The following is a 55654-nucleotide window of genomic DNA, read 5'->3' on the forward strand; positions in this document are numbered from 1 at the left end:
GGCCGAGACCTGGGTGAGTATGTCGATGCAGTAGACGTCCTCGTCGACCATCCGCTGCAGGCCCCGGATCCGCCGCCGCACCCACGGCCCGGTACCCGGCGCGACCCGCCGGGTGCCGGGCCGCACGCTCGTCACCCACAGGGAGTCAGACATGCCCAACTCCGCGCCGCACCGGGACATACCCGCAGGCGACGACAACGAAGGGACGCCCGGGGCCGAGGACTCCGGCGTCCTCCGGCAGACCGACCTCCGCCCCTTCATGGCCGCTTTCCCCTCCGGGGTCTCGGTGGTCACCACCCTCGACGCCGACGACCGGCCCCGCGGCCTGACATGCAGTTCGCTGGCGAGCGTCGCGCTCGCCCCGCCCACCCTGGTGGTCTGCATCCGGACCGCGAGCCCCACGCTCCAAGCACTCGTCGAGCAGGGCCAGTTCGCGCTCAACCTGCTGCACGAACGGGCCCGCGTGACCTCGGACCTGTTCGCCTCCGGGGCGCCCGACCGCTTCGAGCGCACGGAGTGGCGGCTGCCGCTGGGCGCGAGCGGTCCGCACCTGATCGCGGCCGCCCACGCCATCGCCGACTGCACGGTCGTGAAGACGGTCGCGTTCGGCGACCACACGGCCGTCTTCGCGGAGGCGAGCCGGGTGACGGTCCGCCCCGCCGCGCAGCCGCTGCTGTACGGCCTGCGCCGCTACGCGGGATGGTCCGACGCCGTCTCGGTGCCGCAGCCGGCGGCGATCACGCCCGCTCCGCCCGCACCTCCCGTGCTGCCGCCCGAAGGAGCCGCCGGTGTCCGCCGCTGACCCGCTTCCCGCACTGCTGGTCGCCGTGCCGGTGGTGATACTCGCCTGCCAGACGGGCGCGGTCCTCCTCAGACGCCTCGGCCAGCCACCCGTGATAGGCGAGATCGCGATGGGCATCCTCCTCGGCCCGTCGCTGGTCGGCTGGCTTTGGCCCGAGGCGCATCACTGGCTGTTCCCGGAGTCGGTGCTGCCGTACACCTCGGTCCTGGGACAGCTCGGCCTGCTGGCCTTCATGTTCCTCGTCGGCCTCGAACTGGACCTCGGCGCGCTGCGCGGCCACTCCCGGATCGCGGTGGCCGTCAGCAGCGCGGGCATGCTGCTGCCGCTGGGGCTCGGCGCGCTGCTTGCCGTCGGCATGTACGGTCAACTCGCCCCCGAAGGGGTCGGTTTGACGCCCTTCACGCTGTTCGTGGCGGTCGCCATGAGTGTCACGGCCTTCCCGGTGCTGGCCCGGATCCTGGTGGACCGCGGCCTGTACGGGACGCCCCTGGGTGCGCTCGCGATGGCCTGTGCGGCGGCCGACGACGTGGCCGCCTGGTCCCTGCTGGCTCTGGTGGTGGCCCTGGCCTCGGCCGGCTCCCCGCTGGACGCGGTGACGACGGCCGGCCTCGCGGTGGCCTTCGCCGCCGCCATGGTGCTGGTGGTCCGCCCGCTGCTCGCGCGGTGGGCGGCGGCACGGGCGGACCGGACGAACGACGGGGTGCTCCTGGTCCTGTTGTTCAGCGGGCTGTGCCTGTCCGCGCTCGTGACGGACCTGGTCGGGGTGCACACGCTGTTCGGGGCCTTCCTGTTCGGCGTGGTCACTCCGCGCGGGCATCGCCGCATCGAGGCGTCGGCCGCCCGGCTGCGCGCCGTGGCGGTGCCCGTGCTGCTGCCGCTGTTCTTCGTCCACACCGGGCTGCGTACGGAGATCGGGGCCCTGGCCGCCGACCCGGTGCAGTGGCTGTGGGCGGGTGCGGTGCTCGCGGTCGCGGTGCTCGGCAAGTGGGGCGGTGCGGCGGGGGCCGCCCGCGCCTGCGGCCGCTCCTGGCGTGAGGCCCTGTCGGTCGGCGCCCTGATGAACTGCCGGGGCCTGACGGAGCTGGTGGTGCTGAACATCGGCCTGGAACTCGGGGTCATCGGCCCGGAACTGTTCACGATGCTCGTCCTGATGGCGCTGATCACCACGGCGGTCACGTCACCGGCCGTGAGCCGCTTCCAGTCCCGGAAGCCGTCGCTCCCGGCTCCCCCGGCGGCCCCGGCGCCCGCACCGGCGGCCGTGTCCGGCACGTGAGGCAGTCCCGGATCCGCTCTGATCCGCCCGGCCGGCGAGCGCGTGCTCGCCGGCCGGGCGGCGCCTCTCACGACGGCCGCCCCCGTCATGGCGTCCTGGCGCGTCGCCTCACGGGACGGCCGTGGGGTCGGGCTCGGGTCCGGTGCCCGGTGCGCTGAGCGCGTCGAGCCGGCGACGGCGGGCCAGCCACAGCACGACCGCCGCGTAGAGGACGAGCATCACCACGTCCACGGCGAAACCCAACGGCTCCATGTCGGCGGCCGTCTCGTCGGACGCGAGCGCCCCGGCGATCGCCGCCGCGATGCCCATGGCGAGCAGGTTGTTGAGAACGTGCAGCGCGATCGCGGCCTCGAGTCCCCCCGTACGTACGGTCAGCACTCCCGTGACCAGCCCGAAGACGACCAGGTCGGCGAAGCCCCAGGGAGTCCCCCAGCCATGGGCCGCGGCGAAGAGCACCGACTGCGGCACGACCGCGATCCAGGGTGAGCGGCACCAGGCGCCGACCGCCTGCACCAGCCAGCCCCGGCACACGTACTCCTCGGCCGCGGCCTGGAACGGCACCAGCGCGCACACCATCGCGAGGCCGAGGAGGAAGGACGACAGCCCCGCCCACACCACGTCCTCACTGTCGCCTGTGGGACCGGGCAGCAGCACGGAGATCCCCAACGCCGCGGCGACCAGCGGAAGTCCGGCCACGAGGCACGTCCCCAGCCAGCGCCACCGCAGATGACCGGCGACGGACGACACGGTCCCGGCCGGCCTTCGCTGTGTCCAGCGCGCGGCCAGCAGCACGGGAGGAATCGCGACGGCGATGCTCAGCAGGAGAATCGCCGCGTCGCCGATGTCACCCCAGGAACGCCAGCCCTCCGCGTCGGCGGGGCGGTCCGTCGCCATCCCCGCGAGCTCGACGAGGACAAGCAGCACCAGCATCGAGAGCATGGTGCCGCCGACCACCACGAGCGTCCCGAGCAACGGCCGCCACCAGCGGTGCCGATGGGTCACCCGGGCGAGCCGGTGGTACGGCAGCGGCACGGCGGGCGGGTGGCCGGGGGGCGGCGGGCCGACGACGTACGTCGTCCTGTCGGTCGTCATGGGCATCAGCATTCCGGTGGTCGACGGCCGCAGCGTCGGCCATGAGCACGACCATCGTCTCCGACCCAGGTCTGACGGTCCGAGCCGGGGGGGCGCACAGGCGTCAACAGGCCCGTAGGCTCCGGCACATGAAGCGGAGGGGGAATCGGCGGTCAGGGGCCGCCGGCCGTGACGCGGAGCAGCGGTTTGCGGAGCGTCTGGCAGCTGCGTGGTCCTGGGGCCCCGATCCCGTCAAGACGCTCCTGTTCGTGCTGTTGGCACCGGCGCTCCTGCTCGCGGGAACGCTGGGAGGCATGGACTGGACGTGGTGGCAGCGGCTGCTCGCGGGCGTGGGCGGGCTGGTGCTGACCACGTACGTCCTGCTCGTTCTCCTCGGTCTGCGCCGGATCCGGCGCAACCGGAAGGCGCAGGCCCGCAGGGCGCCCTGAGGCCGGCGTCCCGGCGAGGGCCGCGTACGGCAGGGGCCGGGGGTGGGGCCGCGGGCGAAACATGCCCACCGGCCCCACCGGCGTCGGGAGACGGCCGGCCGGCACCGCGGGGTCAGGGCGCGGTGTCGAGGTCCACGTCGAGGTCCTCGGTCTCCGTCCAGAAGCCGTCGTCCGCTTCCTGGAGCCGGGAGGCGGCGTGCTTCATGTGGCGCCGCGCGGCGGCGCGCGCCGCCGCGCCGTCGCCGGCCTCGATGGCGGCCAGGATGGCGTGGTGCTCCTGCCGGACCGCTTCGATGAAATCGCGGTGCCGCGCCTCGTTCGCGCGCGTGACGCGGATACCGCTGCGCAGCACCTCGCCGAGGTACCGCACGGTCGAGACCATCACCGCGTTGCCGGTCGACTCCGCGATCGACCGGTGGAAGGCGAGGTCCTCGTCCACGCCGTCGCCCCCGGACGCGACCGCGGCGTCGATCGCGTCCAGGGCCTGACGCATCCGGGCCAGGTCGCCCGGCGTGGCCCGGGCGGCCGCGAGGTGGGCGGCCTCGCCCTCCATGGCGCGGCGTACCTCCACGATCTGCAGCACCTTGGACTTGGTGTCGGCGGACTCGGCCTCCAGGTCGAGCGGCCGGGTGCGGCGGGGCATGACGAAGACGCCGAGCCCCTGCCGCGGTTCGACCAGCCCCGCGTTGCGGAGCCTCGACACGGCCTCGCGCACCACCGTGCGGCTGACACCCAGTTGCTTGACCAGCTCGACCTCGGTCGGCAGTTTGTCGCCTTCCGCCAGTCGCCCGGACTCGATCTCCTCCGAGAGCATCGCGGCGACCTGATCCGCGAGCCGGACAGGACCGCTCACCTTCGGAAACATGGACGTCAGTCTATCGGCGGGTCCCGATCGCCCGGGCTTGGAGGAGTCCGCCGGCCACCGCGTCCGCGTGGTCGTCGATGTAGTCCCGCACGACCGACGAGAAGCTCGGGTCGGGCTCCAGCCCGAGGGAGGCCGCGCGCGCGTTGTCGAAGACGGCGGGCCACGAGCCGACGATCGCCTCGACCCGGGGATCGGGTGCGATCGTCACCAGGTCCGCGACGGCGTCGCCGGCCACCTCCCGCAGCGTGGTCAGCATCTCGGCGACCGTGACGGTCAGTGCCGGGAGGTTGACCGGCACCCCGCCGGCGAGCCGGCCCGGCCCTCCCCCTGAGCCTTCGGCCAGGGGGTACCCCCCTCTCGCTTCGCTCGCGCGCTCGGCCTCGGCGACTCGGAGGATGCCCTCGACCGTACGGCGCGGGGAGGCCAGGGCGACCCGCAGGTCGGGACGCACCGGGCAGGTCGCGGGGAGGCCCGCGAGGGGTTCGCGGATGATGCCGGACAGGAAGCCCGAGGCGGCCGCGTTCGGCTTGCCCGGCCGCACCGACACGGTCATCAGGCGGGCGACGCGTCCGTCGACGAAGCCGCGGCGGGTGTACTCCGCGACCAGTTGCTCGCAGACGAGCTTCTGGGTGCCGTAGCTCGACCGCGGCGTGGGCAGGGTCGACTCGCTGACCACCGGCGGCAGGGGCAGCGCCGGGTCGGAGCCGTAGACCGCGACACTGCTGGAGAACACCACCAGCGGCGTCGGCCCGCCGGCGGCCGACTGGGCCCGGGCGGCTTCGAGCAGCGCCCGGGTCGTGTCCACGTTGGCGCTCATGCCGAGGTCGAAGTCGGCCTCGCACTCGGCCGAGACCGCGGAGGCGAGGTGGATCAGCACGTCCACGGGCTCCGCGAACACCGCGTCGAGCCGGTCGGCGAGGTCGCCCTCCACGACGTCCACCAGCGGGTCGGCCGCCTCCGGCGACTCGGGCAGGACGAACCGGTCGGCGAGCACCAGCCGGCCGATCGGCGCGCCGCGGAACGTGCGCGTCCTGAGCAGGGCGCCGGTGACCTGCCGTCCGAGGAAGCCGAAGCCACCCGTGATGACGATCCTCATGCGCTGTCTCCTCGGTAGTTCTTCAGCCAGCCGAGACCTTCGCTCGTGCCGGCGCGGGGGCGGTACTCGCAGCCGATCCATCCGTCGAAGCCCAGGTCGTCGACGACATCGAACAGGTGGCCGTGGTCGACCTCGCCCCGGTCGGGCTCGTGACGGTCGGGGACGCCGGCGATCTGCAGATGGCCGACCCGGCCGGTCGGCAGGTCGCGGCGCAGGGTGGTGGTGAGGTCGCCCTCGACGATCTGGCAGTGGTAGAGGTCGAGCTGCACCTTCAGATTCGGCGCGCCCACCTCCCGCACCACGGCGTGGGCCTCGGCCTGGGTGGTCAGGAAGTAGCCCGGCATGTCGCGGCGGTTGATCGGCTCGACCAGGATGTCGACGCCCGCCGCGGCGGCCTGCTCGGCGGCCCGGGCGAGGTTGGCCGTGTAGGTGGCGCGGCACTCGACCTGCTGCTCCGGCGTCGCGCCGGGCGGTACCAGCCCGGCCATGACGTGCACGCGGGGGCAGTCCAGCGCGGCGGCGTACTCCAGGGCGCGGCCGATGCCGGAGAGGACCTCCGCCTCGCGGCCGGGCAGCGCCGCGATGCCGCGCTCTCCGGACTGCCACGCGCCGGGAGGCGCGTTGAAGAGCACCTGCTGCAGGCCGTGGTCGTCGAGCCTGCGGCGCAGTTCTTCGGCGTCGTGCTCGTAGGGGAAGAGGTACTCGACGGCCTGAAAGCCGTCCTCGGCCGCGGCGGCGAAGCGGTCGAGGAAGTCGTGTTCGGTGTACATCATGGACAGGTTCGCGGCGAACCTCGGCATGCTTGCTCCTGTGTTCGAACCGGTGCCGGGCCCGGTCGACGGGCCCGGCACCGGGACCGGGGTCAGCGGTTGACGACCTGCTTCTTGGTGGTGAGCACCGCGCCGGCGCCGATCACGAGGCTGAGCGCCAGGATGTACATCGGGAGCGACGTCGAGCCGGTGGCGTCCTTGACGGCGCCGATCATGTAAGGGCTGACGAAGCCGGCGAGGTTGCCCACCGAGTTGATCGCGGCGAGGCCGGCCGCGGCGGCGGTGCCGCCGAGGAACGCGGTGGGGAGCGACCAGAACAGGGGCGCGCAGGTCAGCACGCCGGCCGCGGCGAAGGACAGGGCGATCAGGGACAGCACGGTCGATCCGGACCAGGAAGCGGCCAGCGAGAAGCCGACGGCGCCCATGAGGGACGGGACGACCAGGTGCCAGCGGCGCTCGCGGCGCTTGTCCGCCGAGCGGCCGACGAGGTTCATCGCGACGAGTGCGGCCAGGAACGGCACGGCGCTGAGCACCCCGATCGTCAGGTTGCTCTTGATGCCGGTGGACTGGACGAACGTGGGCATCCAGAACGTCAGCGCGTACTGGCCCATCACGAAGCAGAAGTAGATGAGGCACATCAGCCACACCTTGGGCTCGCGGAAGGCGTCCAGGACCCGGCCGTGCACGGTCTGGTGCGCGGTGTCCTCGGCGATCGCCCGCTCGACGATGTCCTTCTCCTCATCGGTGAGCCACTTCGCGCTGCGCACGCCGTTGTCGAGGTAGAACAGCGTGACCACACCGATGACGACCGCGGGGATCGCCTCGAGCAGGAACATCCACTGCCAGCCGTTCCAGCCGTTCGCGCCGTCGAACCGGTCCATGATCCAGCCGGAGAGCGGGTTGCCGAAGATACCGGCCACGGGGATGGCCGACATGAACATCGCGATCACCCGGGCACGGCGGTGGGAGGGGAACCAGTAGGTGCAGTAGAGGATCACGCCGGGGTAGAACCCCGCCTCCGCGGCGCCGAGGAGGAACCTCAGCACGTAGAACATCGCCTCATCGGTGACGAACATGAACGACGCCGAGACCAGGCCCCAGGTGATCATGATGCGGGCGATCCAGGTGCGGGCACCGACGCGCTGCAGCACCAGGTTCGAGGGGACCTCGAAGAGGAAGTAGCCGATGAAGAACAGGCCGGCGCCGAGGCCGTATGCCGCCTCGCTGAATCCGAGGTCGGCGGACATCTGCAGCTTCGCGAAGCCGACGTTGACCCGGTCCAGGTAGGAGAAGACGTAGCAGAGGACGAGGAAGGGGACGATGCGCAGTACGACCTTGCGGAAGACGGCGTTCTCACGGGCGAGGTCGGGGGCCTCGGCCGCCGTCATGGGGAGGGACATGGCGAATCCTTCTTGCGGCTCAGGGGATTCTCTGACAAGGGAGGGTTTGATCACCACGCGGCGTCGAACACAGTCCTCAGCTCGTCGAGTGCGTGGGCGGGGAGCGGCTCGGGACGGGGGTCGGTCATGAGCCAGAGACGTGCCGTCTCCTCGAGTTCTTCGAGGACGGCGAGAGCGGTGGCCGCGTCGGGGCCCCAGACCACGGGGCCCAGCCGGTCGAGCAGGACGGCCCTGATCGGTGTGCCGCTCGCAGCGCGGTCGGCGATGCGGGCGGTCACCAGGTCGGCCACGCGCGGGTCGCCGGGCCGGTGGTACGGGATGAGCGGGACGTGGCCGACCTTCATCACGTAGTACGGGGTGATGGGCGGCAGCACGTCGTCCCGGTTCCACACGCCGGCCAGGGTGAGCGCGACCAGGTGCGTGGAGTGGGTGTGGACGACGAACCGGGCCGTGGGGTCGGCCTCGTAGATGCGCCGGTGGAGCGCCAGGGTCTTGCTGGCGCGGTCGCCCGCGATCTGTTCGCCCCGGGCGTCGACCAGCGCGAGGCGCTGCGGTTCGAGGAAGCCGAGGGCGGCGTCGGTGGGCGTGATCAGATGACCGTCACCGGCCCTGGCGCTGATGTTGCCGGCGCTGGCGTGGACGTAGCCCCTGGCGAACAGGCTCGTTCCGATCCGTACGATCTCGGCGCGCGCCTCCTCGACGGCGGCGTTCACGGGCTCGGTCACGACGCCTCCCGGTCCAGCAGGTCGAAGGCGTCGGTGAAGAAGCCGGGACCGCCGAAGTTTCCGGACTTGAGCGTGAGGTGAAGCGTGTCGCCGCCGGGAAGCTCGGCCGCGCACCACGGCACACCGGGGTCGATCTGCGGTCCGATCCTCAGCCCGGTGAGGCCGAGCGCCTGGACGACGGCTCCCGAGGTCTCGCCGCCCGCGACGACGAGCCGGCGGACCCCGCGCTCCACGAGCCCCTGCGCGACGCCGGCCAGGGTGCGCTCGACGAGCTCACCGGCCTCGGCGGTGCCCAGGCGGCCCTGCACGCTGCGGACCGCGTCCGGTGTCTCGGTGGAGTACACCAGCACCGGCCCGTCGGCCAGGTGCGCGTCGGCGAAGGCGAGGGCCTGGCCGACCACGTCCTCGCCGGCCGCGATGCGCAGCGGGTCCACGCTGAACGCCGGCCGGCCGGAGCGCAGGAACTCCAGGACCTGGCCGTTCGTGGCGACCGAGACCGAACCGGAGACGACGGCCGCGTGCCCGCCGGCCGGCGGCAGCTGAGCGGCGGCGGCTGACGGCTCGAAGCCCCAGTTCGCGGGCAGGCCGATCGCCAGGCCCGAACCGGCGGTCACCAGGGGCAGCCCGGAGGCCGCCGCGCCCAGGCGCAGGAGGTCGTCGTTGGAGACGGCGTCGGCGACGGCGATGCCGAAGCCCTCCTTGCGCAGTTCCTCGACGCGGTCCCGGATCGCCTCGGTGCCCCGGGCGACGACCGTGTGGTCGATGAGACCGACCCTGCGCGTGGTCTGCGCGCCGAGGACGGAGACCAGGTTGGAGTCGGTCATCGGTGTGAGCGGGTGGTGGCGCATGCCGCTCTCGCTCAGCAGGACGTCGCCGACGAAGAGATGCCCCTTGAAGACGGTGCGGCCGTTGTCGGGGAACGCCGGCGTCGCGATCGAGAAGTCGGTGCCCAGCGCGTCCATCAGCGCCTCGGTGACCGGTCCGATGTTTCCGGCGGGCGTCGAGTCGAAGGTGGAGCAGTACTTGAAGTAGATCTGCTCGGCGCCCGCGGACCGCAGCCAGGCGAGGGCCAGCAGCGATGCCTCGACGGCCTCGCCCGCCGGGACCGTCCGCGACTTGAGGGCCACGACCACGGCGTCCGCGTCCACGGCCGGGACGGCGCCGGGCGGCGGCACGTCGATCAGCTGGACCACGCGCATGCCCGCGCGCACCAGGTTGTTGGCCAGATCAGTGGCGCCGGTGAAGTCGTCGGCGACGCATCCGAGTCGGAGGGCCATGTCAGATCTCCTCCGTTCCCGGCAGGTCGATTGCCGGGAAGATCTTGATCACCGCGCTGTCGTCCTCGGCCCCCAGGCCGCAGGCCGACGCCTGGAGGAACATCTGGTGGGCCGTGGAGGCGAGGGGGAGCGGGAACCTCTCGGGCCGCGCCGAGTCGAGCACGAGCCCCAGGTCCTTGACGAAGATGTCGACCGCGGAGAGGGGCGTGTAGTCGCCGGCGAGCACATGGGCCATGCGGTTCTCGAACATCCACGAGTTGCCGGCGCTGTGCGTGATGACCTCGTACAGCGCCTCGGCCGGAACACCGGCCTTGATGCCGAGGGCCATCGCCTCGGCCGCCGCGGCGATGTGCACGCCCGCGAGCAGCTGGTTCACGATCTTGACCTTCGAACCGAGTCCGGCAGTGTCTCCCAGGCGGTAGACCGTGCTGCTCATGGCGTCGAGCACCGGGTCCGCGACCGCGTAGGCGGCGGCGGAGCCCGACGTCATCATCGTGAGTTCGCCGGCCGCGGCACGCGCGGCGCCGCCGGAGATGGGAGCGTCCAGGTAGAGCACGTCCTTCTCGGCCAGGCGCTTCTCGAGCTCGGCGGACCAGCCGGGGTCGACGGTGGAGCACATGACGAAGACGGCACCCGGGCGGAGCCGGCCGGCCGCCCCCTCGGCGCCGAACAGCGCCGACTCGACCTGGGCGGCGTTGACCACCACGCCGACGAGAACGTCCACCTCGGCCGCCAGCTCGCCGGGCGAGGCGTACGCCGTCCCGCCGTCGCGGGCGAAGGCCGCGGCCACCTCCGGACGCAGATCGTGGACGCCGACGTCGTAACCCGCGTCGCGCAGGCTGCGGGCCATGCCGAGACCCATGGCCCCGAGTCCCACCACACCCACGCTCGGCCCCGCCGGCCTCTCCTGCTCGTTCATGCCCATCCTCGTCTCGCTGTGCTGTCCGGGACGTCGCCCGGCACTGATCCATGCGGCGATCAGGTCATATGATGACCTGAGGAGCTGATGACGGCTACTGTGATGCGCGTCACATTCAGCGGTGGCCGTAGCGGCGAAAAGCGGGCCGAGCCGGACGGGCGGCGCCCGGCCTTTGTCGCGGCCTCTGCGGCCCCGACTCCGACCACTTGGCCCACGGCCCCCGTCCCAGGGCACTGGGAAGTCGAACCGGCGGCGCCGCATGCGCAGGTGATCCGTCGCCAGGTGGAGCGGATGCTGTTCAGCTTCTACGCACCCACGGCACTGCCGCGGCTCGCCTCGGACACCGGACGGGGGTGAGGGTGAGCAATCCGCGGCTGCGTCGCGAGCCTCGGCGGCGTGCGCCTTGAGGCAACCCAGCGCATGCGCTGCACCCGGCCGATGATGAGTCATGGCCGCGGCCCGAGACGTTGGGGGACAGAACTGCGCCGGTTCGCGATGGTGGAGAGTCCGGTCACAGGCCGGGCCCGGCCGCGATGGCCGGGCCCGGTCGGCGAGGTGCCCCCAGCGGAACGGGGGTTACTTCGCGAGGAAGGCGAGGAGCGCGGTGTTGACCTCCTCCGCGTGGGTCCACAACAGGCCGTGCGGGGCACCCTCGACCTCCACGTAGTCCGCGGAGGGGAGCGCCCGGTGGAACGGCCGCCCGGTCCCCTCGACGGGCAGGATCCGGTCGGCCGTACCGTGCAGGATCAGGGCCGGCACGTCGATGGCCGGGATGTCGGCCCGGAAGTCGGTGTACCAGGTCGACGGGGCGGCCGCGGCAGCGAAGAAGCCGCCTCCTGCAGCGACGTTCCAGCTGTTGCGGACGGCCTCCTCGCTGATCCTGGTGCCCAGGTTCTCGTCGAGGTTGTAGAAGTCCTTGTAGAAGGCCGTGTAGTACGCGTAGCGGTCCTCCTTGACGGCCGCGACCACGCCGTCGAAGAACTCCTTCGGTGCGACGCCGTCCGGGTTGTCGTCGGTCTTGAGCAGGCAGGGCTCCAGCGAGGCCAGGAAGGCGACTTTGGAGACCCGGGCGGAGCCGTGGGCGGACACGTAACGGGCGACCTCACCGGTGCCCATCGAGAACCCGACCAGTACCGCGTCCCGCAGGTCGAGGGTCTCCATCACGGTGTTCAGATCGGCGGCGAAGGTGTCGTAGTCGTAGCCGGTCGTCGGCTGGCTCGACTGCCCGAAGCCCCGGCGGTCGTAGGTGATCACGCGGTAGCCCGCTTCGAGGAGCGCGGCGCTCTGCCGCTCCCAGGAGTGGCCGTCGAGCGGGAAGCCGTGGATGAGGACGACCGGCTGCCCGGTTCCGTGGTCCTCGTAGTAGAGGTCGATGGTGGTGGAGTTCTCCTGGCCCACAGTGATGTACGGCACGTTCTCGTTCCTTCGTCCGGATGGCTGGCGCGAACGCAGGGCCGCGCTCCCCCGTGGAGGAGGGCGCGGCATACGGGCCGCACGGCCCGTTTCGGTCGCCGCGGAGGATTCGCGGCATGCGCGCGCGGGTCTCACCACGCCAGGGCGAACGTCCCTGCGCCTATTGCACCCGAGCGCACCGCTCCTGGCCCGCAAGCGCAGGGACGTGTCCCGGATCCCGGCCTGATCGCGCGTGGCCGTCGGGCCGCAGCGGGGTCCTCGTACCCCTTCAGTGCCGCGGCGGGTTCCTGCGCGGTGCGATGGGGGTGCGGGGAAGGGCGGGGGCGGGCGACCGGTGCGCCTTCGGATCCCCCTGGCGGCGACCCGAAGGCGCCGGGCGTCGCCGACTGCGGCCACCGCGACCAGGACCGCCGGCAGGGCGCCGGTGGCGAGTGCGGCACCGGCGGCGGTGGACCGCACCGGCATGATGGCCGGGGCGTGTCCACTATGGTCGGGCCACCGAACAGGCACCGTTCGGTATACTGAACGCGGGAGGGAAAGTGCCGTGAGCGAGCAGACCGGATCGATCCAGGGCATGCTGGCCGCCAATCTCAAGCAGGCCAGGTCCCTTCACGGCCTGTCCATCTCCGAACTCTCCAGGCGCTCCGGGATCGGCAAGGCGACGTTGTCCCAACTGGAGTCCGGCAACGGCAACCCGACGATCGAAACCGTCTTCAGTCTGTCGCGCGCCCTGCAGATGCCGGTGTCCGACCTCCTCGACACCCGTCCGCCCGGCGGCGTGACGGTGGTGCGCTCCGAGGACGTCGAACCGCTCAGCGGCGAAGGCGTCGACCTGCGCGCGCTGCGCCACATCCGCAGCGACAACACCACGTTCGAGGTCTACGACCAGCAGTTCCGCGCCGGCCACCGGCAGCGCTCGCACGGTCACGCCGGCACCGAGCACACGGTCGTCCAGTCGGGGCGGCTGGAGGTCACCGTGGACGGCTACGAGGTCGCGCTGGGCCCGGGCGACTACGTGGGCTTCGACGCGGCGCTCCCCCACTCCTACCTGGCGACCGACGGACCGGTGCGTTCCGTGCTGCTGCTCCAGTACCGGGCCGGGCAGCCGACCGGGGGCGGCACCCCGCATTCGGCGCCCTGACCGGCGGCCCGGCAGCCCGCCGCGACCGCACCATTGACACCTTCCGTTCGGCACCCATAGCCTCAAGTCGTTCGTTAAAGCGAACGGAGGGGGACGATGAACGGAACGCACGTGGTCGTGCTCGGCGCGGGAATCGTCGGTGCCGCGTGCGCCCGTGAACTGGCCCGCTGCGGATTCCACGTCACGGTCGTCGACCGCGGCGCCCCCGCCGGTGCGACCACCTCGCACGGCGAGGGGAACATCCTGGTCTCCGACAAGGGACCCGGTGCGGAACTCCGACTCGCCCAACTGTCCCGCAGGCTCTGGCCGGAGACCCTGGCCTCGGTGGCCGAACGCTCCGACCGCGGCGCCCGAGCGGCTGCCGCGGTCGAGTGGGAGCCCAAGGGCGGCATCGTGGTGGCCACCACCGACGCGGGGGCCGCCGCACTGGCCGAGTTCGCCGCCGCCCAGCGCGCGGCCGGGGTGCGGGCCGAGTCCCTGGACGCCGCGGCGCTCGCCGAGGCCGAGCCCCGCGTCACACGTGACCACACGGCGGCGCTGCACTACCCCGAGGACGCCCAGGTACAGCCCGCCGGCGCGGCCGTCGCCCTGCTCACGGACGCGCTCGCGGCAGGCGCGTCCCTGAGGAGCGGCTGCGAGGTGCTCTCCGCCGTCACCCGCGGCTCCCGGATCACCGCGGTGCACACGACCGGAGGACTCGTCGAGGCGGACGTCTTCGTCAACGCCGCCGGCCCCTGGTCCGGTGGACTCGCCGCCCGGCTCGGCGCCCCGATCGCCGTCCGGCCCCGCCGCGGCGACATCCTCGTCACCACCCCGTTGCCCCCGACCGTGTTCCACAAGGTGTACGACGCCGACTACGTCGGCGCGGTGGGCAGCAGCGCGGAGGACCTCCAGACCTCGGCGGTCGTCGAGTCGACGCGCGCCGGGAGCGTGCTGCTCGGCTCCTCGCGCCGCCGGGCCGGCTTCGACGACCGGATGCGGCCGCATGTGCTGGCGGGGATCGCCGCCAAGGCGCTGCGTCTGTTCCCCTGCCTCGCCGATGTCGCCGTCATGCGGTCCTACGGCGGCTTCCGCCCGTACGTGGACGACCACATGCCCGTGATCGGCCCGGACCCGCGGCTGGACGGCCTGTGGCACGCCACCGGACACGAGGGCGCGGGCATCGGGCTCTGTCTCGGCACGGCGCTGCTCGTACGCAACCTCCTGCTCGGCGAGCCTCCGGCGGTCGAGGCGAGTCCGTTCAGGGTGGACCGCCCGGCCGTCATCGGTGAAGCCGGCCGGACCGAGGCAGCCGAACCGGCCGGGAAGGGCCGGGCCGGCGACAGGAAGAACGCGGAGGAGGAGGCAGCATGAGCCCCCGACGAGTGCCCGCCGGTTCCGACCCGGCCGGGCGGCGTGACCGCCCGCTGCGGATCACGGTGGACGGTGAACCGCTGGAGGGCGCCCACGGCCAGACCGTCGCGGGTGTGCTGCTCGCGTCCGGGCGGCAGTCCTGGCGCCGGGGGCCCTCCGGTGCGCCGCGCGGTGTGTTCTGCGGGATCGGCGTCTGCTTCGACTGTCTGATCACCGTGAACGCCGTGCGCGATGTCCGCGCCTGCCGTCGCCGGGTTCGCGACGGAGACGTGGTGACCACCCAGACCCGGGAGCCCAACGAACCCCGCCTGTCCGTCACTTCACCCACGGAGGAGAGGTGACACGCCGTCAGGTGACGGTAGTCGGCGCCGGACCGGCGGGCCTCGCCGCGGCACATACGGCTCTGAGCGCGGGCGCCGATGTGACACTCATCGACGCCGAGGAGCAGCCCGGCGGCCAGTACCACCGCACACTCCCCGACGCCTGCGAGGCCTCCCGCCCCGAGACGTCGCGGCCCGACCGGCCGGCGTTCGAACGACGGCGTCGACAGGTACTCGACCACCCGCGCTGCACCTGGTGGCCGCAGACCGTGGTGTGGGCGCTGGAACGCCCGGCCGCGGGTGAACCGGGGGCACCGCGTGTGCACGTGCTGCGCGGGCCTGCCGACGGCACCGACAGAGAACGACGCGTCCTCGCACCCGACGCCCTGGTCCTCGCCACCGGTGCCCACGACCGGGTACTGCCGTTCCCCGGCTGGGAGTTGCCCGGTGTGTACACCGGCGGCGCCGCCCAGGCCCTGGTGAAGGGCGAACGCATCGTCGTCGGCGAGCGTGTCGTGGTCGCGGGCACCGGTCCGTTCCTGCTCCCCGTGACCGCATCGCTGCTGGAAGCGGGGTCCCGGGTGCTGGAGGTCCTGGAGGCCAACGGCCCGGCCGCCCTGGCGCGCGGCTGGTCACGGCGTCCGTGGCAACTGGCCGGGAAGGCCGGCGAGTTCGCCGCGTACGCCGGTACGCTGGCCCGCCACCGGGTGCCGTACCGCATCGGCCGTGCCGTGATCGAGGCCCGTGGCGAGGGACGGGTCGAGGAGATCGTCAGCGCCCGGCTGCGCCCTGACTGGTCCGTGGTCCCCGGCAGCCGGCGGACCACACCCGTCGACGCCGTGTGCGTCACGCACGGTTTCAGCCCCCAGCTGGAACTGGCGCTCGCCGCCGGGTGCGCGTTGCGGCAGGTGTACGGGGGTGAGTTCGTCGACGTCGACGACCGTCAGCGCACCAGCCGTCCGGCCGTGTTCGCCGCCGGGGAGATCACCGGTGTCGCCGGTGAGCCCGCCGCGCGCGCCGAGGGCGCGCTCGCCGGTTGGTTCGCGGCGGGCGGCCGCACAGGTACCGCCGCACTCGCCGGCCTGCGCCGGCGGCGGGACCGGGGCCGGGCCTTCGCCGAACGGCTGGCCTCGGCCCACCCCGTCGGCACCGCCTGGCACGGCTGGCTGCGCCCCGAGACGGTGATCTGCCGCTGCGAGGAGACGGACTACGCCTCCCTGTGCCGGTCCGCCGCCGAGGACGCGGGCCACGGGGCGAGAGCGGCCAAGCTGGAGACACGCGCCGGTCTCGGCCCGTGTCAGGGCCGGATCTGCGGCCCGACCGTCGCCGAGCTCACCTCCCGGCTGCGCGGCGCACCGAAAGCAGGCCGCTTCCATGACCTGCCCGGGGAGATCCCCGTCGAGGGGCAGCCGCCCGCGAGTTGCCACCGCAGACCGATCACCCAGCCCGTCCGGCTCGGCGAACTGGCCGCGCCCGCCGAGCCCGACGCCTGAGCCGGGCGCACACCGCTCGTCCCGTACGGCCCCCGCCCTCGTAGCCCCGCTCTCTTCCCGTCCCCTGCCTCCCCCGCCCAGGAGATCGCTTCATGACCGGCACCAGTCCCAGCAACAGTCGCCTCACGGGCGTCGTCGTGGCCACCGCACTGCCGTACTACGAGCACGCCTCCGCACCTGCGGGTCTGGCCGTCGACCTCGACCGCTACGCCGAGCACTGCAAGTGGCTCGTGGACAACGGCTGCCACGGCGTGGGCCCCAACGGATCGCTGGGTGAGTACTCGTCCCTGACCGACGAGGAGCGCCGTACGGTCGCCCGCACCGCGATCGAGGCGGTCGGCGGCGCCGGCACGGTCGTCGTGGGCGTGCACGGGGCCGGGTCGCACCAGGCCAGACACTGGGCAGAGGCGGCGGCCGAGGACGGCGCGGACGGTGTGCTGTGCCTGCCGCCGACCATGTACCGGGCCAACCGCGGCGAGGTCCTCGCCCACTTCGAGGCGGTGGCGTCCGTCGGGCTGCCGGTGATGGTCTACAACAACCCCCTCGACACCAAGGTCGACCTCACCCCGGACCTGCTCGCCGAGGTCGCGCAGATCGACAACGTGGTCGCGGTGAAGGAGTTCTCCGGCGATGTGCGACGGGTGCTGGAGATCAAGGAGCGGGCGCCCGGCCTGGAGGTGATCAGCGGCGCCGACGACGTCGTGCTGGAGAGTCTGCTGATGGGAGCCACGGGCTGGTTCGCCGGATTCCCCAACGTCTTCCCCGCCGAGTCGGCCCTTCTGTTCGAACTGGCCACGACAGGGCGCCTGGAGGAGGCCCGGGCACTGTACGAACCGCTGGTCGCCGCCTTCCGCTGGGACTCGCGGACCGAGTTCGTCCAGGCCATCAAGCTCGGCATGGAGCAGGTCGGCCGGTACGGCGGCCGCTGCCGCCCGCCGCGCGGCCCGCTGACGCCCGCCCAGCGCGAGCAGGTCGCCGCCGACATGGCCCGCGCCGTCTCGTCGCTCGAGAGGCGGTCGGCCTGATGCGGTCGGTCCGTACGATCAGCGCCGTCGACTCCCACACCGAGGGCATGCCCACCCGGGTCGTCACCGGTGGTGTCGGCCCCGTCCCCGGCGACACCATGGCCGAGCGCCGCCGCCACGCGGTCGAACACCTCGACGGACTGCGCCGGTTCCTCGTCGACGAGCCGCGCGGTCACGGGGCGATGAGCGGGGCGATCCTCCAGCCGCCGACCCGGCCGGACGCCGACTGGGGCGTGCTGTACATCGAGGTCAGCGGGTTCCTTCCGATGTGCGGGCACGGGACCATCGGTGTGGCCACGGTCCTGGTGGAGACCGGCATGGTCACGGTCACCGAGCCCGAGACCGTCGTACGCCTCGACACTCCCGCCGGACTCGTCGAGGCCCGCGTCACCGTGAGGGACGGTGCGGCCGAGCGGGTCACCCTGCGCAATGTCGACTCCTACGTCAGCGAGCTGAACGCTGCCGTGGAGGTGCCGGGCCTGGGCGTCGTGCCCTACGACATGGCGTACGGCGGGAACTTCTACGCCATCGTCGAACTGGACCGGATCGGGCTGCCCTTCGACCGGGCACGCAAGGCCGAGATCCTCGCCGCAGGACTGTCGATCATGGCTGCCGTGAACGAGCAGAAGCGGCCCGTCCACCGGGTGGATCCGCTCATCGGCGGCTGCAAGCACGTCCAGTTCCTGGCGCCGGGCTCGGACGCCCGGCACTCGCGCAACGCCATGGCCGTCCACCCCGGCTGGTTCGACCGTTCGCCGTGCGGCACGGGCACGTCGGCGCGCATGGCCCAGCTGCACGCCCGCGGCGAACTGCCGCTGGGCGCCGAGTTCGTCAACGAGTCGTTCATCGGCACCCGGTTCACCGGGCGGCTCGTCGCCGCGACCGAGGTCGGCGGCCTGCCCGCCGTCGTACCGGAGATCTCCGGCCGGGCCTGGATCACCGGCACGGCGAACTATCTGCTCGACCCGTCCGATCCGTTCCCCCACGGATTCGTGCTGTAGCCCCCGGGCGGGCCCGCTGCCGCCCGGTCGCGGACCCGCATGTCACCTCGTCCTGCCGTCCGGGGTCATCGCCGCCCGGCCGCCGCCGACGCCCGCGGGGCCGCCGTCGCCAACGCCGCGCCGCGTCGCTCGGCGCGGCGCGGCGCGGCGCGGCGAGGGGCGGTTCCGCGCCGAACCGGCCAGTCCCTCTTTCCGGAAACCAAGAGAAGGTGCATGACATGAGCAAGCGCCGCAAGAACGGCCTCTACGGAGAACCCTCGCCCGAACTGTCCGCCCTGATGCGGTCGGGCTGGGCGGACACCGAACAGCGCGACCTGAAGCCCATGGAGCAGGCGCCCTACGCCGCACGGCGACGCGCCGCCCTCTCGGCCCGCTTCCCGGGCGAGCGGCTCGTCGTCCCGTCGGGCAACCTCAAGATCCGCTCGAACGACGCGCACTACCCGTTCCGCCCCTGCACCGCCTACGTCCATCTGACCGGTGACCAGGCCAGGGACGGCGCGCTCGTGCTGGAGCCGCGCCCGGGCGGCGGGCACGACGCGTACTGCTACCAGCTCCCGCGCGACACCCGCGACAGCGACGAGTTCTGGACGGGGGACACCGCGGAGCTGTGGATGGGACGCCGCCACAGCCTCGCCGAGGCGGAGCGGCTGCTGGGTCTCCGGTGCCGCGACGTGCGGGCCGCGGCCACGGAACTGGCCGCTGCCGCCCCCGTGCCCACGCGCATCCTGCGAGGACACGACCCCGTGCTCGAAGCCGCCGTGGACACCGACGAGGAGCGGGACGCCGAGCTCGAGGAGGCGCTGAGCGAACTGCGGCTGGTCAAGGACGAGTGGGAGATCCGCCAGCTGCGGGCGGCCGTGGACTCCACGGTGCGGGGCTTCACGGACTGCGTGCGCGAGCTGTCGCGGGCCGTCGCGACCTCCGAGCGCTGGGTGGAGACCACGTTCTTCCGCCGCGCGCGGCTGGAGGGGAACGACGTCGGCTACGGCTCCATCTGCGCGGCGGGCGAGCACGCCACGATCATGCACTGGACCCGCAACGACGGGCCCGTGCGGCCCGGCGAACTCCTGCTGCTCGACGCCGGCGTGGAGACGCACACCCTCTACACCGCCGACGTCACCCGCACCCTTCCCATCAGCGGCGCCTTCACCCCCGTCCAGCGGAAGGTCTACGACGCGGTGTACGAGGCGCAGGAGGCCGGCATCGCCGCGGTGAAGCCGGGGGCGCACTACCGGGACTTCCACGAGGCCGCCCAGCGCCACCTGGCGGAGCGGCTCGTCGCATGGGGCTTCATCGAGGGGCCGGCCGGGCGGGCGTACGAGCTCGGGCTCCAGCGGCGCTTCTCCATCGCGGGCACGGGCCACATGCTGGGTCTGGACGTGCACGACTGCGCCCAGGCACGCAACGACACCTACGTGGACGCGCCGCTCGAACCGGGCATGGTCCTCACCGTCGAGCCGGGCCTGTACTTCCAGCCGGACGACATCACGGTGCCCGAGGAGTTCCGGGGCATCGGCGTGCGCATCGAGGACGACATCCTCGTCACGGCGGACGGCAACGAGAACCTGTCGGCGGGCCTGCCCCGCAGGGCCGACGAGGTCGAGGCGTGGATGCGGGAACTCGCGGACTGAGTTTGCAGGCGACCGCCCGCGGTCAGGCATGCTCCACGGACCTCAGTCCCACCAGAACGACCAGTGAGTGCGCCCCGCGAGGTCTGCTGCGTGGTCGGGAAACGGTCTGGGCGGGTCATCGACGACGTTGTCCGCAGTCGACAGCACGTGCTCCAGCGCGAGCAGGTCCGTGTGCGACGGGTCCACGGGGGGACGCGCGACTGAGACGTGCAGCTCACTGCCCGACGCCGCCACCACTCGCGCACCGTACCGGTCCTCCCAACTGCGCAGCAGGGCACACAGCAACGGCAGCGGTGCCTCCGCGGACCAGCCGGTCAGTGCCAGTGCGTCACTGCTGCGCGAGGCGGGGACAAGCACAAGGCGGCACTCGTCCGGCCCCAACCGGCGCGAATCGAGGAGCCGGGCCAGCGTCTTCGACGCCGTTTCCCGAGGGGTCGGGCCGGCAGACGTGACGGGCATCGGCGGTGCCAGGCCCGGCCACTCCTCGAAGGGCGGCCCCGGGTCGTGCGGCCACGGCTCGACTCCTTCCGGCACCGAGGCCGGCCTCGGGTCCGTCCACAGCGGAAGCCTCCCGCGCCGGTACTCGGCGAAGTCCCCCGCCAGCGCCTCCTCCAGGCGAACGGCATCGACCCGTTCCAGACCCACGGCTCTGCCCAGGTCATCGGGCCGGCACACGAGGGGAACCAGACCGGTTGACCTCTGCTCGCTCAGCAGACGAGCCCACAACCGCTCGATGCCGTACGGGAACTCGTCGGAGATCCACACATGCACCGGGCCGCAGGACACGAACCGGCCGGAAGGCAATCCGTCAGGCAGGGCAATGCGCATGAGCGCACCGTAGACCGCGCCTCCGACATCTCAGCAGCCGCCGGAAGCACAACCCGGCAGCGGATCCTCGAGGCAATCGGCCGCTCCGCACCCTGATTCCCGCCACATCGCACGCGCTTGAGCAGCGACCGCAGTCGGGTGTGGACGCAGCCACGGACACAAGTTAGGTTAGCCTTACCTCAACAGCAGGGGCTCGTCTTGCGCGCCGCCCCGACCGGAGCCGCACCGATCCGACCCGTCCCGCGAGGAGTTGCCTTGACCGCCGCCGCAGACTTCGCCCCGTCCGAGCCGACCGCGGCGGAGTGCGTCCGCTCCGTGCTGGCCCGGGCAGTCTCCCTCTCGCTCACCACGCAGGGGCAGGACTACGACCTGATCGGCATGCACTCGGTGGGCAGCAAGGGGCTGATCACCCTTCACCCCCAGGCGGACAGCCCGCTGACCGCCCAGATCGCCGCCGCGCCGCGCGGCAGCCTCGCCGCCCTGCTGGAGTTCACCGACATCGCGCCGACGGCGCTCCGCGACCGCGTGCGGGCCAGGGTGACGATCTCCGGCTGGCTCGCTCCCGCGGACCCGGAGGACGGCGACGCGCTGCGTCTCGACCTGGCGCGCGTGACGCTGCGCACCGCGACGGGAACCCATGACGTCGGACTCGACGAGTTCACCCTCGCCGAACCCGACCCGCTCGCCGTCGAGGAAGCCGCGATGCTGACGCATCTCGCCGACGCCCACGAGGAGATGGTGGCGGACCTGGTCGCACTCGCCGGGACCCGGTTGCCGCACGGTGCGGTGCGGGCCATGCCGCTCGCCGTGGACCGGTACGGCATCACGCTGCGCTGCGAGTACCGCGAAGGCCACTGCGATCTGCGCCTGCTGTTCCCGGCCACGGCCCGGGACGCCGCCGAGGCCGGAGAGCAGGTCCGCCGGCTCCTGACGACGCCCCGGTGCGCGCACCACCGGCACCCTTCCGCGCGGCACTGACATCACCGCGGGAGACGCCGCGTTCGGGTTCGAACGGGCCACACCACGGACATGGAACTTAGGTTAGGCTAAGCTAATCGACATCGGGGCGCGGCTTCGCGCGCACGTCATCAGGGGGAATCACCATGGGCCTGCCGGCCATCGACTCCTACCCCATGCCGGGCCCGGGTGCCCTCCCCCGCTCCTGCGCCTCCTGGACCATCGACCCCGGTCGCGCCGCGCTCCTGGTCCACGACATGCAGAACCACTTCGTGGAGGCGTTCCCCGCCGGGCAGTCCCCGGTCGTGGAGCTCGTCGACAACATCGCGGCCCTGCGCGAACTCGCCGGGGCTCTCGGCATGCCGGTGGTCTTCAGCGCCGAGCCGGCCGCCCAACGGCCCGGCCAGCGCGGCCTCGTCGCGGACGTCTGGGGCCCGGGCATCGGCGACGAACCCGACGCGGCCGCGATCATCGCTCCGCTCACGCCGCGCCCCGGCGAGCACCTGCTCGCCAACGTGCGCCAGAACGCCTTCCTCCGCAGCCACCTCGGGAGGCTGCTGCGTTCGGAGGGGCGCGACCAGCTGATCGTCTGCGGGGTGTTCGCCCATCTCGGCGTCCTCCTGACGGCCGCCGACGCCTTCATGAACGACATCCAGCCCTTCGTCGTCGCCGATGCCGTCGCGGACTTCTCCCCCGAGGAGCACGCCATGGCCCTGCGCTGGGCGGCCCGGAGCGGTGTGGTGTGCACGACCGAGGCGCTCCTGCGCGACCTCCTGCTCAACAGGTCGCCGCGAGACGTTCGCAGGGACGCGTGACCGAGTCCCCGCGGCGGCGACCCTGCGGCGCCCACCCTGTGACGGCAGCCTCACACGTACCTAGAGAGACGGAAGAACATGACGGTAAGGGTCGCGGTGGCCGGCGCCAGCGGCTACGCGGGCGGGGAGATCCTGCGCCTGCTGGTGTCGCACCCCGGAGTGGAGATCGGCGCGGTGACCGCGCACAGCAGCGCGGGCCGGTCCCTCAGCTCCGTACAGCCACAGCTGGCCGCGCTCGCGGACCGGGTCCTCGACGAGACATCGGCGGCTGCCCTGCGCGGTCACGACGTGGTCTTCCTGGCCTTGCCGCACGGGCAGTCGGCCGCGCTCGCACGGGAGTTGGACCCCGGCACACTGATCGTGGACTGCGGCGCGGACTTCCGGCTGCGTGACGCGGCGGCCTGGGAACGCTTCTACGGTTCCGCCCACGCCGGGACGTGGCCCTACGGGCTCCCGGAACTCCCCGGAGCGCGGGACGAGTTGAAGGGCGCCCGGCGGATCGCGGTGCCCGGCTGCTTCCCGACGGCGGTCACGCTCGCACTGTTCCCCGCCTACGCGGCCCGGCTGGTGGAGCCGGAGGCCGTGATCGTCGCGGCCAGCGGGACGTCTGGTGCCGGACGGGCGCTCAAGCCGCGGCTGCTCGGTGCCGAGGTGATGGGCTCCATGAGCCCGTACGGAGTCGGGGGCGGCCACCGGCACACACCCGAGCTCACGCAGAGCCTCTCCGGGGTGGCGGGCGAGCAGGTCACGGTCTCCTTCACGCCGACTCTGGCTCCCATGCCCCGAGGCATCCTCGCCACGTGCTCGGCACGCCTGCGCCCGGACACGGCCGCAGCCGGGGAGCAGGCGGTACGCGCGGCGTACGAAGCCGCGTACGCCGGCGAGCCGTTCGTACGGATGCTGCCGCCCGGCCAGTGGCCGTCGACGGCCGCCGTGCTCGGCTCCAACACCGCCCAGGTGCAGATCGCCGTGGACGCGGACGCCGGCCGGCTGATCTGCGTGAGCGCCATCGACAACCTGACGAAGGGCACCGCGGGTGGCGCGGTGCAGTGCATGAATGCCGCCCTCGGCCTGCCGGAAGGGCTGGGCCTGCCCACGAACGGAGTGGCTCCGTGAGCGACGCGTACGCAGCCGCCGGTCCTCAGCCGACGACGATGCCCGCACCCCTGATCCCCCTGCCTCCGACGGCTGCTGCCCTCGGCGACGCGGGCGGAGTCGGGGGCACCGCCCAGGCCCTGGTGCAGAACGGAGAAGCACAGTGAGCGTGACCGCTGCCCGTGGATTCCTCGCCGGCGGTGTGGCCGCCGGCACCAAGGAATCCGGAGACCGCGATCTGGCCCTGGTGGTGAACCGGGGGTCGTCGCGCGCCGCCGCCGACACCGACGCCGCCGCCGCTGAACTGACCACCACCGAGCTGCCCTGGCTGGAGGAACTCCAGGGCCGGACGGTCGTCGTCAAGTTCGGCGGCAACGCCATGGTGGACCCCGCACTCCACCGGACGTTCGCCCAGGACGTCGTGGAGCTGTGGCACGCGGGCCTGCGCCCGGTCGTCGTACACGGCGGCGGACCTCAGATCAGCGCCATGCTGGACCGCCTCGACCTGGAGGTCCGCTTCGAGGCGGGCCTGCGGGTGACCACGCCCGAGACCATGGACGTGGTGCGCATGGTGCTGACCGGCCAGGTCCAGCGGGAACTCGTCGGCGCCCTCAACGCCCATGGCCCCTTCGCCGTGGGCATGTCGGGCGAGGACGCGCACACCATGACGGCCGTACGGCGCCCCGCGTGGGTGGACGGCCGGCATGTGGACATCGGTCTCGTGGGCGAGGTCGTGGCCGTGGAACCCGCCACCGTACGCACGCTGCTCGAGGAGGGCCGCATCCCCGTGGTCTCGCCCATCGCGCGGGGCGCGGACGGGGAGGTCTACAACGTGAACGCCGATCTGGCCGCGTCCGCGCTGGCCGTGGCCCTCGGCGCCGAGCGGCTGGTGGTGCTGACCGACGTCGAGGGGCTGTACGCGGACTGGCCGCGGAGCACCGAGGTGATCGACCGTCTGACGGCCGGTGAACTGGACGCACTGCTCCCCCAGCTCGCGAGCGGCATGCTCCCGAAGATGGAGGGGTGTCTGCGGGCGGTACGAGCGGGTGTCCGCAGAGCACAGGTCATCGACGGCCGGGTGCCGCACGCGCTGCTGCGCGGCGTCTTCGCCGAGGACGGACCGGGCACGACCGTGGTTCCTGACCCGGTCCCAAAGAGCGAGGCCGGGGAGGACGGCGCGTGACCGCCGACATCACCTGACGAAGCGTCACGGCACAGGCGAGAGCCGGCGATCCTCGATGCCGGACGCTGGGGACGCGGCGATGCCGCCAGGACGGGCCCGGAGCCGTATCGGCTCCCGGGCCCGTCCTTCGCGTTTGTCACGTCACAGGGCGCGGGCCAGAACGCGTGCGTTGCGGCGGGGGTCCAGGGACTGAGCCCAGGCCGTCGGCGCCGTGCTCGGGCAGGCCGGTGCGAAGCCGTGCCGCAGGAAGAGGCGGCCACTGCCCGTCGTCGCCGTGAACAGGGTGGCCAGGGACCGGCTCCTGGCCCTCGCCAGCGCGGCGTTCAGGAGCCGGGCTCCCATGCCGCACCCCTGCCGGTGCCCGGCGACGCAGAAGCTGTAGAGGACGCCGGCAGCGGGACGGCCGGCCGACGGGTCGGCGCGATGGACACTCAGCCCGAGGCACCCTTCGAGGGTTCCGTCGGGGGCCTCGGCGACGAGGAAGTCACGCGCCTGGGCAGCATATTGAGCCTGCGTACGCTCGCGCAGCGCTCCCGAGCGCACGAACGGCCGGGAGAGGGCGGCGAGCCCGGCGGCGTCGTCGGGCCGCGCGGGCCGAACGGAGAACGGGGGGAGGCCGGGTGCGAGCAGCGCGCGGGGCGACAGCGTGGCAGCGCGCGGCGTGGCCGTGATCAAGGCTTTCCTTCCTCGGTTCCACCGTGCGCGAAGGGAGGTTGGATCGCCGCGTGACCCCGGTGAAACACTCGAACTAAGGCTAGCCTTACCTAAGCGAATGGCCAAGTCGCGTCGTCACGAGCGTTCTCCGCACGGGTCGCTCCCCGCGCCGGCCTCGTGGATCCGGGCGCGACCCCCTCTCCACGGGGCTATCGGATCGCTCACAGCTTCCGGCTCTCCGTCGCCTCACGTCCGTCCACGAAGGTCGCCACGACCTCGATGTCACCGATCCGGGAGGGATCGACGCTCCGCGGGTCGTCACCCAGGACGACGAAGTCGGCGCGCCTGCCAGGGCCGAGGCTGCCCGCACTGTCGTCCCAGCGGCAGGCGTAGGCGCCGGCGACCGTGTAGGCGCGCAGGGCCTCGTCGACGGTGATGCCCTCGTCCGGGCCGATCGACCGGCCCGAGGTGGAGGCACGCTCGACCATGAACTGCACGGCCCGCAGCGGCGATCCGTCGGTGACGGGCCGGTCCGAGCTGCCGACGAGCGTGACACCGTGGTCGAGGAAGCCCCGGCCCCGGTACATCCACGGAGCCCGGTGCGGGCCCATGATCGTCGCGTAGTCGTCGCCGAAGTACCGCAGGAAGTTGGGCTGGACCACCGCGCTGAGCCCGAGCCGGGCGAAGCGCGGGAGCTGGTCGGGCCGGATCAGCCCGGCGTGCTCGATACGGTGGCGCGCGTCGGGCCGGGGCCGCAGCGCCTGTGCCTGCTCCAGGGCGTCCAGGGCGAGGTCCGCGGCCCGGTCGCCGATGGCGTGGACGGCGAGCTGCCATCCGGCGAGGTGCCCGTCGACGATGAGGGAGGCGAGGCGCTCCGGGTCGTCCTGGAGCTGACCGGTTCGGGTCGTGCCTTCGTACGGGGCCGTGAGGGCGGCCGTACGCGCCATCATGCCGCCGTCGGTGTAGATCTTGAGCGCGCCGACGGACAGCCAGTCGTCGCCGAAGCCCGTGCGCAGACCCAGGTCCAGCGCGCGGGGGATGCCGTCCCGCTCATGGGCACCGAGCGGCCGCAGGGTGTCGGCCCCGGGCATGAGCTGGACCCGCAGGGGCAGCCGGCCCTGGTCCCGCAGGAGTTGGTAGGCGCCGAGCTCGACGGGGCTGTGGCCGAGCAGGCCACCACCGATGCCGGCTTCGGCGCAGGCCGTGATCCCCTCGGCGAGGCAGACGCGGCCCGCGTACTCGATCGCGTCGGCGAGCTCCTCCTGCGCGTACGGGAGGCGCAGCCGCCGTACGGCGCCCATCGCGCTCTCCACGAGGACGCCGTCCTCGTGGGGCACGTCGGCCGGGAGCAGGTCGAGGACGGCGCTGTTGACCACGCAGGCATGGCCGGAGTCGTGCATCACGAACACGCGGCGGCCGGAGCTGACGCGGTCCAGTTCGGCCGCCGTCAGATGCCGGCCGAGAGCGCGCTGGTCGTAGCCGCCGATGTGCACCCACGCGCCGGGCTCGCTCGGGCGGGAGACCGCCTCCGCCACGACGGCGAGGGCGTCCTCGATCGTTTCGCAGCCGGCGAGGCTCGGCGAGCTCGCTTTCAGTCCTGTCCAGGCCAGGTGGACATGGCTGTCGATGAACCCGGGCAGCACGGTGGCGCCCTGGAGGTCGACGACCTCGCGTGCGGGCAACGAGGTCACGGCCTCGTCCAGGCCGACGATCCGGCCGTGCCAGATGCCCATGTCGTGGGCGACCGGGTGGTCCGGATCCATGGTGAGGATGCGCGCGTTCGTGACTCTCGTGCACAGCAGCATGGGTGCTCCGTCCGTCCCTAGGAGGTTTCGGCGAGTACGGCGTCGGCGGCTTCGGTGCTCTGCGCGTCGCGCCCGCCCGCCTCCGCCTCGTGCCGCCTGGGCGCGGCGGGCACCATCAGCGGGGTGCCGGTCTCGGGGTCGTCGATGATCCGGCAGGGCAGGCCGAACACGTCCTCGACGAGTTCGGCGGTCATGACCGTCGCCGGGTCGCCCTCGGCCGCGACCGTGCCGCCGGCCCGCATCACGATGAGGTGGGTGGCGTAGCGGCAGGCCTGGTTGAGGTCGTGCAGGACGGCGACGACCGTGTGGCCCTTGCGTGCGTGCAGTTCGGCGCACAGGTCGAGCACCTCGACCTGGTGGGCGATGTCGAGGAACGTGGTGGGCTCGTCGAGCAGCAGGAGGGAGGTCTGCTGGGCCAGGACCATGGAGAGCCAGACGCGCTGGCGCTGGCCGCCGGAGAGGTCGTCCACGGGCCGGTCGGCGAGTTCGAGTACGCCGGTCTGCCGCATCGCCTCGGTCACGGCCGCCTCGTCCTCGGTGGACCACTGCTTCAGCATCCGCTGGTGCGGGTAGCGGCCGCGCGCCACGAGGTCGCCGACCGTGATGCCCCCGGGCGCGTTGGACGACTGCGGGAGCAGCCCGAGCCGGCGGGCGACCTCGCGGGAGCGGTAGGAGGAGATGGCCTTGCCGTCGAGGTAGACCTGTCCCGCCTTCGGCGTGAGCATCCGTGACAGCGCCTTGAGCAGGGTGGACTTGCCGCAGGCGTTCGGACCGAGGATCACGGTGAAGGACTGGTCGGGAATGTCCACGCCGAGGGAGGTGGCCACCGTCCGCTGGTCGTAGGAGAGCGTGAGGCCCTCGGCTCGCAGCCGGGGCGTCGGGGCGTTCACGTGTGTCATGCGCGGCTCTTTCGCGACTCGGTGATCAGCAGCCAGATGAGGTAGAGCCCGCCGATGGTCCCGGTCGCCGTGCCCACGGGCAGGAGCGCCGGCGCGAAGACGCGCTGCACGACGAGGTCGCTCAGGGCGAGCAGGAGGGCGCCCATGAGGGCGGACGGCAGGAGAGCGGGGCCGGACGAGCGGGTCAGTCTGCGGGCCAGTTGGGGAGCGGCCAGGGCGATGAACACGATCGGGCCCGTCACCGCGGTGGCGAAGGCGGCCAGGGCGACGCTGATGACGAGCAGGGCCGCCCGCGTCCGGGTCACGTCGACGCCGAGCGCGGTGGCGATGCCGTCGCCCATCTCCACCATGGACAGGCGGCGGGCGAGGAAGAAGGCGAGCGGGAGCAGCACGACGACGGCGAGGCCGATGGTGTTCGCGTGGATCCACAGGCGGTTGCCCAGGCTGCCGATCAGCCACGCCTGGGCCTCCAGCGCCTCCTGCCAGCTCGCCCGCGTGATCAGGTACGAGTTGAGGGCGAGGAGAAGGGCGCTGACGCCGATGCCGACCACGACCAGACGGAAGCCCTGCAGGCCCCGGCCCAGCATGAGGAGGGAGACGGCCGCGGCGGTGGCGAGGCCTCCGACGAGTGCGCCGAGGGCGATCTGGGTCATGCTGCCGTTCAGGACGACGATGACGACGAGGGCTCCGGTGGCCGAGCCGTTGGTGAAGCCGATGATGTCGGGGCTGCCCAGCGCGTTGCCGGTCAGGCTCTGCAGGACGGCGCCGCTGACGGCCAGGGCGGCGCCGACGCACAGGGCGGTCAGCAGCCGCGGCATGCGCAGGGTGTTGACGATGAAGTCCGCGGCTCCGGAGCCGTTGCCGAAGAGCGCCTGGAGGACCTCACCGACGGAGAGTTCGAAGTCGCCGGTGGTGAGGGTGACGCCCATGAGCAGGACGAGCGCGGCGACCAGGACGGCAGTGACGGCCAGGGCGCGGCCCTGGACCCGCAGCGAGAGGCCGCCCTTGCGGGTACGGACGACCATCCCGGTGACGACGCGCGGCGCCGCCGGGACGGCACGGTTCTTGACGGGGCGCTGATCGGGGGCGGATGCCTCTGACTCCCGTACGGCACTCACACGGTCTCCTTGTTCTCCCCCAGGGCTGACGCCTGGGAGGTACCGCCGTCCCCGCCCGCGAGGAGCGGAGGTGCGGCTCTGTGGCCTGTCTGCGGGCCGGCGGTCTCGTGCGTGCCGCTCACAGCATGACCAGCTTCCGGCGGCGGCACAGCGCGATGAACAGCGGGGCTCCGAGGAACGCGGTGACGATGCCGACCTGGATCTCGCCCGGGGAACCGAGGACCCGTCCGAGGACGTCGGCGCCGATCAGCAGAACGGGTGCGAACAGCATCGAGTAGGCCAGTACCCAGCGCTGGTCGGGGCCCACGACGAAGCGGGCGACGTGCGGGACGACCAGGCCCACGAAGCCGATCGGGCCGGCCGCGGCGGTCGCCGCGCCGCACAGGAGCATCACGGCGACGGCGCCCAGCACCCGGGTCCGGCCGACGTTCACGCCGAGCGCTCGCCCCACCTGGTCGCCCATGGCCAGGGCGTTCAGGGAGGGGGCCAGGCCGAGCGCGAGGAGCAGGCCCACGACGACGAAGGGCAGGGTGATGAGGACGATCTCCGTGCTGCGGCCCGCCAGGGACCCGACCGTCCAGAACCGGAACTGGTCGAAGGCGCGCGGGTTGAGCAGCAGTACGGCGGAGCTGAAGGCGAAGAGCACCGCCGTCACCGCCGCTCCGGCGACGACGAGTCGGTCGGGCGTCGCCAGCGTCCGCCCGGAGGAGCCGAGGACGTAGACGAGCACCGATGCCGCCGCCGCACCGAGGAACGCGAACCACACATAGCCCAGGGCCGTGCCCACGCCGAAGAAGGCGATCGCCACGACGACTCCTGTGGACGCGCCGAGACTCACGCCGAGCAGGCCCGGGTCGGCGAGCGGGTTGCGGGTCAGCGACTGCATGAGCGCGCCGGAGAGTCCGAGGGCCACACCGACGAGCAGCCCGAGGAGGGTCCTGGGGATCCGGTACTCGTGGATGATGACCGAGGTCTCCGAACCGTCGGGCTGCCACAGCGCGTTCCAGGTGGACGTGAACGGGATGCCCCGGGTGCCCAGCCACACGCTGAGCAGTCCGACGAGGACCAGGGCCGCCAGGGTCGCGAGCAGGCCCAGACCGCGCAGGGCGGCCACGGACCGGCGGACCCCCGGCGCGGCGGGACCGCCCGATCTCCTGGGTGCCGCTTGGGTTTCGACCGGCAACGACAACTCCCCCTGGCGGCGACTCCCGCGCGAGACACCACATGTGACGTGACAACAGACAGAGACTTAGGTGAGGCTAACCGAACCACTCGACCGGGTCAACGCGTCGACCCGTCCGACGAGGCCGGCGGTCACGGGTCGGGTGGGCGCGACCACCGCCGACGGCCTTGGCAGGCGACCTGATTAGAGTAGGCTTACCTAACTAATCGACGTCTTCGCGGAGGTACCGCATGCCCGTGGGGGGACCGAACGAGGGGGGTCCGACGGGGGGCCTCGTCCTCCGGAGAACGATCAGGGGTCAGCGCCGGCGGGTCGTCGGGGCGTCGCTCCTCGGCATGGCCCACCAGGCGTGCGAGGCCCTTGTCCCCGTCGTGATCGGCGTCGTCATCGACCGGGCCGTGTCCACCGGCTCCTCGGCCGCTCTGCTGCGCTGGCTGCTCGTCCTCGCCGTCCTCTTCCTGGTCCTGTCCACGTGCTACCGGACCGCCGCGAGGATCACCGACGGGGCGGGCGAACACGCAGCGCACCAGCTCCGCGTCGACCTCGGCACCAGGGTGCTCGACCCCCGTGGCGGAGCCGACGCCGGACGGCTGCCCGGCGCGCTCACGGCCGTCGCCACCGGTGACGCGACCCGTGTCGGAGCGGTCGCGGCCGCCGTGCCGTACGCGGTGTCGGCACTCACCGGGCTGATCGTCAGCGCGGTGGCGCTGCTTCGCGTCTCGGTGCCGCTCGGCCTGCTCATCCTGCTCGGTGTGCCGCCCCTGCTGTGGATCGGCCACCGGATCAGCCGCCCCCTCGAAGAGCGCAGCGAGATCGAGCAGGAGCGTGCCGCGCACGCCTCCGGCGTCGCCGCCGACCTCGTCTCGGGCCTGCGGGTGCTGAAGGGCATCGGGGCGGAGGCCGCAGCCGTGTCCCGCTACCGGCGCACGAGCCGGGACTCCCTGGCCGCCGCGCTGCGGGCCGCCCGCAGCCGAGCCTGGCACGACGGCGCGATCCTCGCCCTCACCGGCATCTTCATCGCGGTCATCGGCCTCGCCGGCGCCCACCTGGCCATGCGCGGCTCGATCAGCGTGGGCGAACTGGTGGCGGCCGTCGGACTCGCCCAGTACCTCCTCGGCCCCTTCCAGCTCCTCACGTACGTCAACGGCGAGTTGGCGCTCGGCCGTGCCTCCGCCGACCGGATCGCCGAGGTGCTCGCCTCGCCGCCCGCCGTCGCGACCGGACAGGCCGTGCTCCCCGACTCCGTGCCCGGAGGAGTCCGGCTGCGCGGGCTCGGACACGGCGTCCTGCGCGGCGTCGACCTCGACATCGCCGCCGGCTCCGTCGTCGGTGTCGTCGCGAAGGACCCGGCGGCGGCGCACGACCTGCTGCTCTGCCTGGGCAGGGAACTCGACCCCGCCGAAGGGGCCGTCGAACTCGACGGCGTACCACTGACCGAGCTGGACCCTCAAAACGCCCGCCGCGCGATCCTCGTCGCCCACCACGACGCCGATCTGTTCGAGAGCAGTCTGCTCGACAACGTACGGGCGGGGTCCGGCGCCGGGGAAGCCGAACTCGCCCCCGCCCTGGCCGCGGCCGCCGCCGACGACGTCGCGCGGGCGCTCCCCGAGGGCACGGCCACCGTCCTCGCCGAACGCGGCCGCTCCCTGTCCGGCGGTCAGCGCCAGCGGGTGGCGCTGGCCCGGGCGCTCGCCGCCGACTCCCCGGTCCTCGTCGTCCACGACCCGACGACCGCGGTCGACACGGTCACCGAGTCACGTATCGCCGCCCGCCTGCGGGAGCTTCGGGACGGCCGTACGACGATCCTGGTCACCACGAGCCCCACGCTGCTCGCCGCGACCGACCGCGTGGTGCTGCTCGACGACGGCGCCGTGGCCGCCGACGGCCGCCATCCCGAACTCGTCGCCTCCCACGAGACCTACCGTGCGGCGGTGCTGGCATGACCGAGGTCACGAGCGGCGATCCCGTGAACGACGAAGGACGCGAGATGACCGAACCCCGTACGGCAGACCGCGGCGCGAGCGGGGAACGCGAGCTGCTGCCCACCGCGACCGGCGCACAGACGCTCGCCGCCGTCCGGGCGCTGTTGCGGCACCACCGGCTCCTGGCCGTCATCGCGGTCACCGTGCTCGTCGCCGGCACGGGCATCGGCCTGCTCACCGCCCCGCTGCTCGGACGCATCGTCGACCTCGTCGCCGAACGGCGCGGGGCGGACGCGCTGACCGTGCCGATGGTGCTGCTCCTGGCGGTGGCCGTGGCCCGGGGCGTGGCGACCGCGATCGGCCACTCGCTCGTCGCCCGCCTCGGCGAGACCGTCCTCGCGGACCTGCGCGAGCGGTTCGTCGGACGGGCGCTGCGCCTGCCCCTGGACCGTGTCGAACAGGCCGGTTCCGGCGACCTGACCTCCCGGGTGACCGGCGACGTCACCATCATCGCGAAGGCGGTACGCCAGGCGCTGCCCGAGTTCGCCGCGGCGCTTCTCACCATCGCGCTGACGCTCGTCGGACTCGCCGTACTGGACTGGCGCTTCCTGCTCGCCGTCCTGCTCGCCGTGCCGGTGCACGTACTGACGGTGCGCTGGTACATCCCGCGCGCCGCGTCGGTGTACGCCAGGCACCGGGTGGCGAGCGGCGCGCTGCAGCACCAGCTCCTCGACAGCATCGGCGGTGTGCGCACCGTACGCGCGTTCCGTCTCACCGGCAGCCATGCGCAGGCACTTCAGCGGCGCTCCGGGGAGGCCGTCGGCCTCGCGCTGCAGGGCATCCGGCTTGTCTCCGGCTTCTTCTCCCGTCTCAACGCGGGGGAGTTCATCGGACTGACCGGGGTTCTGGTGACGGGCTTCTTCCTCGTGGACGACGGCTCCGTGAGCATCGGCACGGCGACCGCGGCCGCCCTCTACTTCCACAGCCTCTTCAATCCGATCAACGCCGCCCTGTTCCTCATCGACGACGCGCAGTCGGCCGGCGCGAGCCTCGCCCGCCTGGTGGGGGTGTCGAACCTGCCCGTCGAGCCCAGGCCCGAACCGGACACCGAGCAGAAGCCCGTGGACGGCTCGGTCAAGGTCTCCGCGCTCAGCCACGCGTACGTCGACGGCCACCCGGTCCTCAGCGACGTGGATCTGGAGGTCCGCAGCGGCGAACGGGTCGCTCTGGTGGGCGCGAGCGGCGCCGGGAAGACCACTCTGGCCAAACTGGTCGCCGGCATCCACGAGGCGTCCGCCGGTTCGATCGTGCTCGGCGGGGTCGAGGCCCGCGAGTTGGGCCCGGCCGGAGTCCGGCGCGCCGTGACGCTGATCAGCCAGGAGGTCCATGTGTTCGCGGGGCCACTGGCCGAGGACCTGCGGCTGGCGCGCCCCGAGGCCACCGACGAGGAACTGCGCGCGGCACTGGGCCAGGTGGAAGCCCTGGACTGGGTCGAAGCGCTCCCCGAAGGTCTCGCGACGGTGGTCGGTGAGGGCGGGCACCGGCTCACGGTGACCCAGGCACAGCACCTGGCCCTGGCCCGTCTCGTCCTGGCGGATCCGCCGATCGCCATCCTGGACGAGGCGACCGCAGACGCGGGAAGCGCCGGCGCACGCGTCCTGGAGGCGGCCGCCGTACGGGCGCTGGAAGGCCGTACGGGCCTGATGGTGGCCCACCGCCTGCCCCAGGCCGCCTCCGCCGACCGCGTCGTCGTACTCGACCGGGGCCGGGTGGCCGAGACCGGTACGCACGACGAACTGGTCGCGGCGGGCGGCCGCTACGCCGCTCTCTGGTCGGCCTGGTCCGACAGCCGCCGGGAGCCGCCGCGGGAGGCGTGAGCCGCCCGGGCCGCTCCCGGCGCCCGCTCCCGGCGCCACGGACGTCGGCGCGTTCCCGCACGGCGGCCGGAGAGCAGGCGCCCGGGTGCCCGCGGTTCCCGATCCAGCCCTTCTCAGGTCCTCCCTCAGCGGGTGGGCCCTCATTCGCAGGGTGGAGAGGGTGCGCCGTGACGGATGAAGCGCGGCTGCTGTGTCCAGGGCCAGCATGTGTGCATGACACCAGCGACCGTTCCTGCCGCCGCGTACACAGCCGCGCCCGTCTGGGCTCGCCGCGCCGCCCACGCGATCCCTCTGTGCGCGCTCCCGTCCGGCTTGTGGCGTATCGCCATGGCATCCGGCGTCTACGTCGGATACAGCGACCAGGTGCTGCGCGACGTGTACGACATCCCGGGCTGGGGCATCGCCTATGTCGTCGGCCTCTCCGTTCTTGCCGAGCTGGCCGCCCTGTTACCGCTGCTGCTCGTCAGCGACCGGTGGCGCCGCCTGCGCCCAGGAGCCCTCGCCGCGCCGGCCTGGACCGCCTCGGGCATCCTCGTCCTGGTGGCACTGGGGCAACTCGTGGTCGCCTTCACCGTCGAGAGCCAGACGTACATGTCGAGCGGTACGGCACAGACCGTCTGGGCCTTCGTCTTCGCCCCGCTGTTCGCCATACCGGCACTGATGACCGCCGTGACCTGGTCGTACGCGAAGCGGCACCGGGCACGGGGACAGGCGCACCCCCTTGAAGGTGCTTGACGTCAGCCCCGGCGGATGCCCTTCTCGCTGCGGATGCGGGCACGTTCCCCGCGCCGGGCAGCGAGCACGCCGGCCGTCGAACGCACGCCGCCGCCCGCCGGGAGGAATTCCCGGCGGGCGGCGGCACAGTGCGCTGCGGCGCGTTCAGCCCTGCTGGGCGATCAGGCTCTTGGGGCGCAGGTCGGTCCAGTTCGTCTCGACGTAGGCGAGGCACGCCTCCCGCGTGTCGTCGCCGAAGACGACGCGCCAGCCGGCCGGCACCTCGGCGAAGGAGGGCCACAGCGAGTGCTGGTCCTCGTCGTTGGCCAGGACCAGGAATCGGCCCTGCGGGTCCTCGAACGGGTTGGTGCTCATGCGTCGTCACTCCTCGTGGACTGTGCGGTGAACAGCTCGGAGAGCGGCTGCTCGGGGTCGGCTGCTGCGGTGCGCAGCAGTGTCTGAAGTTCTTCGGCGAGCTGCCGGGCCTTCTCCGGGCCGAGCAGGCCGGCCGCGTGGATCAGCTCGCAGTGCACCGGTCCGTCGCCCTGCGGCTCGTAGAAGCTGAGGGTCAGCTCCGTCCGCGCCGAGCCGTTCGGTACGGCGTGGAAGGAGCCCAGGCCGCCCTCCAGCTGCCCGAGATCCGCCTGTTCGTGGTGGATCACCATGACCTGCGGGCCCTGCGGGGGCAGTCCGGTCGCCCGGACGACCTCGTCGAAGGGCACGTCCTGCCGGTCGAGGGCGCTGAGGGTGGTCTCCCGTACCCGGGTCAGCAGCTCCGCGAAGGTGGGATCGCCCGCCGTGTCGGTGCGCAGCACCACCGTGTTGAGGAAGCAGCCGACGAGGTCGGCCAGCTGGTCGTCGCCACGGCCGGCGACCATCGTACCGATCGGCAGATCGGTGCCCGCACCGTGGGCGGTGAGCAGCGCGGCGAGTGCCGAGTGCAGCACCATGAACATGCTGGTGCCGGTCGTCCGGGCCAGCTCGTCCACGGCCGCGTGCAGCTGCTCGTCCAGGACGAAGCCCAGACAGTCGCCGCCCTCGGCCCCGGGGCGCGGCGCGCCCGTGGGGAGCGCCAGCTCCGCCGGTGCGTCCGCCAGAGTCCGCCGCCAGTAGGCGAGCTGCCGCCCGCCCCGGCTCTGCGGGTCGGACAGGTCGCCGAGGACCTCGTGCGCCCAGCGGGTGTAGTCCGCGTACGTCACCGGCAGCGGCTCCCACTCGGGCGCCCGGCCCTGCGTGCGGGCCGCGTACGCCGTGGTGAGGTCACGGAACAGCGGCACCACCGACCACTCGTCCACCGCCAGGTAGTGCGAGGTCAGCAGGAGAGCCTGGTGACCGGCCGGGTCCGTCAGCAGCGTCGCCCGCAGCGGGGCCTCGCGCTCCAGGTCCGGGGCCGCAGCGGCGAGTTCGGCGAGGCGGGCGTCCAGGTCCGCGCACCGGTCGAGCGCGAGGGCCGGGGCCTCGGCGGGCCGCTGGAGCACCACACCGTCGCGCTCGGCGAACGCCGTGCGCAGCGGCTCGTGACGGGCCACCACATCGGCCAGGGCGTCGGCGAGCGCGGCGGCGTCCAGCCCGCCGTCGGGTGCGCGCAGGGCCAGCGCGTGGTCGAAGCCCGGGGTGCGGCGGTGCGACTCCCACTCCCAGCGCTGGACCGGGGCGAGCGGCAGCGGGGCGCCGGCGGCAACTTCGGTGTCGTCGGCCGGCCGAAGCGCCGGGCGGGCGGCCGCCGCGCCCTCCAGCTTGCCTGCGAGGCCGGCGACGGTCAGCGCGTCGAAGACGTCCCGGATGCTCAGCTCGACCCCGAACTCCGTGCGGATACGGCCCAGGAGCCGCATCGAGGCCATGGAGTGGCCGCCGAGCGCGAAGAAGTTGTCGTGGATGCCGACCTTCTCCAGCCGGAGGATCTCGCAGAACAGGTCCGCCAGGCGGGCCTGCGTCTCTGTCGCCGGGCTCGCGTCGCCGGTCATCGCGGACCAGTCAGGCGCGGGCAGCGCCTTGCGGTCCAGCTTGCCGTTGGGGGTCAGGGGAAGGGGGCCGTCCAGGGTGACGACGAGTGCCGGGACCATGTACTCCGGCAGCAGGCCCGCCACATGGGCGCGCAGCTCCTGCGGGGCCGCCACCCCGGCCTCTCCCGCCTCCGGTACGGCGTACCCGACCAGGCGCACGATGTCGCCGTCGCGGTCCGGCACCACCGCGGCCTGCGCGACCGACGGATGCGAGGCGAGCGCCGCCTCGATCTCCCCGAGCTCGATACGGAAGCCGCGCACCTTCACCTGGGTGTCGACCCGGCCCAGGAAGTCGAGGTTCCCGTCCGTGCGCCAGCGGGCGCGGTCGCCGGTGCGGTACATGCGGCCGCCGGGCGGGCCGTACGGGTCCGCGACGAACCGCTCCGAGGTCAGCCCGGCCTTGCCGAGGTAGCCGCGGGCCAGGCCGCGTCCGGAGACGTACAGCTCGCCGACGACACCGGGCGGGACGGGCCGCAGGTGGTCGTCGAGGACGTAGCAGCGGGTGTTGGGGTCGGGCCGGCCGATGGGGACCCGGCCGGTGGGACGGCCTGCCCCTGGCCTTCGGCCGGAGGGGCCTTCCTGCTCGCGGGAGGACCAGAGCGTGGAGTTGACCGTCGCCTCGGTGAGTCCGTAGGCGCAGATCAGGTGGGCCGTGGTGCCGAAGCGCTCGAACAGGTCCGGCGGCACGGTCTCCGTGCCGACGAGGACGGTCGAGCCCTCGGGCAGCTCGCAGCCGGGCGGCAGCGCAGACACCAGGGACGGCGGCAGGATCATGTGGCTGATCCGCTGGTGTGCGAGGAAGTCGGTCAGCGCGGGCCCGGCGACCCTGGCCTCGTCGGTGATGAGGACGAGCCGGCCGCCGTGGCACAGCGCCATCGACAGCTCGAAGACGAAGACGTCGAAGCCGATCGAGGCGAACTGGAGCACACGACTGTCCGGTTCGAGACCCATCCGGTCGACGGCGGTCGCCACCAGAGAGGCGATGCCCTCGTGCGGGACGACCACGCCCTTGGGGCGTCCGGTCGAGCCGGAGGTGTAGATCACGTACGCGGCCTGGTCCAGGGCGACCGGTCCGCTCCCGACGGCGGTCTCGGGCAGACCGTCCAGCTCGGCGGCGACGGACGGCTCGTCGAGCAGCACCGTCGGCACCCCCGCCACGTCCGGGATCTTCCCGGACACGGTCTCGGTGGCGACCACGAGGCCCGCCCGCGAGTCCTCGATCATGTAGCCGAGCCGGTCGGCGGGGTGGGCCAGGTCCAGCGGCAGGAACGCGGCACCGAGCTTGAGCGCGGCGAGCACCGTGGCGATCATGTCGGCGGACCGGGGCACGGCCACGCCGACGACGCTCTCCGCGCCCACACCGCGCGCGGCCAGGAACCGGGCGATGCGGTTGGACCGCGCGTCGAGCCGTTCGTACGTCACCGAATGCGAGCGGTCCACGACGGCGACCGCGTCGGGCCGCTCGGCGAGCCGCCGCGCGAACATCGCGGGCAGAGTCTCCTCGTCGACGGGCCGCGGGGTGCCGTTGAAGCCCTCCAGGACGAGGTGACGCTCGTCGGCGGCGAGGATCTCCGCCTGCGAGACGGGTCGTTCGGGTGCGGCGACAAGGGCGGCGACGAGCGCCCGGAGCCGTTCGCCGATCCGCTCGGCACTCTCCCGGTCGAACAGCTCGGTGGCGAACTCCAGGCGGCACGCCAGGGAGCCCGCGAGGCCGTCGGCCGCCGTGTGCTCGGTGAAGCTGAACACCAGGTCGAACTTGGCGGAGCGGATGCGGAACGGCACGTACTCCACCTGGAGTCCGGCCAGTTCCAGCTCGTCGCCGGTGCGGGCGTGGTAGCCGACCATCACCTGGAACAGCGGGTTCCGGGAGAGCGAACGGGTCGGGTTGAGCTTCTCCACGACCGACTCGAACGGCACGTCCGCGTGGGAGAAGGCCGCCAGGTCGATCTCACGGACCCGGGTCAGCAGCTCGGTGAAGCTCGGGTCGCCGCTGAGGTCCGTGCGGAGCACGAGGGTGTTGACGAAGAAGCCGACCAGGTCGTCCAGCGCCTCGTCGCCGCGGCCCGCGATGGGCGAGCCGAGGGGGATGTCCGTACCCGCGCCCATGCGGTGCAGCAGGGCGGCGACGGCCGCGTGCACCACCATGAACATGCTGGCGCCGGTCTCGCGGGCGAGCCGCTTCAGACCCTCGTGGACGTCGGCGTCGAAGTCGATGTCCAGCTCGGCTCCCGAGAACGCCGGGCGGGCGGGCCGGGGCCGGTCGGTGGGCAGTTCGAGCTCTTCGGGCGCCCCGCTGAGCGTCGCGTGCCAGTACTCCAGCTGACGGGCGGCCAGGCTGTCCGTGCCGGCGGGGTCGCCGAGCAGTCGCTGCTGCCACAGGGCGTAGTCGGCGTACTGGACGGGCAGCGGCTCCCAGTCCGGGGCCGTGCCGTGTGCGAGGCGGGCCTCGTAGGCCGTGGCCAGGTCGCGCAGGAACGGGCGGTCGGACCACTCGTCGGTGGTGATGTGGTGCAGCAGCAGGACGACGACGTGGTCCTCGGGCGCGACCTCCACGATCGTGGCCCGCAGGGGCAGTTCGGCGGCGAGGTCGAAGGGCCGGTTGGTCTCCGCGTCGACGATGCCGGGCACCTCGTCCTCGGTGGCGCGCACGAGCGCGACCACCGGCCGGGCCTCCTCGGCCGGCAGGACCCGCTGGAACGCCTGGCCGTCGCGCTCGGCGAAGACCGTGCGCAGGGCTTCGTGGCGGGCCGTGACATCGGCGAGCGCGGCGGTCCACGCGTCGATGTCCAGGGTGCCGCACAGCCGCATCACCAGCGGGAAGTTGTACGCGGCGGAGGTGCACTCGATCTGCTGGATCACCCACAGCCGCTGCTGGGCGTGGGACAGCGGCAGTTCCTCGGGCCGCTCGCCTGCGGTCAGCGCCGGGCGGGCGGCGCCACCGGAGCGGGCCGCGCGTTCCACCAGCTCCGCGACGGTCGGTGCCTCGAAGAGGTCACGGATGGCCAGTTCGGCGTCGAGCGCGGTGCGGGCGCGGCTGACCAGACGGGTGGCGAGCAGCGAGTGACCGCCCAGCTCGAAGAAGTCGCTGTCGATGCCGACGCTGCCCTCGGGCAGGCCGAGCACCTCGGCGAAGAGGGCGCAGAGGGTCTCCTCGCGCGGCGTGCGGGCGGCGCGGCTGGGGCCCCTGTCGCCGAAGTCGGGGGCGGGCAGCGCCCTGACGTCGAGCTTTCCGTTGACGGTCAGCGGCAGCGTGTCCACGGCGACGAGTGCGGAGGGGACCATGTAGTCCGGCAGGCCGGCCTTCACGTGGTCGCGCAGCCGCTGGAGCAGGTCCTCCCCCGCCTCGGCGCCGTCCTCCGCCACGACGTAGCCGACCAGGCGCTTGGTACCGGTGGCCTCGTTCACGACCACGGCGGCGTGCGCGACCTCGGGGTGCGTGGACAGGGCCGAGGCGATCTCGCCCAGCTCGATGCGGTAGCCGCGGATCTTGACCTGGTCGTCGGTGCGGCCGAGGAAGTCGAGCAGGCCGTCGGGACGCCGGCGTACGAGGTCGCCGGTGCGGTACATCCGCTCGCCCGGCTCGCCGAACGGATCGGCGACGAACCGCTCGGCGGTCAGGCCGGGCCGGTCGTGGTAGCCGCGCGCCAGACCGGTGCCCGCGATGTACAGCTCACCGGGGCAGCCCGGCGGAACGGGCCGCAGCATCGCGTCGAGGACGTAGGCGCGGGTGTTGCGGATGGGCACGCCGACCGTGGGGGTCGCGCTGTCGGCGGTCGAACCGCCGAGCGTGTTGATCGTGTACTCGGTCGGGCCGTACAGGTTGTAGCCGTAACAGCCGTCGGTGCGGCGCAGCTTCGTCCACACCGTGTCCGACACCGCCTCGCCACCGAGCAGGACCAGGGCGGGGCGGTGCTTCCCCGCTGACGTGTCGCCGGCCGCATCGGTCCGGTCGAGCAGGCCCTCCTCGATGAGGAGCTGGGCGTAGGTGGGCGTCACGTTGACGACGTCGACCCGGTGCCGGTCGCAGTAGGCGACCAGGGCCTCGGCGTCGCGGCGCAGCTCCTCGTCGCAGACGTGGACCTCGTGGCCCTCGACGAGCCAGAGCAGCTCCTCCCACGACATGTCGAACGCGAAGGACACGGTGTGCGCGATGCGCAGCCGTCGCCCGCCGGCCGAGGCGATGGCCGGGTCGAAGATCTCCTTCTGGTGGTTGAGCTGCATGTTCGTCAGGCCCCGGTAGGGGGTGACGACGCCCTTGGGCTTGCCGGTCGAGCCCGAGGTGTAGATGACGTACGCCGGGTGCTCCAGGCGGTCCGCCCGGTCGTGCGCGAACGCGGGCCGTTCGGCGTCGGTGATCCCGCCGCCGGGGAGTGCGGCCAGTTCGGCGGCGACGGCCTCGTCGTCCAGGAGGAGTTCGGGCGCGGCGGGGCCGGTCTCACCGCGGAGGGTCGGGGCCACGGTGGTCGTGGACAGCAGGCACAGCGGCCGGGTGTCCTCGACCATCAGACGCAGCCGGTCGGCCGGGTGGTCCAGGTCCAGCGGCAGGTACGCGGCACCCGTGCGCAGGACGGCGAACAGCGCGGCCACCATGTCGATGGAACGCGGCAGCGCGAGCGCGACCGCCTTCTCCGGTCCGGCGCCCCGGGCGAGCAGCAGCCGGGCGAGCCGGTTGATGTGCGCGTCGAGTTCGGCGTAGGTGAGGGACCGCTCGCCGAACACCAGCGCCACCGCGTCGGGGGTACGGGCCACCTGGGCGGCCAGCATGTCGGCGACGGTCTCGTTCGGCACCGGCTCCCGGCTGCCCGCCCACTCGGCGGAGAGGGTCTCCCGCTCGCCGGGCAGCAGCAGGTCCAGGGCGCCGACCGGGGTCGTCAGGTCTCCGATGAGCCGTTCCACCAGGGCGCCGAAGCGGTCGAGCGTGGCCGTGGCCTGCTCGTCCTCGACCAGGTCGGGGCGGTACTCCAGCTTGACCTGGACCGTCTCGGCCGGGTTGACGATCAGGGTCATCGGGTAGTGGGTGGCGTCGACGCTGCCCACGCCGGTGATGCCGTGGCGCTCGGTGAGCTGCTGGAAGGCACCTTCGTCGGCGAAGTTCTGCAGGACGTACAGGGTGTCGAAGAGGGTGGGGTGCCCGCCGGCCCGCTGGAGTTCGGCGAGCCCCAGGTACTCGTGGTCCATCAGGGCGACGCGCTCGGTCTGGATCCGGCGCAGCAGGTCCCCGACCGGCTCGGCCGCATCGAGGGTGATCCGCTGGGGAACGGTGTTGAGGAACATGCCGATCGTCGTGTCGACTCCGGGCACGTCCGCCGGGCGTCCGGCGACCGTGGCGCCGAACACCACGTCGTCACGGCCCACGGTGGAGGACAGGACGAGTGCCCACGCGGCGGAGAGCACCGCGTTGATGGTCAGTCCGTGCTCGCGTGCGGAGCCGCGCAGCCGGTCGCTGAGGGCTCGCCCGAGGCTGAGCGTGCGGCGGCGCGGGATGGTCGGTTCGTCACCGCGCTCGCGGGCGACGAGGGTCGGCTCGTCGAGTCCGGCGAGCGCGCCGCGCCAGGTCTCGCGGGCCGCGTCGAAGTCCTGGCCGGCGAGCCAGCTCAGGTAGTCCCGGTAGCTTCCGGCGGCGGGCAGGGCGCTGTCGTCGCCGGCCGCCGCGTACAGGCCGAGCAGCTCGTCGAGGAAGAGGGACTGCGACCAGCCGTCCCACGCGACCAGGTGGTGGCTGAGCATCAGCCGGTCGGTGGTGTCGGTGAGCCGGATCAGGGTGAGCCGGAACAGCGGGGGCGCGGCGAGATCGAACCGCCGGCGCCGGTCGGTGTCGGATATCTCGGCGAGCCGGGTCCGGCGCTCGGCGTCGGTCAGGCCGGTCAGGTCGACCTCGGTGAGCGGTACGGGCAGCTCGGCGGCCGGGCAGACGAACTGCACCGGCTCGGGCAGGCCGTCGCTGACGATGCCCGCGCACAGGCTGGGGTGCCGGCGCAGCAGGGTCGCGACGGCCGCGCGCAGCCGGTCGGCGTCGAGCCGGCGGTCGAAGTCGAAGGTGTCCTGGGCGGTGTAGACGTCGAGCGCTGTCGTGTCGTAGCTGGCGTGGAAGTAGATGCCTTCCTGGAGCGGCGACAGCGGCCAGATGTCGGCCACCGGCGCGGGGCTCACCCGCTCGACCAGCTCGATGCCGGCCTGGGTGAGGTCGACGAGCGGCACGTCCGAGGGGGTGAGGGAGGGCCGGGCGCCCGGCGCGGCGGTCCGGGCGACGAGGTCGCGCAGGGCGTCGGCCCAGGCGCGGCTCAGTGCCCGCACGTCGTCCGCCGTGAGCACGTCGCCCTCGGGCCAGGTCCAGGTGGCGCGCAGCTCGGGGCCGTTCGGGGTCTCCGCGCAGACGGCGTTGACCTGGAGCGGGTAGGGCATCGCGAGGTCGGCGTCGGGCTCGACGGCGAGCGCGTCGGACTCGACGGCGGGCGCCCAGTCGCGGGTCTGCTCGGCGGGGAGGCGGCCGAAGTAGTTGAACAGGACCTGGGCGGTGGACAGTTGGGCGAAGACCGGGGCGAGCTGCGGGTTGAGGTAGCGCAGCATGCCGTATCCGGCGCCGGAGTCCGGGGCGGACCGCACGGACTCCTTGACCTGCTTGAGCGTGTCGAGCGGGTCCTCGGCGGCGGGCAGACGCACCGGGTGGAGGCTGGTGAACCAGCCCACGGTGCGCGAGAGGTCGGCGTCCGTGCCGTCCCGTCCGTGGCGTTCCAGGTCGACCAGCAGGTCGCCGTCGCCGTCGGGGCGCCACTGGGTGACGGCTCGCCGCAGCGCCGCGAGCAGGACCTCGGTGACGTCGGCGCCGGCCGCCGCGGGTACGGCGGTGAGCAGCGCGCGGGTGTCCTCGGCGGGCAGGGTGACGACGTGCTCCCCCGCCGCACCGGCCGTTCCGGTACGGGTCGCTCCGGCGACCAGGTCGGCTCCGGGCGCCAGCGTCCTGGCCCAGTAGGGCAGTTCGGCCTGCCGCTGCGGGGAGGTGGCCTGCTCGGCGATGTCGCGGGCGAACCTCCGCAGGGAGGTCGGAACGGGCTCGAGCTCCGGGGACTCGCCGCGTACGACGGCGTCCCAGGCGGTGGCGAGGTCGCCGAGGAGCACGCGCCAGGACACCCCGTCGATCACGAGGTGGTGGACGACGAGCAGCAGCCGGCCGGGCCGGTCCGTACCGGCGTCGAACCAGACGGCCTGCACCGTCACGCCGGCGTCGGGGTCGAGGCGGTTCGCCGCTGCGTCGGACTCCTCGCGGACGACCGCGCGCAGAGCGGACTCGTCGAGGCCGCGTGCGTCGACGCGGCGGAGCAGTCCGGACGCGTCGACGGAACCCACGGGCGTCGTCCGTGCGGACCACAGGGCGGGAATCGCCGGGCCGAGGTCCATGCGGGTGAGGGTGAGCCGCAGGCCGTCGTGGTGGTCGAGCACCGCCTGCAGGACACGCGTGAGGTTCTCGGCGTCGGCGGTGGCCGGCGCCTGTACCAGCATGGAGAGGTTGAAGCGGCTGATGGTGCCGCCGTCCTCGCGGAGCTGGTGGACGATCGGCAGCAGCGGTACGTCACCGACGCCGTCGGAGTCGGCGACGGGTGCGGGGACCGCAGCCGCGGCACCGGCGACGGCGGCCGCCAGGGCGGCCGGGGTGCGGTGCTCGAAGACGTCGCGCGGGGTCACCGCGAGGCCCGCCTTGCGGGCGCGGCTGGAGACCGCCATGGACAGGATGCTGTCGCCGCCCAGGACGAAGAAGTCCTCGTCGGCGTCGACGCCGTCGATGCCGAGCACGTCGGCGAAGATGCCGCACAGCTGCTGCTCGTAGCCTTCGCGCGCGTTCGCGGCACGGCGTCGCCTGGGTGCCTCGGGAGCGGGCAGGGCCCCCAGGTCGGTCTTCCCGCCGGGGGTGAGGGGCAGCGCGTCGAGCCGTACGAAGTGGCTGGGGACCATGGGTGCGGGCAGCGAGCCGCTCAGCGCGGCGCGCACGGCCTCGGTGTCCAGCTCCCGCGCACCGGCGGCCGGGACCAGGTAGGCCACCAGCTGCTTGACGCCCCGCTCGTCGTCGCGTGCCACGACGACGGCGTCGCCGACGGCCGGCTCGTGGCGCAGCCGGGCTTCGATTTCCCCGAGCTCCACCCGGTTACCCCTGATCTTGACCTGGTGGTCGGTGCGCCCGAGGTAGGTGAGCACACCGTCTCCACTGAACTGAACCATGTCTCCGGTGCGGTACATCCGCTCTCCCGGACCGCCGAAGGGATCGGCGACGAAACGCTCCGCGGTCAGCGCGGCGCGTGCGTGATAGCCGCGGGCCAGTTGTGCGCCCGCGATGTAGAGCTCGCCCGGCTCGCCCTCCGCGACGGGTCGCAGATGGCGGTCGAGGACGTAGAGGCGGGTGTTCCACACCGGCCGCCCGATGGGCACGGTGGCCCCCTCGGGGGCCGGGCCCGCTTCCCAGCTCGTGACCTGGATGACGGCCTCGGTGGGTCCGTACACGTTGAACAGCGGTACTCCGGTGCGCTCCTGCCAGCGACGGGCGAGCGGAACCGGCAGGGCCTCACCGCCGCTGAAGGCGCGGCGCAGGCTCGCCCACCACTCCCCCGCCTCGTCCTCGGCCAGCAGCGCGCCGTAGAGGGAGGGCACGAGGTCGACGCTCGTGACCCGCTCGTCGCGGATCAGGCCGACGAGGTACGCCGGGTCCCGGTGTCCGTCCGGACGGGCGATCACCACGGCGCCGCCGGTGAGCAGCGGGGTGAAGATCTCCAGTACGGACGGGTCGAAGCTGGTCGAGTACTGGTGCAGTACGCGCTCGTCCGGGCCGAACCCGAACCGCTCGGCGGTCCACAGCAGTTGGCCGACGACCGCGCGGTGCGGGACGACGACGCCCTTGGGGCGGCCGGTGGAGCCCGAGGTGTAGATCACGTACGCGGCACCGTCCGGGTGGACGGCTGCGGACACAGGACCGGACACGGGCTCGGCGCCCGCCGTCTCCTCGCCGACCACGACGTGGTCCACGCCGTCGAGTGCGGGCAGCCGGGTCCGGGACGCGGCGGTGACGAGGACGGTCCGCGCCCCGGAGTCCTCGAGCAGGTACCGCACGCGGTCGGCCGGGTAGTCGACGTCGACCGGCAGGTAGGCGGCGCCTGCCTTGAGCACGCCGAGCATCGCGATCAGCGTCTCGGCCGACCGGGGCACGGCGACGGCGACGACGGACTCGGGTGTCACGCCCCGGGCGAGCAGCGTCGCGGCCAGTGCCTCGGCGCGCGCGTCCAGTTCGGCGTAGGTCGTCCGCCCGGCCTCGTGGATCAGCGCGGTGGCGTCCGGGGTCCGGCGGGCCTGCCGGGTGAAGGCCGCGTGCAGCGTGTCGCCAGGCAGGGCGTGGTGCGCGCCGGCCAGCCGGTCGAGGGCGGCGCGGTCCTCGTCGGCGGTGTGCAGGGCGACTTGCGCCACCGGGCGGAGCGGGTCCGTGACGAGCTGGTCGAGCAGGGCCGCCAGCCGGTCGGCGAACCGGCGGGCGGCCGCCGCGTCGAGGCGGGCCGGGTCGTGGTCGAGGCGCAGCCGGAGCCTTTCGCCGGGCAGGACGGTGAGGGCCAGCGGGTAGTGGACGGCGTCGCGGATGTGCGAGCCGGTGATCCGGACCAGTCCCGCCGGGTCGCAGGGCTCGCCGGGCTCGGGCAGGTTCTCGACGACGACCAGTGCTTCGAACAGCTCGCCGCGTCCCACGGCGCGCTGGATGTCGGCGAGGCCCACGTGCTGGTGGTCGAGCAGCTCGGCCTGCTCGTCCTGGAACCGCGACAGGACGTCGACGAGCGACTGCTCGGGGCGCCACCGCAGCCGAGCGGGAAGGGTGTTGATGAGGAGGCCGACGAGGCTCTCCACACCGTCGACGGCGGCCTGGCGGCCCGAGACGGTGCTGCCGAAGACGAGGTCCCGGGTGCCGGTGACGTCCCCGAGCAGGAGCCCGAAGCCGCCCTGGACGACGCTGCCGAGCGTCAGTCCCAGCGCGCGGGCCCGTGCGGTGAGGGCGGCGGTGTCCGCCGCGGTCAGCTCCAGTTCGATCGTGCCGGTCCGGCGCTCGCCGGTGTCGGCGCCTCGTACGGGGAGCCTGGCCGGGCCGTCGTATCCGGCGAGGGCGTCGCGCCAGACGGCCAGCGCGGCGTTCCGGTCGCGTGCGGCGAGCCAGCCGGCGTACGCCCGGTACGCCGGGTCCTGAGCCGGCCGGGGGGCCTCGGCGCCGGGCCGGTAGCCGCCGAGGAGCTCGCGCATGAGGAGCGACACCGACCAGCCGTCCACCACGATGTGGTGCAGCGTCAGCACCAGCTGGGAACGGTCGGCGCCGTGGCGGATCAGGGCTGCCCGCAGCAGGGGCGGGACGGCCAGGTCGAATCCTTCCGCCCGCTCCTCGGCCCCGATGGCGTCGGCGGCCGCCGCGCGACGGTCGGGGTCCTGGCCGGACAGGTCGTCGAAGCGCCAGGGCAGGGTGACACGCTCGCCGATGAGCTGCACGATCCTGCCGTCCGGCAGCTGGTGGAAGGCGGCGCGCAGCAGCGGGTGGCGGTCGAGGAGCCCCTGGACGGCGAGCCGCAGCGCCTCGGGGTCGACGTCGCCGGCCAGTTCGACGGTGTCCTGTACGGCGTATCCGTCGGCGCCCGTCTCGTCGACGGAGGCGTGGAAGTAGAAGCCCTCCTGGAGCGGAGTGGCCGCGACGGCGTCAGCGAGACCCGGGACGGCGGCCTCGCACTCGGCGCGCTCGTCGTCGGTGAGCGTGACGAGCGAGAACGGGGCGGGCACGTCACCGCTCAGGGCGCGCGGGGTGTCCGCCGACTCTCCCGTGAGGCGGGCGAGTGCCGCGACCGTACGGTGCCGGAACACGTCGCGCGGGGTGAGCGCCAAACCGGCCTCGCGGGCGCGGTTCACCAGCTGGATCGCCACGATGCTGTCGCCGCCCAGCTCGAAGAAGCTGTCGTGGACGCCCACCGACGGCAGACCGAGGACGTCGGCGAACAACCCGGCGAGCGCGGTCTCGGCGGGCGTGGTGGGCGCGTCGTCGCCGCCCATCGCCGTCCACCGGGGCGCGGGCAGGGCGCGGCGGTCGAGCTTGCCGTTGGGCGTCAGCGGCAGGGCGCCGTCGAGGCGGACGACGGCGGACGGAACCATGTAGTCGGGGAGGGTGTCGGCGATCCGGGCGCGGGCCCCGGCCACGACGGCCTCGGCGTCCGTACCGGTGCCTTCGGCCGCGGCCGCACCGGCACCGGCCTCCGCGACCAGGTAGGCGACGAGCCGCTTCACGTTCCGGTGGTCCTCGCGGACGAGGACGGCGGCCTGGGCGATGCCGGGGCAGGCCATGAAGGCGCTCTCGATCTCGCCGGGCTCGATGCGGTGGCCGCGGATCTTGATCTGGCCGTCCGCGCGGCCGAGGAACTCCAGGTTGCCGTCGGCGCCCCAGCGCACCCGGTCGCCCGTCCGGTACATGCGCGTGCCCGGCCCGCCGAACGGGTCGGCCACGAAGCGCTCCGAGGTGAGCTCGGCCCGGCCCAGGTAACCGCGGGCGAGGCCGCGCCCGGCGACGTAGAGCTCGCCCTCGGCGCCGACGGGCACGGGGCGCAGAGCCGAGTCGAGCACGTAGGCACGGGTGTTGGGGTCGGGGACGCCGATCGGGGCGGGGCCCGGACGGTCGGGGTCGGAGACCCACAGCGTGGAGTTGACGCTCGCCTCGGTGAGCCCGTAGGCGACGACGACCCGCACATGCCCGGCCCAGCGGGCGATCAGTTCGCTGGGAACCGCTTCGGTGCCGACGATCAGCACGGAGCCGTCGGGGAGTTCGCAGTCCTGCGGGAGCGCCGAGACGAGCGACGGCGGCAGGATCATGTGGGTGGCGCGGTGGCGCGCGATGTAGTCGGTGAGTGCGGGTCCGGCGACGCGGCGCTCGGTGGGGACGACGATGATCCGGCCGCCGACGCACAGCGACATGATCAGGTCCCAGACGGTGACGTCGAAGCCGACGGACGCGAACTGCACGACGCGGCTGTCGGCGGTGATGCCGATGCGGTCGGTGGCCGTGGCGACGAGGCTGCCGACGCCGTCGTGCGGGACGACGACGCCCTTGGGGCGGCCGGTGGAGCCCGAGGTGTAGATGACGTACGCGGCCTGGTCCAGGGCGACGGGAACGCCCAGGTCGGTGTCGTCGAGGCCGGCGCACTCGGCGGCCACGGACGGCTCGTCGAGCAGGACGTGCACGACGCCCGGCGCGGCGGGCAGGTCCGCGGACAGCTCGCGTGTGGTCACGACGGTCCGGGCGCCCGCGTCGGTGAGCATGTACGCGATCCGGTCCTGCGGGTGGTCGGCGTCCAGCGGCAGGTACGCCGCCCCTGCCTTCATCACGGCCAGCAGGGCGACCACGAGTTCCGGGGAACGGGGCAGCGCCACGGCGACGACGTCCTCGCGGCCGACACCCCGGGCGGCGAGGAGCCGGGCGAGGCGGTTCGCGGCGGCGTTGAGCTCCGCGTACGACAGTTCGCGTTCCTCGTACACCAGCGCGACGGCGTCCGGGGTGCTCCGTACCTGCCGCTCGAAGGCCGCGGGCCAGGAGAGTTCGGCGACCTCGCGCGGTGCCACGCCGAATTCGTCGAGCAGCTGCGCGCGTTCGGCGCCGGTGGTGAGGTCGAGATGTCCGACCCTGCGGGTCAGGTCGGTGGCGAAAGCGTGGAGCAGCATGAGGAAACGCTGTTCGTGCTCGATCAGCTTCGCCTCGTCGCACGCATCGGCGTCGGCGTCGAGCAGGAGGCGCAGGCCCTGGCTGCCCTGGAAGTCGCTGAACGTGACGGCGAGGTCGCTGACCGGGCCGAGCCACATCGGGGCGAGGTCGGCGTCGAGGTCGCCGAAGCGGATCCGCTCACCGCTGGGGAGGATGTTGACCGTGGGGCCGACGAGCTCCTGCACACCGTCGACGAGCCCGAGGTCGCGGGCCAGGTCCTCGGCGCGGTGGCGGCTGTGGGTGACGGTCTCGGCGACCGCCGTGCCGACCGCCGCCACGAGCTGGACGCCGGTCATGTCGGGTCGGACGGTGAGGCGCAGCGGCAGGATGTTGGAAACCATGCCGGGGATGTGCCGGGTCGCCGGGTCCTGCCGGGTGGTGACGGGCAGGCCGAGGACCAGATCCTGCTGGCCGGTGGTCCGGTGCAGGTAGGCGGCGACGGCGGACAGCAGGACGCGGGAGAGCGGAACGCCGGCGGCGGCCGCGGCGTCGCGCAGCCGTCCGGCGGCGGGCGCCGCGAGCTCGGTCGTGCGGCGCAGACGCCGCTTGGTCATCCCCGACGACCGCTCGACGAGCCGCGCGGGTTCGGGCCGGTCGCCCATGCGCCGCAGCCAGTACGCGCGGTCCTGCCCGTACTCCTCGCCGGCGCGGTAGGCGGCGTCCGCCTCGACCAGCCGGGCGAGGGACCAGTCGGGGGCGGCGGCCCGGTCGCCGTCGGTGTAGAGGTCACCGGCCCGGCGGGAGATCCCGATGATGCCGATGCCGTCGATGACGATGTGGTGGTAGCGCTGGTACCACCAGACGCGGTCGTCCGCGAGGCGCAGCAGCGCGTGGGCGTGGAGCGGGGCGGCCGCGAGGTCGGTGGGGCGGTCCCGGTCGGTCTCGGCCCACCGGTGGGCCGCAGCCACCGGGTCGAACTCGCCCCGCAGGTCGAGGGTCGGGATGTCGACCGGGACGGGCGCTGCCACCTGGCGCGGTACGCCGTTGTCGGCGACGATCCGGACGTGCAGGCTCTCGGCCTCCTCGACTGCCTGCCGGACGGCGGCGGCGAGGCGGTCCAGGTCGATGTCTCCGCACAGGTCGAGGACGAACGAGATGTTGTAGGCCGAGCTCTCCGGCTCGATCTGCTGGGCGAGCCAGATGCCGGATTGCCCGCCGGTGACGGGGATACCGGCAGCGGGTGCCCGGTCCGACTCGGCGTCAAACATCGTTCGTGTGGCCTTTCCCTGGTGGTGCGTCAGTGGTGGGTCGTCCCTCGGTGCCGGCCGTGAGCGGCGGCACGATCTCGTCGATGCGCGGGGAATCGACAGGACGGTGAATCCCGACCGCGCCCGCCCGGTGGGGACGGCCACCTGGGGGTCCCCCCACGGCCGCCAGGCCGTAGGGGGAGGGCGGAGCGGCCGGGAGCGGTGCCGACGGGAGGCGGCACCTTCGCCGGACTTACTTGATGGCTTCGAGCCTCGGCACGACCTGGTCGATGGCGTACGGGATCGACAGGACGGTGTTGAAGGAGAGCGCGGCGCCGATGTCAGGGCTGTCGTACGGGAGGAACAGGTCCCGCTTCTCCTGGTGGACCTTGGTCTTCTTGTACAGCGGGTCGGCCTTCATGGCCTTCTCGGTGTCCGGGGTGCCCAGCCACACCGTGCGGTCGGCCTCCATGACGTCGAGGCGCTCGACGCTGAGGTCCGCGATGTTCTCCTTGCCGAGGGCGGCGCGGTACTTCTCGGAGGTGGTGAAGCCCATCTCCGACAGGAAGATGACCTTCGGGTCCTTCGGGGAGAACGCGGAGAACTTGCCCGGCTCGTAGGGCTCGCCGACGGTGACGGTCTTGCCCTTCCACTCCGGGTGCTTGTCACGGACGGCCTTGAAGCGGGCGTCGATGCCGGCGATCAGCTTCTCGGTCTCGGCGTCCTTGCCCAGCGCCTTGCCGATCTGGCGCGTCATGTCCTGCCAGGGCGCCTGGTAGTCCTCGTGGCCCTTGGGCTGCGCGACGACCTTGGCGATCTTGGACAGCGTGTCGTACTGCTCCTTCTTCATGCCCGAGTACTGCGCGATGATCAGGTCCGGCTTCAGCGCCGCGATCTTCTCCACGTTGTACTCGTCACGCTCGCCGACGATCTGCGGCGGCGTCGAACCCCACTTGTCCTTGGTCCACGGCCACTTGCCGTACGGCTGCTCCTTGAACCAGTCCACCGAGCCCACCGGCTTCACGCCCAGCGCGAGCACCGCGTCCTGGTCCGAAAGGCCCAGCGTGACGACCTTCTTCGGCTCCGCGTCGATCGTCGTGCTGCCGTACTTGTGCTCCACCGTCACCGGGAAGGCGGCGGACTCCGCGCTCCCGGACGGCTTCGACTCGGCCTCCTGGGAACCGCCCCCACAGGCGGTCAGAGCGAACGCGGCGACAGCCGCCACGGCGGCACGAGGGAGGTGTCTGACGAGCCGCGCCAGCGCGGGGCGTGTACCAGTGGACACGGTTGTTCCTTTCACGGGGTTTCACGGTGCGTACTGCGTGCCCGGGCCGCCGCGTACGACGGCGTTACCGGCGGACCGGACGGGCTGTGAGGGGCTGAACCGGGGGGAGTCCCTTGCACGGGCTCTGCCGGGCAGGGCTCAGCGGGCGGTGCCGACTCCGTCGGCCACCGGCGTGACCTCGACGAGGTCGGGCTTCGGCTCGCGCTCGAGGATCGAGTCGAGGATCTCGCCGACCCGGATCGCGGTGTTGGAGAGCAGGGAGGACGTGATGCCGTGGGTGTGCTCGGTGCCGCCCTGCAGGTAGATGCCGCAGCGCAGTTCGGGGTCGGTCGCGATGCGGTAGTCGCGCTCGACGCGGACGCGGCCGCGGTCGTCGCGGTGACAGCGGTCCGCGACCGGGCCGAGGAGCCCGAGGGCGTCGGCGCTCGCGTAACCGGTGGCGCACACGACGACGTCGGCCTCCAGCCGGCTCTCCTCCCCGGTGACCAGGGAGGTGATGGTGGCGCTGACCGAGTCGGCCGTCTCCGTGACGTCGGTGAGGCGGGAGACGTTCAGGAAGCGGAGGCGCTCGGTGCCCAGCACCTTCTCCTGGTACGCCTGCCGGTACAGGTCGTCGATCAGGTCGATGTCCACCACGGAGTAGTTGGTGTTGCCGTGGTAGTCCATCAGCTTGCGCTTGATGTCGTCGGGCGCCGTGTAGTACTCGTCGACCGCCGCGGGGTCGAAGATGCGGTTGGCGAAGCTGCTGTCGTCGGCCGGGCTGTAGCCGTAGCGCGAGAAGACGGCGCAGACCTCGGCATCGGGGAAGCGGCGGTGCAGGTAGGCGACGTTCTCGGCCGCGCTCTGCCCGGCGCCGACGACGATGAAGCGGGAGGGGTCGGTGCCCTCCAGGCCGTCCACCTTGGCGAGCAGGTCGGAGTTGTGCCAGACGCGGTCGGTCCGCTCGACGCCCTCCGGCATGAGGGGACGCAGCCCCGTGCCGATGACGAGGTTGCGGGCCCGGTGGACGACGGTCTCCGCGCCGCAGCGGGCCGTCACGTCGAGGTACTCCACCACACCGTCGCGGACGACGGGCTCGACGGAGACGACCTCGTGGCCGTACGAGACCATGTCGTCGACCTTCGCCGCGGCCCACTCGAAGTAGTCGTGGAACTCCACGCGCAGCGGGAAGAGGTTCTTGTGGTTGACGAAGTCGATGAGCCGGCCCTTGCTCTGCAGGTAGCGCAGGAAGCTGTACTCGCTGCTCGGGTTCCGGAGCGTCACCAGGTCCTTGAGGAAGGAGACCTGCATGGTCGCGTCGTCGATGAGCATGCCTCGGTGCCAGCCGAACTGGGGCTGCCGCTCGAAGAAGTGAGCGGTGACCGCCTCCTGCCTTCCGACGCGTGCGTTGTGCTCCGTGAGCGCGATCGCCATGGCCACATTGGACGGCCCGAAGCCGATACCGATGAGGTCGTGGATCAGTGGTGCGTCGTCAGGAAGAGTCTGTGACATGTCACTCCCATCGTGCGGGACAGCCGCCTGTCAGGCGTGCTGTCAGGCGTGGGGGAACGGCGGAGCTCGGGCACACCGGTGACCCGGCCGCCGAGCGGAACTTAGGTAAAGCTAACCTGATCTGGCCAACCTGTCGACGGGGCAAAACGGACACCGGCACCGTTCCCGCTCCAACTGGGCCCCAGAACAAGCCTCATTGCATCCTTAGGTAAGGCTTGCTTTACTAACCTCGGTCAGTCGCTTTTCTGAGGAGGAACCCCCATGCGGGTCGTCATGTTCGGTTATCAGACCTGGGGCCACCGCACCCTGCAGGCGCTCCTGGACTCCGAGCACGACGTGGTGGCGGTCGTGACGCATCCGAAGAGCGAGCACGCCTACGAGAAGATCTGGAGCGATTCCGTCGCCGACCTCGCCGAGGAGCACGGCGTCCCGGTGATCATCCGCAACCGGCCGGACGACGAGGAGCTGTTCCAGCAGCTCAAGGAAGCCGACCCGGACATCATCGTGGCCAACAACTGGCGCACCTGGATCCCGCCGCGCATCTACACCCTGCCCCGGCACGGCACGCTGAACGTCCACGACTCGCTGCTGCCGAAGTACGCCGGGTTCTCGCCGCTGATCTGGGCCCTCATCAACGGCGAGCCCGAGGTCGGCGTCACGGCCCACATGATGGACGAGGAGCTCGACGCGGGCGACATCGTCATGCAGCACGCGGTCACCGTCGAGCCCACCGACACGGCCACCGACCTCTTCCACAAGACGGTCGACCTCATCGCCCCGGTCACCATCGGCGCGCTCGACCTGATCGCCTCCGGACAGACCGAGTTCACCAAGCAGGACCGGTCGAAGGCCACCTTCTTCCACAAGCGGGCCGAAGAGGACATCCGGATCAACTGGGACTGGCCCGCCGAGGTCCTGGAGCGCCTGGTCCGCGCCCAGTCCGCCCCCTACCCGAGCGCCTTCACCTTCCACAAGGGGAAGCGGCTGGAGATCCTCTCCGCCGTCGTGTCCGAAGGCCGTTACGGCGGCACCCCGGGCCGGATCTTCTACCGGGAGGGCGAGGGCGTGGCGATCGTCGCCGGCGCCGATGCCCGCACGGGGCGCAACCACGGCCTGGCGATCACCCGCGTGCGGACCGAGGACGGCCGGGAGATGCCCGCGACCGAGTACTTCACCTCCATGGGCGGTTACCTGACCAGCCGCCCCTGACGGCCGGCCCCCCAAGAACCAGCGGCCCACCCCGGACGGTCCCGGGGTGGGCCGGCTGCTTTCCCGAGCAGGACCGACCCCCGTGTTCAGCCGCCTGAGCAGCGAAGACGTCCCGTGTTCACGCCAATTGCCATGTATGTCTGATCAGTTGACGTGGCATCAGTTCTGTGATCAATACTGTCCGCTGCCGCGCTCGCGAGGAGGTCCGATCCCTGCTCGCCGCAGATGAGCGGCACTGTTTCAGGCACGTCGGAAACCTCTGGCGGGCTCGTTCGGCGTGCCGTTTTTCCGTGTGCGGAGGGCCTTTTTCGCGTGCGGCGGACTCGGTTCGCCGATGCGGAAAGGTATCGAGGTGAAAATCCCCTACGGGAGATATATCTCCTGTTTGGTGGTGTCGGCGGTGGCGGGAACGCTGCTGCCGCAGGTCGCGTATGCGGCTCCACCGTCTTCGCCGGGTAAGGACGACGACAAGGGCGTTGTCGACACGATAGCGGGCTGGTTCTCGGACGAGGACGAGGAGAGGGCCGCGAAGCCGCCGGTGGGTGGCAAGCTGGAGATCCCGAGCCGGGAGAAGCTGCCCAGGGGCGAGAAGCTGCCGCCGGCGAAGCGGGTGAAGGAGCTGGTCGAGCGGCGGACGCCGCAGGCGCGGTTCTGGCA

At 72.7% G+C, this 55654-nt stretch carries 40 protein-coding genes; 20 read left to right on the top strand and 20 right to left on the bottom strand.

The window, feature by feature from the left end; all coding sequences use genetic code 11:
• On the bottom strand, nucleotides 1–126 hold a 126-nt coding region (locus tag AB0K02_RS29140; protein WP_365995576.1), incomplete at its 3' end, for a metal-sensitive transcriptional regulator.
• A 25-nt stretch (nucleotides 127–151) separates the two neighbouring features.
• Here AB0K02_RS29140 and AB0K02_RS29145 point away from each other — a divergent pair.
• Together AB0K02_RS29145 and AB0K02_RS29150 are read left to right on the top strand one after the other, a co-directional pair.
• A complete protein-coding gene (locus AB0K02_RS29145) occupies nucleotides 152–802 on the top strand; it encodes a flavin reductase family protein (protein WP_365995539.1) in 651 nt (216 codons plus the stop codon).
• A complete protein-coding gene (locus AB0K02_RS29150) occupies nucleotides 789–2075 on the top strand; it encodes a cation:proton antiporter (protein WP_365995540.1) in 1287 nt (428 codons plus the stop codon). The genes AB0K02_RS29145 and AB0K02_RS29150 overlap by 14 nt, the downstream gene beginning before the upstream one ends.
• Nucleotides 2076–2183: 108 nt before the next feature.
• Here AB0K02_RS29150 and AB0K02_RS29155 read toward each other — a convergent pair whose 3' ends face one another.
• A complete protein-coding gene (locus tag AB0K02_RS29155) occupies nucleotides 2184–3167 on the bottom strand; it encodes a CPBP family intramembrane glutamic endopeptidase (protein WP_365995541.1) in 984 nt (327 codons plus the stop codon).
• A gap of 248 nt (nucleotides 3168–3415) precedes the next feature.
• Between AB0K02_RS29155 and AB0K02_RS29160 the strand changes: the two genes are divergently transcribed.
• Nucleotides 3416–3595 (top strand): hypothetical protein, encoded by a 180-nt coding sequence (locus AB0K02_RS29160; RefSeq protein WP_365995542.1) that lies wholly within the window; start codon nucleotides 3416–3418, stop codon nucleotides 3593–3595.
• 112 nt (nucleotides 3596–3707) lie between these two features.
• Here AB0K02_RS29160 and AB0K02_RS29165 read toward each other — a convergent pair whose 3' ends face one another.
• The 8 genes from AB0K02_RS29165 to AB0K02_RS29200 form a co-directional block, all read right to left on the bottom strand.
• Nucleotides 3708–4460: a FadR/GntR family transcriptional regulator gene (locus AB0K02_RS29165; protein WP_365995543.1), complete on the bottom strand. Its 753-nt coding sequence runs from the start codon at nucleotides 4458–4460 to the stop codon at nucleotides 3708–3710.
• 10 nt (nucleotides 4461–4470) lie between these two features.
• Nucleotides 4471–5556 (bottom strand): NAD-dependent epimerase/dehydratase family protein, encoded by a 1086-nt coding sequence (locus AB0K02_RS29170; RefSeq protein ID WP_365995544.1) that lies wholly within the window; start codon nucleotides 5554–5556, stop codon nucleotides 4471–4473.
• Nucleotides 5553–6356 (bottom strand): 2-oxo-tetronate isomerase, encoded by an 804-nt coding sequence (gene otnI / locus AB0K02_RS29175; RefSeq protein WP_365995545.1) that lies wholly within the window; start codon nucleotides 6354–6356, stop codon nucleotides 5553–5555. Before otnI ends, AB0K02_RS29170 begins: the two co-directional genes overlap by 4 nt.
• Nucleotides 6357–6418: 62 nt before the next feature.
• Nucleotides 6419–7726, bottom strand: a complete 1308-nt coding sequence (locus tag AB0K02_RS29180) for an MFS transporter (protein WP_365995546.1) — start codon at nucleotides 7724–7726, stop codon at nucleotides 6419–6421.
• Between the two features lie 50 nt (nucleotides 7727–7776).
• A complete protein-coding gene (locus tag AB0K02_RS29185) occupies nucleotides 7777–8451 on the bottom strand; it encodes an aldolase (protein ID WP_365995547.1) in 675 nt (224 codons plus the stop codon).
• On the bottom strand, nucleotides 8448–9728 hold the full coding sequence (gene otnK, locus AB0K02_RS29190) for a 3-oxo-tetronate kinase (protein WP_365995548.1): 1281 nt from the start codon (nucleotides 9726–9728) through the stop codon (nucleotides 8448–8450). Before otnK ends, AB0K02_RS29185 begins: the two co-directional genes overlap by 4 nt.
• Before the next feature lies 1 nt (nucleotide 9729).
• Nucleotides 9730–10647, bottom strand: coding sequence for an L-threonate dehydrogenase (gene ltnD, locus AB0K02_RS29195; protein ID WP_365995549.1), 918 nt, complete (start codon nucleotides 10645–10647; stop codon nucleotides 9730–9732).
• Nucleotides 10648–11223: 576 nt separating this feature from the next.
• Nucleotides 11224–12060, bottom strand: coding sequence for an alpha/beta hydrolase (locus AB0K02_RS29200; protein WP_365995550.1), 837 nt, complete (start codon nucleotides 12058–12060; stop codon nucleotides 11224–11226).
• Between the two features lie 544 nt (nucleotides 12061–12604).
• Between AB0K02_RS29200 and AB0K02_RS29205 the strand changes: the two genes are divergently transcribed.
• The 7 genes from AB0K02_RS29205 (at nucleotide 12605) to AB0K02_RS29235 (ending at nucleotide 20024) form a co-directional block, all read left to right on the top strand.
• Entirely contained in the window at nucleotides 12605–13201 is a 597-nt protein-coding gene (locus AB0K02_RS29205; protein ID WP_365995551.1) for an XRE family transcriptional regulator, read from the top strand.
• A gap of 96 nt (nucleotides 13202–13297) precedes the next feature.
• Nucleotides 13298–14554, top strand: coding sequence for an FAD-dependent oxidoreductase (locus AB0K02_RS29210; protein WP_365995552.1), 1257 nt, complete (start codon nucleotides 13298–13300; stop codon nucleotides 14552–14554).
• Nucleotides 14551–14895, top strand: coding sequence for a (2Fe-2S)-binding protein (locus AB0K02_RS29215; protein ID WP_365995553.1), 345 nt, complete (start codon nucleotides 14551–14553; stop codon nucleotides 14893–14895). The genes AB0K02_RS29210 and AB0K02_RS29215 overlap by 4 nt, the downstream gene beginning before the upstream one ends.
• Entirely contained in the window at nucleotides 14892–16367 is a 1476-nt protein-coding gene (locus AB0K02_RS29220; protein WP_365995554.1) for an FAD-dependent oxidoreductase, read from the top strand. Before AB0K02_RS29215 ends, AB0K02_RS29220 begins: the two co-directional genes overlap by 4 nt.
• Before the next feature lie 92 nt (nucleotides 16368–16459).
• Complete coding sequence (locus tag AB0K02_RS29225) at nucleotides 16460–17392, top strand: dihydrodipicolinate synthase family protein (protein WP_365995555.1); 933 nt, start codon at nucleotides 16460–16462, stop codon at nucleotides 17390–17392.
• A complete protein-coding gene (locus AB0K02_RS29230; protein ID WP_365995556.1) occupies nucleotides 17392–18393 on the top strand; it encodes a proline racemase family protein in 1002 nt (333 codons plus the stop codon). The genes AB0K02_RS29225 and AB0K02_RS29230 overlap by 1 nt, the downstream gene beginning before the upstream one ends.
• A gap of 218 nt (nucleotides 18394–18611) precedes the next feature.
• On the top strand, nucleotides 18612–20024 hold the full coding sequence (locus tag AB0K02_RS29235) for an aminopeptidase P family protein (protein WP_365995557.1): 1413 nt from the start codon (nucleotides 18612–18614) through the stop codon (nucleotides 20022–20024).
• Between the two features lie 42 nt (nucleotides 20025–20066).
• Here AB0K02_RS29235 and AB0K02_RS29240 read toward each other — a convergent pair whose 3' ends face one another.
• A complete protein-coding gene (locus AB0K02_RS29240) occupies nucleotides 20067–20852 on the bottom strand; it encodes a DUF4253 domain-containing protein (RefSeq protein WP_365995558.1) in 786 nt (261 codons plus the stop codon).
• A gap of 255 nt (nucleotides 20853–21107) precedes the next feature.
• Between AB0K02_RS29240 and AB0K02_RS29245 the strand changes: the two genes are divergently transcribed.
• The 5 genes from AB0K02_RS29245 to argB all read left to right on the top strand — a co-directional run bounded on the left by AB0K02_RS29245 (nucleotide 21108) and on the right by argB (nucleotide 24902).
• Nucleotides 21108–21830, top strand: a complete 723-nt coding sequence (locus tag AB0K02_RS29245) for a DUF2470 domain-containing protein (RefSeq protein ID WP_365995559.1) — start codon at nucleotides 21108–21110, stop codon at nucleotides 21828–21830.
• 125 nt (nucleotides 21831–21955) lie between these two features.
• Nucleotides 21956–22624 carry an isochorismatase family protein gene (locus tag AB0K02_RS29250; RefSeq protein WP_365995560.1) on the top strand — a complete coding sequence of 223 codons (669 nt, stop codon included), beginning with the start codon at nucleotides 21956–21958 and terminating at the stop codon, nucleotides 22622–22624.
• A 78-nt stretch (nucleotides 22625–22702) separates the two neighbouring features.
• Nucleotides 22703–23740 carry an N-acetyl-gamma-glutamyl-phosphate reductase gene (gene argC, locus AB0K02_RS29255; protein ID WP_365995561.1) on the top strand — a complete coding sequence of 346 codons (1038 nt, stop codon included), beginning with the start codon at nucleotides 22703–22705 and terminating at the stop codon, nucleotides 23738–23740.
• Nucleotides 23737–23886 (top strand): hypothetical protein, encoded by a 150-nt coding sequence (locus AB0K02_RS29260; RefSeq protein ID WP_365995562.1) that lies wholly within the window; start codon nucleotides 23737–23739, stop codon nucleotides 23884–23886. The genes argC and AB0K02_RS29260 overlap by 4 nt, the downstream gene beginning before the upstream one ends.
• A gap of 137 nt (nucleotides 23887–24023) precedes the next feature.
• Entirely contained in the window at nucleotides 24024–24902 is an 879-nt protein-coding gene (gene argB, locus AB0K02_RS29265) for an acetylglutamate kinase (protein WP_365995578.1), read from the top strand.
• A gap of 141 nt (nucleotides 24903–25043) precedes the next feature.
• Here argB and AB0K02_RS29270 read toward each other — a convergent pair whose 3' ends face one another.
• From AB0K02_RS29270 to AB0K02_RS29290, 5 genes are all read right to left on the bottom strand, one after another.
• Complete coding sequence (locus tag AB0K02_RS29270) at nucleotides 25044–25532, bottom strand: GNAT family N-acetyltransferase (RefSeq protein WP_365995579.1); 489 nt, start codon at nucleotides 25530–25532, stop codon at nucleotides 25044–25046.
• 245 nt (nucleotides 25533–25777) lie between these two features.
• Nucleotides 25778–27358 carry an amidohydrolase gene (locus AB0K02_RS29275; protein ID WP_365995580.1) on the bottom strand — a complete coding sequence of 527 codons (1581 nt, stop codon included), beginning with the start codon at nucleotides 27356–27358 and terminating at the stop codon, nucleotides 25778–25780.
• A 20-nt stretch (nucleotides 27359–27378) separates the two neighbouring features.
• The gene (locus AB0K02_RS29280) at nucleotides 27379–28260 is read right to left on the bottom strand and encodes an ABC transporter ATP-binding protein (RefSeq protein WP_365995563.1); all 882 of its coding nucleotides are present in this window, start codon (nucleotides 28258–28260) and stop codon (nucleotides 27379–27381) included.
• Nucleotides 28257–29378, bottom strand: a complete 1122-nt coding sequence (locus AB0K02_RS29285; protein WP_365995564.1) for an iron chelate uptake ABC transporter family permease subunit — start codon at nucleotides 29376–29378, stop codon at nucleotides 28257–28259. The genes AB0K02_RS29280 and AB0K02_RS29285 overlap by 4 nt, the downstream gene beginning before the upstream one ends.
• A gap of 118 nt (nucleotides 29379–29496) precedes the next feature.
• A complete protein-coding gene (locus AB0K02_RS29290; RefSeq protein WP_365995565.1) occupies nucleotides 29497–30492 on the bottom strand; it encodes an iron chelate uptake ABC transporter family permease subunit in 996 nt (331 codons plus the stop codon).
• A 299-nt stretch (nucleotides 30493–30791) separates the two neighbouring features.
• Here AB0K02_RS29290 and AB0K02_RS29295 point away from each other — a divergent pair, with 299 nt between their 5' ends.
• The 3 genes from AB0K02_RS29295 (at nucleotide 30792) to AB0K02_RS29305 (ending at nucleotide 35095) form a co-directional block, all read left to right on the top strand.
• Nucleotides 30792–32504, top strand: coding sequence for an ABC transporter ATP-binding protein (locus tag AB0K02_RS29295; RefSeq protein WP_365995566.1), 1713 nt, complete (start codon nucleotides 30792–30794; stop codon nucleotides 32502–32504).
• A 44-nt stretch (nucleotides 32505–32548) separates the two neighbouring features.
• A complete protein-coding gene (locus tag AB0K02_RS29300) occupies nucleotides 32549–34360 on the top strand; it encodes an ABC transporter ATP-binding protein (RefSeq protein WP_365995581.1) in 1812 nt (603 codons plus the stop codon).
• Between the two features lie 213 nt (nucleotides 34361–34573).
• Nucleotides 34574–35095, top strand: a complete 522-nt coding sequence (locus AB0K02_RS29305) for a hypothetical protein (protein ID WP_365995568.1) — start codon at nucleotides 34574–34576, stop codon at nucleotides 35093–35095.
• A gap of 144 nt (nucleotides 35096–35239) precedes the next feature.
• Here AB0K02_RS29305 and AB0K02_RS29310 read toward each other — a convergent pair whose 3' ends face one another.
• From AB0K02_RS29310 to AB0K02_RS29325, 4 genes are all read right to left on the bottom strand, one after another.
• Nucleotides 35240–35449 carry an MbtH family protein gene (locus tag AB0K02_RS29310; RefSeq protein WP_365995569.1) on the bottom strand — a complete coding sequence of 70 codons (210 nt, stop codon included), beginning with the start codon at nucleotides 35447–35449 and terminating at the stop codon, nucleotides 35240–35242.
• Entirely contained in the window at nucleotides 35446–51033 is a 15588-nt protein-coding gene (locus AB0K02_RS29315; RefSeq protein ID WP_365995570.1) for an amino acid adenylation domain-containing protein, read from the bottom strand. Before AB0K02_RS29315 ends, AB0K02_RS29310 begins: the two co-directional genes overlap by 4 nt.
• Before the next feature lie 232 nt (nucleotides 51034–51265).
• The gene (locus AB0K02_RS29320; protein WP_365995571.1) at nucleotides 51266–52297 is read right to left on the bottom strand and encodes an iron-siderophore ABC transporter substrate-binding protein; all 1032 of its coding nucleotides are present in this window, start codon (nucleotides 52295–52297) and stop codon (nucleotides 51266–51268) included.
• Between the two features lie 138 nt (nucleotides 52298–52435).
• On the bottom strand, nucleotides 52436–53788 hold the full coding sequence (locus tag AB0K02_RS29325) for a lysine N(6)-hydroxylase/L-ornithine N(5)-oxygenase family protein (protein WP_365995573.1): 1353 nt from the start codon (nucleotides 53786–53788) through the stop codon (nucleotides 52436–52438).
• A 261-nt stretch (nucleotides 53789–54049) separates the two neighbouring features.
• Here AB0K02_RS29325 and AB0K02_RS29330 point away from each other — a divergent pair, with 261 nt between their 5' ends.
• Together AB0K02_RS29330 and AB0K02_RS29335 are read left to right on the top strand one after the other, a co-directional pair.
• Complete coding sequence (locus AB0K02_RS29330; RefSeq protein WP_365995574.1) at nucleotides 54050–54997, top strand: methionyl-tRNA formyltransferase; 948 nt, start codon at nucleotides 54050–54052, stop codon at nucleotides 54995–54997.
• A 352-nt stretch (nucleotides 54998–55349) separates the two neighbouring features.
• Nucleotides 55350–55654: hypothetical protein (locus tag AB0K02_RS29335; protein ID WP_365995575.1), on the top strand; the 305-nt coding region annotated here is incomplete at its 3' end.

Source organism: Streptomyces sp. NPDC049597 (assembly GCF_040675505.1).
GTDB lineage: Bacteria > Actinomycetota > Actinomycetes > Streptomycetales > Streptomycetaceae > Streptomyces.

Bases quoted from the DNA above. Each gene is read 5' to 3' on its own strand.
- AB0K02_RS29215 (WP_365995553.1), top strand. From the start codon at position 14,551: ATGAGCCCCCGACGAGTGCCCGCCGGTTCCGACCCGGCCGGGCGGCGT.
- AB0K02_RS29170 (WP_365995544.1), bottom strand. From the start codon at position 5,556: ATGAGGATCGTCATCACGGGTGGCTTCGGCTTCCTCGGACGGCAGGTC.
- AB0K02_RS29225 (WP_365995555.1), top strand. From the start codon at position 16,460: ATGACCGGCACCAGTCCCAGCAACAGTCGCCTCACGGGCGTCGTCGTG.
- AB0K02_RS29145 (WP_365995539.1), top strand. From the start codon at position 152: ATGCCCAACTCCGCGCCGCACCGGGACATACCCGCAGGCGACGACAAC.
- AB0K02_RS29230 (WP_365995556.1), top strand. From the start codon at position 17,392: ATGCGGTCGGTCCGTACGATCAGCGCCGTCGACTCCCACACCGAGGGC.
- otnK (WP_365995548.1), bottom strand. From the start codon at position 9,728: ATGGCCCTCCGACTCGGATGCGTCGCCGACGACTTCACCGGCGCCACT.
- AB0K02_RS29250 (WP_365995560.1), top strand. From the start codon at position 21,956: ATGGGCCTGCCGGCCATCGACTCCTACCCCATGCCGGGCCCGGGTGCC.
- AB0K02_RS29295 (WP_365995566.1), top strand. From the start codon at position 30,792: ATGCCCGTGGGGGGACCGAACGAGGGGGGTCCGACGGGGGGCCTCGTC.
- AB0K02_RS29300 (WP_365995581.1), top strand. From the start codon at position 32,549: ATGACCGAACCCCGTACGGCAGACCGCGGCGCGAGCGGGGAACGCGAG.
- AB0K02_RS29210 (WP_365995552.1), top strand. From the start codon at position 13,298: ATGAACGGAACGCACGTGGTCGTGCTCGGCGCGGGAATCGTCGGTGCC.
- AB0K02_RS29315 (WP_365995570.1), bottom strand. From the start codon at position 51,033: ATGTTTGACGCCGAGTCGGACCGGGCACCCGCTGCCGGTATCCCCGTC.
- AB0K02_RS29305 (WP_365995568.1), top strand. From the start codon at position 34,574: ATGACACCAGCGACCGTTCCTGCCGCCGCGTACACAGCCGCGCCCGTC.
- AB0K02_RS29235 (WP_365995557.1), top strand. From the start codon at position 18,612: ATGAGCAAGCGCCGCAAGAACGGCCTCTACGGAGAACCCTCGCCCGAA.
- AB0K02_RS29310 (WP_365995569.1), bottom strand. From the start codon at position 35,449: ATGAGCACCAACCCGTTCGAGGACCCGCAGGGCCGATTCCTGGTCCTG.
- ltnD (WP_365995549.1), bottom strand. From the start codon at position 10,647: ATGAACGAGCAGGAGAGGCCGGCGGGGCCGAGCGTGGGTGTGGTGGGA.
- AB0K02_RS29165 (WP_365995543.1), bottom strand. From the start codon at position 4,460: ATGTTTCCGAAGGTGAGCGGTCCTGTCCGGCTCGCGGATCAGGTCGCC.
- AB0K02_RS29280 (WP_365995563.1), bottom strand. From the start codon at position 28,260: ATGACACACGTGAACGCCCCGACGCCCCGGCTGCGAGCCGAGGGCCTC.
- AB0K02_RS29180 (WP_365995546.1), bottom strand. From the start codon at position 7,726: ATGTCCCTCCCCATGACGGCGGCCGAGGCCCCCGACCTCGCCCGTGAG.
- argC (WP_365995561.1), top strand. From the start codon at position 22,703: ATGACGGTAAGGGTCGCGGTGGCCGGCGCCAGCGGCTACGCGGGCGGG.
- AB0K02_RS29155 (WP_365995541.1), bottom strand. From the start codon at position 3,167: ATGACGACCGACAGGACGACGTACGTCGTCGGCCCGCCGCCCCCCGGC.
- AB0K02_RS29240 (WP_365995558.1), bottom strand. From the start codon at position 20,852: ATGCGCATTGCCCTGCCTGACGGATTGCCTTCCGGCCGGTTCGTGTCC.
- otnI (WP_365995545.1), bottom strand. From the start codon at position 6,356: ATGCCGAGGTTCGCCGCGAACCTGTCCATGATGTACACCGAACACGAC.
- AB0K02_RS29330 (WP_365995574.1), top strand. From the start codon at position 54,050: ATGCGGGTCGTCATGTTCGGTTATCAGACCTGGGGCCACCGCACCCTG.
- AB0K02_RS29325 (WP_365995573.1), bottom strand. From the start codon at position 53,788: ATGTCACAGACTCTTCCTGACGACGCACCACTGATCCACGACCTCATC.